Origin of the sequence: Saccharopolyspora antibiotica (assembly GCF_047200635.1) — a bacterium.
Classification (GTDB): domain Bacteria; phylum Actinomycetota; class Actinomycetes; order Mycobacteriales; family Pseudonocardiaceae; genus Saccharopolyspora_C.
The window spans coordinates 56,269-112,702 of the sequence record NZ_JBJZOI010000004.1; the positions used below are offsets into that span (position 1 = coordinate 56,269).

Annotated in this window: 50 protein-coding genes (2 of these 50 running past the window's edge); 26 read left to right on the forward strand and 24 right to left on the reverse strand. The window is 74.1% G+C overall.

Going from position 1 to position 56,434, the window contains the following annotated elements:
- From ACL03H_RS03725 to fahA, 5 genes are all read left to right on the forward strand, one after another.
- Positions 1–465 carry the 3' end of an FAD-dependent oxidoreductase gene (locus tag ACL03H_RS03725; RefSeq protein ID WP_412809636.1) on the forward strand. 951 nt of this gene lie to the left of the window's left edge, so only the last 465 of its 1,416 coding nucleotides appear in the window; the start codon falls outside the window, past its left edge; the stop codon is at positions 463–465.
- 31 nt (positions 466–496) lie between these two features.
- Positions 497–1,822, forward strand: coding sequence for an MFS transporter (locus tag ACL03H_RS03730; RefSeq protein WP_412809637.1), 1,326 nt, complete (start codon positions 497–499; stop codon positions 1,820–1,822).
- Positions 1,823–1,933: 111 nt separating this feature from the next.
- Positions 1,934–3,133, forward strand: coding sequence for a homogentisate 1,2-dioxygenase (locus ACL03H_RS03735; protein ID WP_412809638.1), 1,200 nt, complete (start codon positions 1,934–1,936; stop codon positions 3,131–3,133).
- Positions 3,130–3,972: a hypothetical protein gene (locus ACL03H_RS03740; RefSeq protein WP_412809639.1), complete on the forward strand. Its 843-nt coding sequence runs from the start codon at positions 3,130–3,132 to the stop codon at positions 3,970–3,972. The genes ACL03H_RS03735 and ACL03H_RS03740 overlap by 4 nt, the downstream gene beginning before the upstream one ends.
- Positions 3,969–5,138 carry a fumarylacetoacetase gene (gene fahA / locus ACL03H_RS03745; RefSeq protein ID WP_412809640.1) on the forward strand — a complete coding sequence of 390 codons (1,170 nt, stop codon included), beginning with the start codon at positions 3,969–3,971 and terminating at the stop codon, positions 5,136–5,138. Before ACL03H_RS03740 ends, fahA begins: the two co-directional genes overlap by 4 nt.
- Before the next feature lie 33 nt (positions 5,139–5,171).
- Here the strand turns inward: fahA and ACL03H_RS03750 are convergent, their stop codons facing one another.
- The 3 genes from ACL03H_RS03750 to ACL03H_RS03760 form a co-directional block, all read right to left on the reverse strand.
- Positions 5,172–6,155 (reverse strand): 3'-5' exonuclease, encoded by a 984-nt coding sequence (locus ACL03H_RS03750; protein ID WP_412809641.1) that lies wholly within the window; start codon positions 6,153–6,155, stop codon positions 5,172–5,174.
- Positions 6,156–6,274: 119 nt separating this feature from the next.
- On the reverse strand, positions 6,275–6,397 hold the full coding sequence (gene ykgO / locus ACL03H_RS03755) for a type B 50S ribosomal protein L36 (RefSeq protein WP_184479917.1): 123 nt from the start codon (positions 6,395–6,397) through the stop codon (positions 6,275–6,277).
- Between the two features lie 176 nt (positions 6,398–6,573).
- A complete protein-coding gene (locus ACL03H_RS03760; RefSeq protein ID WP_412809642.1) occupies positions 6,574–7,398 on the reverse strand; it encodes a hypothetical protein in 825 nt (274 codons plus the stop codon).
- 137 nt (positions 7,399–7,535) lie between these two features.
- On the opposite strand from ACL03H_RS03760, the gene smpB reads away from it, so the two are divergent.
- The 4 genes from smpB (at position 7,536) to ACL03H_RS03780 (ending at position 11,548) form a co-directional block, all read left to right on the forward strand.
- Positions 7,536–8,066, forward strand: coding sequence for an SsrA-binding protein SmpB (smpB, locus tag ACL03H_RS03765; RefSeq protein ID WP_412809643.1), 531 nt, complete (start codon positions 7,536–7,538; stop codon positions 8,064–8,066).
- A gap of 148 nt (positions 8,067–8,214) precedes the next feature.
- Positions 8,215–8,652 carry a MarR family winged helix-turn-helix transcriptional regulator gene (locus tag ACL03H_RS03770; RefSeq protein ID WP_412809644.1) on the forward strand — a complete coding sequence of 146 codons (438 nt, stop codon included), beginning with the start codon at positions 8,215–8,217 and terminating at the stop codon, positions 8,650–8,652.
- A 223-nt stretch (positions 8,653–8,875) separates the two neighbouring features.
- Positions 8,876–10,480, forward strand: coding sequence for an MDR family MFS transporter (locus tag ACL03H_RS03775; protein ID WP_459561766.1), 1,605 nt, complete (start codon positions 8,876–8,878; stop codon positions 10,478–10,480).
- A 231-nt stretch (positions 10,481–10,711) separates the two neighbouring features.
- Positions 10,712–11,548 carry an SAM-dependent methyltransferase gene (locus ACL03H_RS03780; RefSeq protein ID WP_412809645.1) on the forward strand — a complete coding sequence of 279 codons (837 nt, stop codon included), beginning with the start codon at positions 10,712–10,714 and terminating at the stop codon, positions 11,546–11,548.
- Positions 11,549–11,594: 46 nt separating this feature from the next.
- Here the strand turns inward: ACL03H_RS03780 and ACL03H_RS03785 are convergent, their stop codons facing one another.
- From ACL03H_RS03785 to ACL03H_RS03810, 6 genes are all read right to left on the reverse strand, one after another.
- Positions 11,595–11,984, reverse strand: coding sequence for a hypothetical protein (locus ACL03H_RS03785; RefSeq protein ID WP_412809646.1), 390 nt, complete (start codon positions 11,982–11,984; stop codon positions 11,595–11,597).
- A 175-nt stretch (positions 11,985–12,159) separates the two neighbouring features.
- Complete coding sequence (locus ACL03H_RS03790) at positions 12,160–13,578, reverse strand: sensor histidine kinase (RefSeq protein ID WP_412809647.1); 1,419 nt, start codon at positions 13,576–13,578, stop codon at positions 12,160–12,162.
- The gene (locus ACL03H_RS03795; RefSeq protein ID WP_412809648.1) at positions 13,578–14,264 is read right to left on the reverse strand and encodes a response regulator transcription factor; all 687 of its coding nucleotides are present in this window, start codon (positions 14,262–14,264) and stop codon (positions 13,578–13,580) included. Before ACL03H_RS03795 ends, ACL03H_RS03790 begins: the two co-directional genes overlap by 1 nt.
- Before the next feature lie 40 nt (positions 14,265–14,304).
- Entirely contained in the window at positions 14,305–16,410 is a 2,106-nt protein-coding gene (locus ACL03H_RS03800; protein WP_412809649.1) for an nSTAND1 domain-containing NTPase, read from the reverse strand.
- A gap of 274 nt (positions 16,411–16,684) precedes the next feature.
- Positions 16,685–18,484, reverse strand: coding sequence for a sialidase (locus tag ACL03H_RS03805; protein ID WP_412809650.1), 1,800 nt, complete (start codon positions 18,482–18,484; stop codon positions 16,685–16,687).
- A 674-nt stretch (positions 18,485–19,158) separates the two neighbouring features.
- Positions 19,159–21,765 (reverse strand): bifunctional FO biosynthesis protein CofGH, encoded by a 2,607-nt coding sequence (locus ACL03H_RS03810; protein ID WP_412809651.1) that lies wholly within the window; start codon positions 21,763–21,765, stop codon positions 19,159–19,161.
- A 144-nt stretch (positions 21,766–21,909) separates the two neighbouring features.
- Here ACL03H_RS03810 and ACL03H_RS03815 point away from each other — a divergent pair, with 144 nt between their 5' ends.
- Complete coding sequence (locus tag ACL03H_RS03815; protein WP_412809652.1) at positions 21,910–23,508, forward strand: IS1634 family transposase; 1,599 nt, start codon at positions 21,910–21,912, stop codon at positions 23,506–23,508.
- A gap of 196 nt (positions 23,509–23,704) precedes the next feature.
- Complete coding sequence (locus ACL03H_RS03820) at positions 23,705–25,015, forward strand: enolase C-terminal domain-like protein (protein ID WP_412809653.1); 1,311 nt, start codon at positions 23,705–23,707, stop codon at positions 25,013–25,015.
- Positions 25,016–25,037: 22 nt separating this feature from the next.
- Here ACL03H_RS03820 and ACL03H_RS03825 read toward each other — a convergent pair whose 3' ends face one another.
- Together ACL03H_RS03825 and ACL03H_RS03830 are read right to left on the reverse strand one after the other, a co-directional pair.
- The gene (locus tag ACL03H_RS03825) at positions 25,038–25,283 is read right to left on the reverse strand and encodes a hypothetical protein (protein ID WP_412809654.1); all 246 of its coding nucleotides are present in this window, start codon (positions 25,281–25,283) and stop codon (positions 25,038–25,040) included.
- Between the two features lie 35 nt (positions 25,284–25,318).
- A complete protein-coding gene (locus ACL03H_RS03830) occupies positions 25,319–25,462 on the reverse strand; it encodes a GPGG-motif small membrane protein (RefSeq protein ID WP_412809655.1) in 144 nt (47 codons plus the stop codon).
- Between the two features lie 256 nt (positions 25,463–25,718).
- Here ACL03H_RS03830 and ACL03H_RS03835 point away from each other — a divergent pair, with 256 nt between their 5' ends.
- Positions 25,719–26,897 carry a sialidase family protein gene (locus tag ACL03H_RS03835; RefSeq protein WP_412809656.1) on the forward strand — a complete coding sequence of 393 codons (1,179 nt, stop codon included), beginning with the start codon at positions 25,719–25,721 and terminating at the stop codon, positions 26,895–26,897.
- Between the two features lie 160 nt (positions 26,898–27,057).
- On the opposite strand, the gene ACL03H_RS03840 is transcribed toward ACL03H_RS03835, so the two are convergent.
- The 5 genes from ACL03H_RS03840 to ACL03H_RS03860 all read right to left on the reverse strand — a co-directional run bounded on the left by ACL03H_RS03840 (position 27,058) and on the right by ACL03H_RS03860 (position 29,165).
- On the reverse strand, positions 27,058–27,504 hold the full coding sequence (locus tag ACL03H_RS03840; protein WP_412809657.1) for a MarR family winged helix-turn-helix transcriptional regulator: 447 nt from the start codon (positions 27,502–27,504) through the stop codon (positions 27,058–27,060).
- A 128-nt stretch (positions 27,505–27,632) separates the two neighbouring features.
- Positions 27,633–28,046: an STAS domain-containing protein gene (locus ACL03H_RS03845; RefSeq protein ID WP_412809658.1), complete on the reverse strand. Its 414-nt coding sequence runs from the start codon at positions 28,044–28,046 to the stop codon at positions 27,633–27,635.
- On the reverse strand, positions 28,043–28,213 hold the full coding sequence (locus ACL03H_RS03850) for a hypothetical protein (protein WP_412809659.1): 171 nt from the start codon (positions 28,211–28,213) through the stop codon (positions 28,043–28,045). The genes ACL03H_RS03845 and ACL03H_RS03850 overlap by 4 nt, the downstream gene beginning before the upstream one ends.
- A 59-nt stretch (positions 28,214–28,272) precedes the next feature.
- Entirely contained in the window at positions 28,273–28,677 is a 405-nt protein-coding gene (locus ACL03H_RS03855) for an STAS domain-containing protein (RefSeq protein WP_412809660.1), read from the reverse strand.
- Positions 28,678–28,838: 161 nt separating this feature from the next.
- Entirely contained in the window at positions 28,839–29,165 is a 327-nt protein-coding gene (locus ACL03H_RS03860; protein WP_412809661.1) for an STAS domain-containing protein, read from the reverse strand.
- A gap of 252 nt (positions 29,166–29,417) precedes the next feature.
- On the opposite strand from ACL03H_RS03860, the gene ACL03H_RS03865 reads away from it, so the two are divergent.
- The 6 genes from ACL03H_RS03865 (at position 29,418) to ACL03H_RS03890 (ending at position 35,321) form a co-directional block, all read left to right on the forward strand.
- Positions 29,418–30,977, forward strand: a complete 1,560-nt coding sequence (locus ACL03H_RS03865; protein WP_412809662.1) for a PP2C family protein-serine/threonine phosphatase — start codon at positions 29,418–29,420, stop codon at positions 30,975–30,977.
- On the forward strand, positions 30,977–31,990 hold the full coding sequence (locus ACL03H_RS03870) for a cobalamin B12-binding domain-containing protein (protein WP_412809663.1): 1,014 nt from the start codon (positions 30,977–30,979) through the stop codon (positions 31,988–31,990). Before ACL03H_RS03865 ends, ACL03H_RS03870 begins: the two co-directional genes overlap by 1 nt.
- A gap of 170 nt (positions 31,991–32,160) precedes the next feature.
- Positions 32,161–32,520, forward strand: coding sequence for an STAS domain-containing protein (locus ACL03H_RS03875; RefSeq protein WP_412809664.1), 360 nt, complete (start codon positions 32,161–32,163; stop codon positions 32,518–32,520).
- Between the two features lie 104 nt (positions 32,521–32,624).
- Positions 32,625–33,044 (forward strand): ATP-binding protein, encoded by a 420-nt coding sequence (locus ACL03H_RS03880; protein WP_412809665.1) that lies wholly within the window; start codon positions 32,625–32,627, stop codon positions 33,042–33,044.
- 146 nt (positions 33,045–33,190) lie between these two features.
- Complete coding sequence (locus ACL03H_RS03885; protein ID WP_412809666.1) at positions 33,191–34,348, forward strand: PP2C family protein-serine/threonine phosphatase; 1,158 nt, start codon at positions 33,191–33,193, stop codon at positions 34,346–34,348.
- 277 nt (positions 34,349–34,625) lie between these two features.
- Positions 34,626–35,321, forward strand: a complete 696-nt coding sequence (locus tag ACL03H_RS03890) for a lysophospholipid acyltransferase family protein (RefSeq protein ID WP_412809792.1) — start codon at positions 34,626–34,628, stop codon at positions 35,319–35,321.
- Here the strand turns inward: ACL03H_RS03890 and ACL03H_RS03895 are convergent.
- Positions 35,293–36,822, reverse strand: coding sequence for a hypothetical protein (locus ACL03H_RS03895; protein ID WP_412809667.1), 1,530 nt, complete (start codon positions 36,820–36,822; stop codon positions 35,293–35,295). The genes ACL03H_RS03890 and ACL03H_RS03895 overlap by 29 nt on opposite strands.
- Positions 36,823–37,041: 219 nt before the next feature.
- On the opposite strand from ACL03H_RS03895, the gene ACL03H_RS03900 reads away from it, so the two are divergent.
- Positions 37,042–37,779 (forward strand): class I SAM-dependent methyltransferase, encoded by a 738-nt coding sequence (locus ACL03H_RS03900; protein WP_412809668.1) that lies wholly within the window; start codon positions 37,042–37,044, stop codon positions 37,777–37,779.
- A gap of 307 nt (positions 37,780–38,086) precedes the next feature.
- On the forward strand, positions 38,087–41,002 hold the full coding sequence (locus tag ACL03H_RS03905) for a DEAD/DEAH box helicase (protein WP_412809669.1): 2,916 nt from the start codon (positions 38,087–38,089) through the stop codon (positions 41,000–41,002).
- A 412-nt stretch (positions 41,003–41,414) separates the two neighbouring features.
- On the opposite strand, the gene ACL03H_RS03910 is transcribed toward ACL03H_RS03905, so the two are convergent.
- From ACL03H_RS03910 to ACL03H_RS03930, 5 genes are all read right to left on the reverse strand, one after another.
- Positions 41,415–43,739 carry a transketolase-like TK C-terminal-containing protein gene (locus ACL03H_RS03910; RefSeq protein ID WP_412809670.1) on the reverse strand — a complete coding sequence of 775 codons (2,325 nt, stop codon included), beginning with the start codon at positions 43,737–43,739 and terminating at the stop codon, positions 41,415–41,417.
- 223 nt (positions 43,740–43,962) lie between these two features.
- Positions 43,963–44,796: an HpcH/HpaI aldolase/citrate lyase family protein gene (locus ACL03H_RS03915; protein ID WP_412809671.1), complete on the reverse strand. Its 834-nt coding sequence runs from the start codon at positions 44,794–44,796 to the stop codon at positions 43,963–43,965.
- A complete protein-coding gene (locus tag ACL03H_RS03920) occupies positions 44,790–45,956 on the reverse strand; it encodes an acyl-CoA dehydrogenase family protein (RefSeq protein WP_412809672.1) in 1,167 nt (388 codons plus the stop codon). Before ACL03H_RS03920 ends, ACL03H_RS03915 begins: the two co-directional genes overlap by 7 nt.
- Positions 45,941–47,170 carry a CaiB/BaiF CoA transferase family protein gene (locus tag ACL03H_RS03925; RefSeq protein ID WP_412809673.1) on the reverse strand — a complete coding sequence of 410 codons (1,230 nt, stop codon included), beginning with the start codon at positions 47,168–47,170 and terminating at the stop codon, positions 45,941–45,943. Before ACL03H_RS03925 ends, ACL03H_RS03920 begins: the two co-directional genes overlap by 16 nt.
- Positions 47,167–47,706, reverse strand: a complete 540-nt coding sequence (locus ACL03H_RS03930; RefSeq protein WP_412809674.1) for a MaoC family dehydratase — start codon at positions 47,704–47,706, stop codon at positions 47,167–47,169. The genes ACL03H_RS03925 and ACL03H_RS03930 overlap by 4 nt, the downstream gene beginning before the upstream one ends.
- Positions 47,707–47,942: 236 nt before the next feature.
- Between ACL03H_RS03930 and ACL03H_RS03935 the strand changes: the two genes are divergently transcribed.
- The 4 genes from ACL03H_RS03935 (at position 47,943) to fgd (ending at position 53,045) form a co-directional block, all read left to right on the forward strand.
- Entirely contained in the window at positions 47,943–48,677 is a 735-nt protein-coding gene (locus ACL03H_RS03935; protein ID WP_412809675.1) for a FadR/GntR family transcriptional regulator, read from the forward strand.
- Between the two features lie 294 nt (positions 48,678–48,971).
- Positions 48,972–50,330, forward strand: coding sequence for an MmgE/PrpD family protein (locus ACL03H_RS03940; protein WP_412809676.1), 1,359 nt, complete (start codon positions 48,972–48,974; stop codon positions 50,328–50,330).
- A gap of 55 nt (positions 50,331–50,385) precedes the next feature.
- Positions 50,386–51,720 carry an MFS transporter gene (locus tag ACL03H_RS03945; protein ID WP_412809677.1) on the forward strand — a complete coding sequence of 445 codons (1,335 nt, stop codon included), beginning with the start codon at positions 50,386–50,388 and terminating at the stop codon, positions 51,718–51,720.
- Between the two features lie 317 nt (positions 51,721–52,037).
- Complete coding sequence (fgd, locus tag ACL03H_RS03950; RefSeq protein WP_412809678.1) at positions 52,038–53,045, forward strand: glucose-6-phosphate dehydrogenase (coenzyme-F420); 1,008 nt, start codon at positions 52,038–52,040, stop codon at positions 53,043–53,045.
- A 108-nt stretch (positions 53,046–53,153) separates the two neighbouring features.
- Here fgd and bla read toward each other — a convergent pair whose 3' ends face one another.
- Positions 53,154–54,065, reverse strand: a complete 912-nt coding sequence (gene bla, locus ACL03H_RS03955) for a class A beta-lactamase (RefSeq protein ID WP_412809679.1) — start codon at positions 54,063–54,065, stop codon at positions 53,154–53,156.
- Between the two features lie 105 nt (positions 54,066–54,170).
- On the opposite strand from bla, the gene ACL03H_RS03960 reads away from it, so the two are divergent.
- Together ACL03H_RS03960 and ACL03H_RS03965 are read left to right on the forward strand one after the other, a co-directional pair.
- Positions 54,171–55,046: a LysR family transcriptional regulator gene (locus tag ACL03H_RS03960; RefSeq protein ID WP_459561767.1), complete on the forward strand. Its 876-nt coding sequence runs from the start codon at positions 54,171–54,173 to the stop codon at positions 55,044–55,046.
- 137 nt (positions 55,047–55,183) lie between these two features.
- A complete protein-coding gene (locus tag ACL03H_RS03965) occupies positions 55,184–56,083 on the forward strand; it encodes a serine hydrolase (RefSeq protein ID WP_412809681.1) in 900 nt (299 codons plus the stop codon).
- Between the two features lie 94 nt (positions 56,084–56,177).
- On the opposite strand, the gene ACL03H_RS03970 is transcribed toward ACL03H_RS03965, so the two are convergent.
- Positions 56,178–56,434: the final stretch of an oxygenase MpaB family protein gene (locus tag ACL03H_RS03970; protein WP_412809682.1), read on the reverse strand. The gene runs 982 nt beyond the window's last position; the window shows 257 of its 1,239 coding nt (coding positions 983–1,239); the start codon falls outside the window, past its right edge; the stop codon is at positions 56,178–56,180.

Genomic DNA, 56,434 nt, shown 5'->3' on the forward strand with positions numbered 1-56,434 from the left:
TGGGAGCCCGGGAAGGTGCTGCGGGAGGCCGAGGCGGGCCGCACCGCCCGCGCCGGATCGCTTCCCGAGCTGGCCGCCGCGATCGGGGTGCCCGCCGAGGCGCTCACCGCCGAGGTCGACCGGTGGAACGCGCGGTTGCCCCGCGGCTCCGACGACGACTTCGGTCGGGACCGAACGCTGCGCAACAAGGGTTCCGAGCAGCCGCCCGACCCGATCGACCAGCCGCCGTACTACGCCGTGCGCACCCTGCCCGCCGAGCTCGTCTGCACCCACGCCGGGCTGGAGATCGACGCCTCGGCGGCGGTGCTGGACCGGCGGGGGACGCCGGTGCCCGGCCTGTTCGCGGCGGGCGAGGCCGGGGCCGGGGTGCTCGGCGCCCGCTACGTCGGCGGCGGCAACGCGGTCGCGAACGCCATCACGATGGGCCGCGCCGCCGGCCGTTCCGCCGCGCGCCGCGCCGCCTGAACCGACATCCTGCTCACCGTCGAGGAGAATCATGTCCGCACCAGCCGTCGAGGACGAGCTCGGCAGGAGGACGATCCGGAAGGTCTCGTTCCGGATCCTGCCGATCGTCGGCCTGCTGTACGTGTTCAACTACATGGACCGGGCCAACATCAGCTACGCCCAGCTCGGGATGCAGCACGAGCTGGCCATCACCACCGCGACGTTCGGCATCGCCGCGTCGATCTTCTTCCTGGTCTACGTGCTGTTCGAGATCCCCAGCAACATGATCATGAAGAAGATCGGGGCCCGGCTCTGGCTGGCCCGCATCGCGATCACCTGGGGCCTGGTCACCGTGCTCACCGGGTTCGTGCAGAACATCCCGCAGCTCTACGGCGCGCGGATCCTGCTCGGCATCGCCGAGGCGGGGCTGTTCCCCGGACTGCTGCTCTACATGACCCTGTGGTTCCGCACCCAGGAGCGCGGCCGAGCGATCGCCGCGCTCGCGCTGGCGCAACCGATCGCGATGGTGCTGGGCAGCCTGACCGGCGGGTTCATCCTGGACCACGTGCGCTGGTTCGACCTGAGCGGCTGGCGCTGGGTGTTCATCCTGCAGGGCGCCCCGGCGGTGCTGCTGGGCGTGCTCACCCTGCTGTACCTGCCGAACCGGCCGAGCGGGGCGCGTTTCCTCACCGCCCAGGAGGGGGAGTGGCTGGAGCGGGCGATCCGCGCCGAGTACACCGCCGAGGAGCCGGAGACCTTCCTCGGCCAGCTGCGGATCCTCAAGAACCGCAAGGTGCTCTACCTGGCCGTGGCGAACCTGTTCGCGGCCTGCGGGCTCTACGGGTTCACCTTCTTCGTGCCGCAGATCATCAGCCAGCTCGACCCGTCCTACTCGGCGACCAACATCGGGGTGCTGGGCGCGATCCCGTTCCTGGTCGGCGCGGTCGGGATGCTGCTGGTGGCGCGCAACTCCGACCGCACCGGGGAGCGGCGCGGGCACGTGGTGGCGCTGATGCTGCTGGCGGCGATCGGGCTGGCGGGCACGATCTGGTTCCGCCAGGATCCGGTGCCCGCGCTGGTGTGCCTGTCGATGGTGGCGATCGGGGTGCTCGGCTACATGGCGCCGTACTGGGCGATGGCGGCGCGGCTGCTGTCCAGGGAGCACACCGCGGTGGGGCTCGCCGCGATCAACTCGATCGCCGCGCTCGGCGGGTTCCTCGGCCCGTACGTCATCGGGATCAACGCGGGCGAGGGCGATGTCTCGCTGGGCCTGTACTTCCCGATCGGCTGCTTGCTGGTGTGCGCGCTCATGCTGCTGGCGGTCCGGTTGCCCCGCGACCGCACCGGCGCCGTCGAACCGGCGGCGGTCCCCGACTGAGGCCCGCTCGGCGGGTGCTCGCGCTTTCAGCGGTGGTGCGCCGCGGCGGCGTTCTGTGCAATGGCTGCGCGGCGCATCCCGCTACCGAACAACGGCAGAGGAGACGAGGTCATGGCGCACTACCGCCAGCTCGGTGAGGTTCCGCCCAAGCGGCACACCCAGCACCGCGACGACCGGGGACGGCTGTACTTCGAGGAGCTGATGGGGGAGGAGGGGTTCTCCTCGGACTCCTCGCTGCTCTACCACCGGAACCTGCCCTCGGCGATCGTCGACTCGCAGGTCTGGGAGCTCCCGGACCAGGCGACGACCCCGAACCACCCGCTGCGCCCGCGGCACCTGCGGTTGCACGAGCTGTTCGGCGCCGATCAGGCGGCCGCCGCCGACGTGGTCACCGGGCGCCGGCTGGTGCTGGGCAACGCCGACGTGCGGCTCTCCTACGCGGTCGCGGCCCGCCCCTCCCCGCTGTACCGGAACGGGATCGGCGACGAGGTCGTCTACCTGGAGTCCGGTTCGGCCACCGTGGAGACGGTGTTCGGCGCGCTGGAGGCGACCGCGGGCGACTACGTGCTCATCCCGCGCTCCACCACCCACCGCTGGTTGCCGCACGAGGGCGAGCCGGTTCGGGTGTACGCGATCGAGGGCAACGGGCACATCGTCCCGCCGAAGCGCTACCTGTCCCGGTTCGGGCAGCTGCTGGAGAACGCGCCCTACTGCGAGCGCGACCTGCACGGACCGACCGAGCCGCTGCTGCGGGAGGGCACCGACGTGGAGGTGCTGCTCAAGCACCGCGGCTCCACCGGCATCGTCGGAACCAGGCTGGTCTACCCGGAGCACCCCTTCGACGTGGTCGGCTGGGACGGCTGCCTCTACCCGTTCACGTTCAGCGTGCACGACTTCGAACCGATCACCGGCCGGGTGCACCAGCCGCCGCCGGTGCACCAGGTGTTCGAGGGCGAGAACTTCGTGATCTGCAATTTCGTCCCCCGCAAGGTGGACTACCACCCGCTGTCGATCCCGGTGCCCTACTACCACTCCAACGTGGACAGCGACGAGATCATGTTCTACTGCGGCGGGAACTACGAGGCGCGCAAGGGATCCGGCATCGGGCAGGGCTCGGTCTCGGTGCACCCCGGCGGGCACTCGCACGGACCGCAGCCCGGGGCCTACGAGCGCAGCATCGGCGTGGAGTTCTTCGACGAGCTCGCCGTCATGGTCGACACCTTCCGCCCGCTGGAGCTCGGCGAGGGCGGCTCGGCCTGCGACGACGGGAAGTACGCCTGGACCTGGTCCGGGCGGGGGCCGCAGTCGTGACCGCGCTGGTCGCGGGGCTGCTGGACGACGCGGCGATGTTCCCGCCCGGTGAGCTGCCGCTGCCGGAGGCGGTGCGGGCGCACGCCCGGCACCGCGCCGCCCCGCACGCCGGAGCGGTCGGGCCGCTGGTGGTGGCGGCCCCCGCACTGGCCCGGCTGCGCGCCGCGGATCCGGACGGCACCACCGCGCTGTCGGTGACCGTCCCGGACGGGCCGGTCGGGGTGGCCGCGGTGCTCGCGGAACTCGCGGAGACGCGGTTCTCCCTGCGAGCGCTGGAGATCCCGGTCCCGGCCGAGCTCGGCGGCGAACAGCTGCGGGCCGCGCTGGCCGGCGTCCGGGAGGCCACCGCCACCGAGATCTACGTGGAGGTGCCCCGGGACGGACGCCGCCCGGAGGTGCTGGCGGTGCTGGGCCCGCTGGGCTGCCGGGCGAAGTTCCGCACCGGCGGGGTCCGGGCCGAGCTGCACCCGGACGAGGCCGAACTCGCCGCCGCGATCGCCGAGGTGGTGCGCCGGGAGCTCCCGTTCAAGGCCACCGCCGGGCTGCACCGCGCGATCCGCAACACCGCCCCGGGCACCGGGTTCGAGCAGCACGGGTTCCTGAACATCCTGCTCGCCGTGGACGCCGCGCTCGGCGGCGCCCCGGTGCCGGACCTGGTGGCGGTGCTGGCCGACCGGGACGGCGCGGGCCTGGCCGCTCAGGTGGCCGGGCTCGGCGCGGAACGGATCGCGGCGGCGCGGGCCCGGTTCACCTCCTTCGGCACCTGCAGCATCGACGAGCCGCTGGCCGACCTGGCCGCGCTCGGTCTCACCGACGACGGACGAGGAGCGACCCAGTGATCATCGACGTGCCCGCGGAGTCCGGCTACGGCCGGGACAACCTGCCCTACGGCGTGTTCAGCCCGCCCGGCGGTGATCCCCGGGTGGGCGTGCGGCTGGCCGACGTGGTCGTTGACCTCGCGGCGGCGCTGGACGATCCGCTGTTCGCCGTGCCCTCGTTGAACCCGCTGATGGCGCGGGGCAAGCGGTGCTGGGAGCAGGTGCGGGAGCGCATCGTCGAGCTCGTCTCCGGCGAGGTGCCGGACGCGGCGGTGCACCCGCTGGAGCAGGTGCGGCTGCACCTGCCGTTCGAGGTCGCCGACTACGTCGACTTCTACGCCTCCGAGCACCACGCCTCGAACCTCGGCCGGTTGTTCCGGCCGGACGCGGCGCCGCTGATGCCGAACTGGAAGCACCTGCCCGTCGGCTACCACGGTCGCGCCGGCACCGTGATCCCCTCCGGCACCCCGATCCCGCGCCCGAACGGGCAGCGCAAGGCCCCGGACGAGGCCGCGCCGAGCTTCGGCCCCAGCAGGCGGCTGGACATCGAGGCGGAGCTGGGCTTCGTCGTCGGTGCCGGGTCCGAACCGGGCGTTCCGGTGCCGGTCGAGGACTTCGCCGAGCACGTCTTCGGCGCGGTGCTGGTCAACGACTGGTCCGCGCGCGACCTGCAGGCCTGGGAGTACGTCCCGCTGGGACCGTTCCTCGGCAAGAGCTTCGCGACCTCGATCTCGCCGTGGGTGGTGCCGCTGCTCGCGCTGGGCGGGGCCCGGGTCCCCACGCCGGTGCAGGACCCGACGCCGCTGCCCTACCTGCGGGAGTCCGAACCGTGGGGGCTGGACGTCGAGTTCAGCGTCCGCTGGAACGGCGAGGAGGTCAGCCGCCCGCCGTACCGGGAGATGTACTGGTCCCCGGCGCAGATGCTGGCGCACCTGACCGTGAACGGCGCGACCTGCCGCACCGGTGACCTGTTCGCCTCCGGCACGGTCTCCGGCCCGGAGCCGGACCAGCGCGGCGCGTTCATCGAGCTGACCTGGGGCGGGGCCGAACCGGTCGTGGTCGGGGGTCGGCCGCGGACCTTCCTGGAGGACGGGGACGAGATCACCCTCACGGCCTCCGCGCCGGCGGCCTCCGGCGGCCGGATCGCCTTCGGCGAGCTCACCAACCGCGTCCTCCCCGCGCGCTGATGGCCGGGCCCGTTCGCCGTCGAACGGGCCCGGTCACCTGAACGGCAGGGCTCGCGGGGCGAGGGCCGGGCGGTCGGCGGCCAGCGCCGCGTTGAGGTCCCAGCGACGCAGCCCGAGCAGCCGGGCCGCCAGGGCGAGTTCGGTGCGCTCGGCGGAGGTCGGGGTGCCTCCCGCGGTCGCGGCGGCGGCCAGCGCGCCCAGGTAGTCCCGGTGCAGCGCGCGGATCTGCCCGCGGTCCAGCCCGCAGTCCTCGGCGGAGCGCGCCAGCACCACCCGGCCGGTCGCGGTCGGCACGCGGTCGACCAGCGCGGCGTCCAGCGCCGCCAGGTACTCGTCGGCCTGCGGTGGTTCCGGCACGGTGGGCAGCACCTCCACCAGCCGCGCCAGGTAGTGCTCGGGCACCGCCTCCGCGCGCCGCCGCGGCGCGGGCCGCGCCGCGGTACCGGGCAGCTCGGGCCACTGCCAGGTCCGCGCGGTGCGTTCCGCCCAGGCCCAGCGCGGATCGTCGGGGGAGAGCCGGCGGTAGTAGCGCAACAGCCCGGCCGCCGCCCGCGCCTCGTGCAGGGCGGAGCGGGCCTGCGCCTGGGGCACGCCCGCCGCGTCGCAGCAGGCGGCCAGCCCCCGGCCCGCCGTGTAGAGGAAGCTGCGGGACAGCTTCATCGTGCACAGCCCGGCGCGCGGCACCTCCAGGGCGCCGAATCCCAGCCGGGCGTACTCCGCGGCGAGGAACCGGGCGTGGAAGCCGAGGTGGTGGGCCACCAGCACCCGGCCGCGCAGCAGGTGGGTGAGCTCCGGGGCGATCTCGGCGAAGGTCGGGGCGGAGCGGGCCTCGGCCGCGCAGATGCCGTGCCGCTGCCGAGGCCCGAGGTCGCACGGCGGGTCCACGAGCGTGCACCACTCGCCCTGCACCGCTCCGTCCTGGTCCAGCAGCACGACGCCGATCTCGGCGACGCGGTGCCCGACCTCCGGCAGCGGACCTGTGGTGTGCACGTCGACGACGGCATGGCCCCACGACATCGCAGCTCCCCTCACCGCCCGCGCGCGTCCCCCGGTGACGCGGTTCCGGCCGCTCACCTGATCGTCGGAACGGACGATCCGCTCGTTACAGGCGCGACGGCGACGGCCGGGCGGCCGGGTCAGCCCTGGCGCCCCTTCCAGCGCGGGTTGCGCTTGTTGACCACGTACAACTTGCCGCGCCTGCGCACGACCTGGGATCCGTCCTTCTCCTTGAGCGACTTCAGCGACGCGCGGACCTTCATCCGTCCTCCTCGGGTGCGGGATCGACGGGAGCCAGCCTAGATGATGATGACAATCATGTTCAACTAAGGTCGTTCGCACGCGAGGTGCGCGGCGGTGGTGGTGAGGCCGGTGAACCGCGCGCCGGCGTCCCGCCCCGCGTGCGCGGCCGGCGTCGATCCGGCCGAGGCCCGCCGGCCTAGCGAGCGACCGGCGGTCCCTCCAGCAGCTCGGGTGCGTAGGCCAGCAGCAGCCGCAGCGCGCTCACCGGGGCCGCCACCGGGTCGGGCAGGGCCACGTCGCGGGCCACGTGCGCTCCCCGGTAGGTCGGCTCCGGGATCGTGACATCGGTGAACCAGCGCAGGAAGTCGGCCGGGACCAACGGGATCCCCGCGGTGCCGGCCACCACCTCGTTCAGCGCGTGGAGCGCGGTGGGCGGGTTGCGCAGCATCCACCGGTACAGCTCGGAGAAGGCGTAGATCCGCTCGTCGAGCCGGCTCGCGACCGCGCCGTGCCGCTGGGCGAGCCGCACCCCGTGCTCGGTGGAGGCCTGCTCGGCCTCGCCCCAGGCCGGATCGTGCTCGCGGCGCTCGGCGAGCTCGCCGCGGTGCAGCCGCCGCAGGTAGTCCGCCCACAGCCGCGAGCCGGGATTGCCGAAGTCGTCCCCGGAGCGGCCGAGGGCCATCGCGGTGCCGCGCTCCAGGCCCTCCAGGATCCCCGCGTCCACGTGCGAGACCCAGCTGCCGCGCTCGCCGAAGCCGTTCTCGGCGAAGAAGGTGATGATGCCCTCGATGTTGCGCCAGTGCCGGAAGCCCGGCACGTAACCGGCGGCCACCTCCTCCTGCACCGCGCGCAGGAACACCAGCCGCTCGGTCAGCGGCAGCGCCTCCAGCTCCGAAGCCGTGCAGTCGAGCGCCGCGGCGCAACCCGCGCCGTCGCGGGCGGGGGCGGCCCGGGCCGCCGGAGTGCCGAGCAGGAGCAGGGGCACCAGCAGCAGTGCCGCGAGGGGCCGGGGAGCGCGCATCGGGAGTCCTTCCGGGGGCGGACGATCACCGAGGAGTTCAGCAGCTCCCGGCTCCCGGCGGAACGATCTCGGTTCCGCGGCGGCCCTCGCTCACCGGATCGGATGAGCTGGCGCGGGGAGGTCGTAGAGTCGGGGGCATGGTCCAGCACGGCGACCGCTCGGTGATCGCGACGAATCGCCGGGCCCGGCACCACTACACGATCGTCGACACCTACGAGGCGGGCCTGGTCCTGGTCGGCACCGAGGTCAAGAGCCTGCGCCTGGGCCGCGCCTCGCTGGCGGAGGCGTTCGCCACCGTCGACGCGGGCGAGGTGTGGCTGCGCAACCTGCACGTCGCCGAGTACTGGCACGGCAGCTGGACCAACCACACCCCGCGCCGCTCCCGCAAGATGTTGTTGCACGCCAAGGAGATCCGCACGCTCACCGGCAAGTCCCGGGAGACCGGGTTCGCGCTGGTGCCGCTGTCGATGTACTTCAAGGACGGCTGGGTGAAGGTGGAGCTGGCGCTGGCGCGGGGCAAGAAGAACTGGGACAAGCGGCGCGACATCGCCGCCCGGGACGCGGAGCGGGAGATGGCCCGCGGCATCGGCTGGCGGCTCAAGGGCCACCCCGGCCGGGGGCGGCGCGGCGGCCGCCCGGAGGACCCGGTGTTGCCCTACACGCCGTGACGCGCGGCCGGGGGAGCCGAACGGCGTGGTCGCGGCGTGCGCCGTCCGGTGCACCGGGCCAGGATGCCGGGCGCTGGGCTGTGCGGGAGCGGCGGTGCCGCACCGGCGCCGCATAAGATCAAGTCGTCGGATCGTCGCGGGAGGACGCGTGTCGCCGGAAGAGCTCCTGCCCGCGCTGCAGGCGGAGATGCGCGCGCTGACGCACCGCACGCGGTTGCGCACCCGCGAGCTCGCGCGCGCCGTGCACCCGAAGCTCGACCCCACCACCTACCCGCTGGTCGTGCTGCTGGCCCAGGACGGGGCGCTGCGGATCTCCTCGATCGCGGCGGCCCTCTCGCTGGACAAGTCGACGGTGAGCAGGCAGGTCGACGCCGTGGTGCGGATCGGTCTCGCCGAGCGCGTCCCCGACCCCAGCGATGCCCGCGCCCGGCTGGTCGTGCTCACCGAGGAGGGCGGCGGGAAGGTCAGCGACCAGCTCGCCGAGCAGCGCAGGCGGTGGACCGAGGTCTTCGCGGCCTGGCCGCCGCAGGACGTCGCCGAGCTCACCCGCCTCCTGCACCGCCTGGGCGAGACGGACCCGCTCTGATCGGTCGCCCGGGTCGCTCGCCGCTGAGCGGTTCCGCTGACGGGAGTGGTGCGCGGGGTTTCGCCGGGTCCGGTGCGGCGGTGCGGGAACCTGGTTGCAGCGCGCAACCGCACGTCCGTATGGTTGAAGGTATCAACCATTCCTTCCCGGTGGTCGGCGCGCGGTGGCGGGGGCATTCCGCGCGGCCCCGGAGGATCCACCCGTTCCCGGCAGGAGAGCCTTCGTGCCCACCAGCAACGCGGACGCGCCCGGCAGCGCGCCCGGCCCGGAGTCGACGGCCGAGGAGAGCGGCCGCATGACGCACTCCCAGATCCTCAAGGCGCTCACCGGCATGTTGCTGGCGATGATGACGGCCTTCCTGTCCTCGACCATCGTCTCCACCGCGCTGCCGACGATCATCACCGAGCTGCACGGCAGCCAGGACCAGTACACCTGGGTGGTCACCGCGACGCTGCTGGCCTCGACCGCGAGCACCCCGATCTGGGGCAAGCTCGCCGACCTGTTCAGCAAGAAGCTGCTGGTGCAGCTGTCCATCGCCGTGTTCACCCTCGGTTCGATCGGTGCCGGGTTCGCCGGTTCGGTGAGCCTGCTGATCGCCTGGCGAGCGGTGCAGGGCCTCGGGCTCGGCGGTGTGCAGGCGCTGATCGTGATCGTGATCGCCGCGATGATCAGCCCTCGGGAGCGCGGGAAGTACACCGGTCCGATCGCGGCCGTGATGTCGGTGGCCACCGTGGCCGGACCGCTGCTGGGCGGGTTCATCGTGGACACCAGCTGGCTCGGCTGGCGCTGGTGCTTCTTCGCCGGGGTCCCGCTGGCCGTGGTCGCGCTGGTCGTGGTGCAGCGGACGCTGAACATCCCGGTGGTCACGCGGAAGGTGCGGGTGGACTACCTCGGCGCCGCGCTCATCGCCGGCGGCGTGTGCGCGATGCTGATCTGGGTGACGCTGGCGGGCAAGCAGTTCGCCTGGGGCTCCGCGGAGTCCTGGTCGCTGGCCGGGTTCGGCGTGGTGCTGCTGGCGCTGGCGATCGTGGTCGAGGCGCGGGTCCCGGAGCCCATCATCCCGCTGCGGCTGTTCCGCGACCGCACCACCGCGCTGGCCACGCTGGCCAGCATCGCGGTCGGCACCGCCATGTTCGGCGGCGCGGTCTTCCTGGGCCAGTACTTCCAGGTGGCGCGCGGTTACTCGCCCACGGCGGCCGGACTGCTCACGCTGCCGATGGTGGCCGGTTCGATGATCGCTTCCACGGGATCCGGGGTGCTGATCACCCGCTACGGCCGCTGGAAGGGCTACCTGGTGGCGGGCAGCGCGTTCATGGTCGCCGGGTTCGGTCTGCTGGGGACCGTCGACCACACCACGAACCTGGTGCTGATGGGCGGCTACCTGTTCCTGCTCGGCTGCGGGACGGGCATGACGATGCAGAACCTGGTGCTGGCGGTGCAGAACACCGTCGCCCCCTCCGACCTGGGCGCGGCGAGCTCCGCGGTGTCGTTCTTCCGCTCGCTGGGCGGCACGGTCGGGGTGTCGGTGCTCGGCGCCGTGCTGGCCACCGAGGTCACCGACCTGATCGCGAAGGGGCTGGCCGCGCTCGGCGTCCAGGTCCCCCCGGGCGCCACCGGTGACGTCGGGCTGGGCAGCCTCAACGAACTCCCGCCGCAACTGGGCGAGGTGGTGCGCGGCGCCTACGGCGACGGCACCGCGAGCATCTTCGTGATCGCGGCAGCGCTGTCGGTGATCTCGCTGCTCGCCGTGCTCGGCATCCGGGAGATCCCGCTGAGCACCCGCAGCGGTCTGGAACGCCAAGCCGAGAGCTCGGCCGCCGGTTCCTGACGGTGAGTGGCCCGGCGGGGCGGGACCGCGCGGGCCGGTCGGGTGCGGGCGGCCGGGGCGCGACCCGCTCCGGTGGTCCCGGGAGCGGGAACCGGTGGGTGAGCTTGATTACGCGGACCCCGAGCGAGATCGGGATTGGCCAGGTCACCGCGGTGGACCGGTCGCTCCCGGCGCCCCGGGTCACGCGATCGGAAGGTTGTCGCCACTCCCGGTGATCACTACTTTGGGTGAATGGCTGGTGATCAAGACAGGTGGCGGGAGCTCGGCGTGGACGTGGAGCTGCCCAGCGCGGCCCGCGTCTACGACGCTTACCTGGGTGGAGCGCACAACTTCGCCGCGGACCGGGCCTTCGTCGCGCGCGCCAAGAGAACGCTGCCGCACATCGCGGACGTGGCGCGCTGGAACCGCACCTTCCTGCGGCGCGCGGTGCAGACGATGGCAGCGGACGGCATCGACCAGTTCCTCGACATCGGAGCGGGACTGCCCACTGCGGGCAACACCCACGAGATCGCGCACCAGGTGAACCCGGACGCCCGCGTGGTCTACGCGGACAACGAGCCGGTCGCCTACGTGCAGACCAGGGAGCTGCTGGCCGGCGTTCCCGGAACCGGCGCGGTGCAAGGGGATTTCCTGTGTCCCGAGTCCGTGCTGGACGCCCCGGTGACCCGCGAGCTGCTGGACCTCTCCCGGCCCGTCGGGCTGCTCGCGGTGGCGCTGCTGCACTTCATCCCCGGTGATCAGCACCCCGAGGCCGCGCTGGAGCAGTACAAGGACGCGCTGCCCTCGGGCAGCCGCCTGGCCCTCAGCCACGCCACCGTGGACGGGGTCGCCGAACCGGTGCGCACGCAGACGCTGGAGTTCATCGACTCCTACAAGGACACCCAGAACCCCGGGTTCACCGCCCGCGACGAGCTGGAGTTCCGCCGGTTCTTCACCGGCTGGGAGCTGATCGACCCGGGCGTGGCGTTCACCTCGGAGTGGCGCTCCGACCTGACCGACGTGGACGAGTTCGCCGCGGAGAACCCGCAGCACGCGGTGTGCTTCGCCGGCGTCGCACGCAAGCCCTAGCCGGAGGCCGCGGAGGGACCCGGCGTCCCTCCGCGGCCCGGCCCGGTCAGCCGATCTCGACGCTGGCCGCGTCGACGAACTCGCCGTCCAGCTCGCCCTCGGCGGTGACCTGGTCACCCTCCCGCAGCTCCTGCGGCGACACGACCTCGCCGTCCTTGAGCACCTCGGTGTCCGCGCCGATGACCCACCAGGGGCCCTCGGGCGCGAACTTGAAGGTGACGATCGGGCCGTCCGGCGTCTCGACGTTGCCGATCTGGGAGACCGTGCCGATCTCGGCGATCGGCTCGCGCACGGTCGGCGCCTGCTCGGCGGCGGCGGCGGTGGTCGGCTGCGGGGCGGCAGCGGGGGAGGCCTGCGCGGCGGCGCCGAAGGCCAGCGCCGGAACCAGGGCCAGCCCCGCGATCGCCGTGGCGCGCCGGATGGTGTTGAGCCGCATGGGATTTCCTTTCCTCGTGGAAGCGAACACGTTCAGGTTGACCGGTCGATCTCGGTGAATTCGGGGAGGATCTGGGAGATTCCTGGGAGCCGCACCGGGTTCGTCCAGATCGGACCGGCGGGCGACGCCGAAGGCGAGGAGATCTCCCGGGGAACTCCCAGGAACTCCTGCGGGATCACTCCGCCGGGGCGGGCAGCAGCACCCGGAACCGCGCGCCGGCACCGGGGCGGGTGTCCAGCTCGATCCGCCCGCCGTGCGCCTCGACCAGCGACCGCACGATCGCCAGGCCCAGGCCGGAACCGCCGCTGGAACGGCTGCGCGAGTCGTCGGCGCGGTAGAACCGCTGGAACACCCGCTCCGCCTGCGCGGCGTCGAGCCCGGGGCCCTCGTCGGCGACCTCCAGCACCGCGAACCCGCCTGCCGAGCCGACGCCGATCCGCACCGGGGTGCCCGGCGGGGTGTGCCGGACGGCGTTGCCCACGAGGTTGGTCACGACCTGCCGCAACCGCTCCTCGTCGGCCAGCGCGGGCGCGGCCGCGGGCGGGCCGCCGCCGGGGCCGGTGAGCTCGGCGGGCCGGGAGGGGTCGAGCGCGTGCACGTCGTGCAGGGCGTCGGCGGCCAGCGTCCGCAGGTCCATCGGGGCCAGTTGCAGCGTGAGCCGCTCGTCGAGCCGCGCCAGCAGCAGCAGGTCCTCCACGAGTCGTTCCAGCCGGTCGGACTCCTGCTCGATCCGGGACATCGCGTCCACGCCCGGGGGCAGCGCGCCCATCCGGTGCAGCTTGCTGAATCCCTTGATCCCGGCCAGCGGGGTGCGCAGCTCGTGGCTGGCGTCCGCCACGAAGCGGCGCATCCGCGCCTCCGACTCGGCGCGGGCGTTGAACGCGGCCTCGTTGCGGCCGAGCATCGCGTTGAGCGCGCGCGAGACCCGTCCGATCTCGGTGCGCGGTCCGCCCGAATCCGGGACCCGGCTGCCGAGATCGCCCGCGGCGATCGCGGCCGAGGTCTCCTCGATCCGGCGCAGCGGCCGCAGTCCGGCGCGCACCGCGAACCACCCGACCGCGGTGAGCGCGGCCAGCAGCGCGGCGCCGGTGCCCGCGGCCACGGCGCGCAGCCGGCCGACGGTGTCGTCCACCTCCGCCCGCGAGATCGCGGTGATCGTCAGCCCGTCCGAGGAGGGCAGCGCGAGCAGCCGCCAGCGCTGCGGCCCCGACCGGCTCGGCACGTCCACCGGTCGCTCGGTGGCGGTGGCCCCGGCGAGCCGCGGGCGCGGCGGCGCCCCACCGGTCCGCCGCTCCCCGGTGATCGCGCCGTCCCGCCCGAGGTGCGCGGAATAGGTGGTGGATCCGGGCAGCGCGAAGTTGTCCCGCACCGCCACCACTCCCATCCCGGCGAGCGGCTCACCGGGGCGCTCCGGATCGGGCATCCGGTAGACCTCCATGCCAGCGCGCGAGGTCGCCACCAGCTGCGCGTCGAGCCTGCCGACGAGATCGCGCTCCAGCGCCCCGATCATCACGGCGCTCCCGGCGGCCAGCCCGGTCGTCAGCAACCCGATCGCGATCAGCAGCACCCGGGTGCGCAGCGAGAGCCGGGCCATCACGAGCGCGGCCCGCGCAGCACGTAACCCACGCCGTGCACGGTGTGGATCAGCTTCGGCTCGACCCGGTCCACCTTGCGTCGCAGGTAGCTGATGTAGGTGTCCACGATGCTCGGATCACCGCCGAAGTCGTACTGCCACACCTCGTCGAGGATCTGCCGCTTGGAGACCACCTGCCCGGAGTTGCGCACCAGGTAGGTCAGCAGCCGGAACTCCGTGGGGGACAAGCGGATCTGCTCCTCCCCGCGCAGCACCTGGTGGCTGTCCGGATCGATCTCCAGATCCGCCACGGTCATCGTCCGGGAGGCCGCCGCGTGTCCCGAGCGGCGCAGCACCGCGTGGATGCGGGCGATCAGCTCCTCGGGGTCGAAGGGCTTGGTCACGTAGTCGTCCCCGCCCAGCGTCAGGCCCCGCACCTTGTCCCTGGGCGCGTCCCGGGCGGTGAGGAACAGGACCGGGACCTGCCCGCCCCGCTCCTGCAACCGGCGCAGCACCTCGAACCCGTCCAGGTCGGGCAGCATCACGTCCAGCAGCACCAGGTCCGGCCGCTCGTGCACCGCCGCGCGCAGCGCCTCCTCGCCGGTCGCGGCGGCCGTCACCCGGAACCCGGCGAAGCGCAGCGTCGCCGCCAGCAGCTCCCGCACGGTGGGTTCGTCGTCGACCACCAGCAGGCTCCTCGATCCCATCCCGCTCCTCGCCCCTCGATCCGATCTTCCGCGGCCCAGGTTAGGCGCGGCGCGGGTCCGGAGGCCGGGCCGAGGGGGCGCCGCCCGGCGCGGTCGCCACCGGCGGCGCCGGGGCGGCGGCCGCACCGCCCCGGTCGTCTCCGGCGCGCACGAGGCTCGCCGCCGCCAGCAGGAGCGCGAGCACCAGCACCAGCAGCAGCGCGGACACCAGGATCCGTCGCCGCCGGGTCAGGGCGCTCCGGTGCGCGCGGGCCCGCCGCAGGAATTCCCGCTCGGCGTCGCCGAGCTCCCGCTCCCGCGCCGGGAGCCAGCACCGCGCGGCGGCCAGCGCGCCGCCGGTCGGCAGCAGGTCCGGAGGGCGCCCCGCCCGCTCCCAGCGATCGAGAGCGCGGCGGAGGGAATCCCGCCAGTCCCGGAAGGACCGGTCCTGGTGGATCCGGTCGGCCAGCCGGCCCCACCCGCTGATCAGCACCTCGTGCGCGAGCTCCACGCCGTCCGGGGGTTCGCCGCCGCGCAGCACCAGCAGCCGCGTCGCGGCGAGCCGCCGCGCGATCGCCCACTCCCGCTCGCCGAGCTCCTCGCGGCGGGCGATCCGCCGGGTCGCGGCCGCACCGCGAGGAGCCCGCACCAGGCGCGCCAGCAGCCGCTCCGCCGCGGCCTCGTCCGCCTCGGGGACGTGGTCGTGCCAGGCGCTGCCCGCGTAGCGGCCCAGCGCGCCCGCCACCCCGCCCAGCTCCTCGTACCGGCGGTGGGTGAGCACCCCGCGTTCCTGGTGCTCCCACAGCAGGTCGAGGGCGACGCCGAGCAGGGGGAGCGCGCCGGGATCGGCCCCGGCGTCGGTGCGGATGCGCTCGGCCAGGTCCGGCTCGTAGTCCACGCCGGGGCTGTCGGCGACCGGTCTGCTGATGACTTCCCGGAGCCGTTCGGGGCGCACCGGTTCGAGCTCCCGGACCCGGGCGCTCGCGACCGGCCGGAGCCGGGGATGCGCCAGCACCAGCGTCACGAGGTCGGACCGCAGCGTGCACAGCACCCGCACCTCGTCCGGAGCGCGCGCGTCGAACAGCACCCGCACCAGCTCGTCGATCTCGTCGGGCGAGCGGGTCAGCAGTTCCTCGAACTGGTCCACCACGATCAGCAACCGCTCGCGGCGCTGGACCTCCAGGACCCGCGCGGCGACGCCGCTCAGGCCCTGCCCGGCCAGCACTCCGGCCAGCGCGGTGGTCTCGGCCGGGCGCCCGGTCTCGCCGAGCCCGGGTTCCAGCACCGGGAGCAGCGCCGAGGCCAGCGCGCGCAGCGGAGTCGCGGCTCCCCCCGGCCGCATCGCCACCGGGCAGCCGCCGTCCTCCCGGACCAGCGGCGCCACCCCGGCCAGCGCCAGCGAGGACTTCCCGCAACCCGGCGGTCCGACCAGGGCCGTCCAGCGGTGCGCGGCGACGGCCCGCGCCACCTCGGCGCTCTCGTCCCGCCTGCCGTGGAACAGCGCCGCGTCCGACTCGCGGAACGGCCGCAGGCCCCGGAACGGCGAGGGCGGCAGCGCGAACTCCGCCAGCTCCGGCCACACCGCCAGCAGCCCGGAGGTGGGGAGCAGGTAGCTGACCGGGGAGTCGCCCGCCTCCGCCATCGCCATCATCCCGACGACCCCGGAGAGCTCGTCGTCCCACACCGGCCCGCCGCTGAACCCCGGCGCGACCGCGAAGCTCCGGCCGGTCAGGTCCGCCCGCACCCAGCCGTCGCCCCGCCGGTGCCGCAGCACCACGTGGTGCCAGGCCCCGCCGGGACTCCGCTCCGGCAGCCCGAAGATCCGCGCGGGGTGCTCCCGCAGCTCGTCGGCGTCGATCAGCCGCACCGGCCGGGCACCCGGCAGCTCGCCCTCGATCCGCAGCACCGCGACGTCCCCAGCGGCGACCTGCGCCGGGACCCACAGCTCGACCCGGGCCGCGACCCGCGCGTCCGGCCGCAGCAGCGGCAGATCGACCTCCACGGCGCGGCCGAGCGGCACGACCCCGCCGCCGGGCACGACGTGCGCGCAGGTCAGCGCCAGCCCGTCGGCCACCAGGAACCCCAGCCCCACCGCCCTGCCCGCCGCGTCGAACACCCGCAGCACCGCCGCGTCCAGCACTCCCGTCCCACGACCAGAACCCGTCACGTCCGACTCCCGCGTCGAGCGATCACGCATCCGGTGACCGGCGGACGTCCCGCCGGCACCGATCACCGTCCCACGGGCGCGGCGGGGAATTCGCCCCCGTCGCCCGAACGCAGCAGCCCGGCGCCTGGCACTTCCCGCCCGGCCGAGGAGCCGCGGCACCACGCCGGAGTTTGCGCCTCCTGCCGCCCGGCGTCCGGGAATCCGGCCGCTGCCAGAGACAACGGTGCCCCGGGCGCGGAGCGCACCCGGGGCACCGGTGACGGAGGCCGGCGGATCAGCCGCCGTACTCGGGAACGTAGCTGATCTGGTTGTCGGCGTTCGCCGTGTCGCCCTGATCGTTGATGACCTTGTCGATGGTGCCCGTGCCACCCAGCGAGACGGACACGAGGTCGTGCATCTTGACGCCCGGGTTCACCGGCACCTCGAACGAACGCGGTGCGGTCACCGCGGGGTTCGTGTCGAAGAAGCAGTAGCTGCCCAGGCCCCACGCCTCGTGGTCGGTGACGTCGTCGGCGACCTTGTAGGCCGCCCAGCCGCCGTCGCCGCCCCACGCCGCCTGGTCCGGCGGGTCGTAGGGGAACTCGTTCTGGAAGAAGTAGGTGCGGCCGCCGTTGCCGTTCCACACCACGTTGTGCTGCTGGTAGTGCTCGACGAACAGGCCGTGCGCGGTGACGTCGTCGCCGTCCACGACGAGCCCGGTCTCGGCGGTGTTGACGTCCCAGCCGACGCCGTCGCCGTGGTCGGCGCGCCAGAGCCAGGAGTGGTCCAGCAGGACGTCGTCGCTGTTGACGTCCAGGGTCGTCGTCGCCTTGCCCGCGCCGGGGCCGCCGATGCGGAAGAAGACGTCCGAGAGCTGCGTCGGGTTCTCGGCGTGGCTCGCGTCCGCGTCCTCGTCGCCGAGGGTCATGAGCGCGGGCGAGTTCTGCTCACCGGCGTCGATGAACAGACCGGCCACCTTCACGCCGTCCACGTCGGCCACCGACACGGCGGGCTTGCCGGTGTCGGGGACCAGGGAGGCCATGCCGATGCCGAGCACCACGGTGTTCGGGTCGTCCACCCGGATCGTGTCGTCCAGGTGGTAGACGCCGGGGGTGAACAGCAGGTGCTTGCCCTCGGCCAGCGCCGCGTTGATCGTCGCCGCGTCGTCGCCCTCCTTGGCGACGTAGAAGTCGGCCAGGGAGATCTGCTCGCCCTCGGGGGTGCCGTCCGCCCAGCTCACCCCTCGGGTGTTCTCCCGCAGCGCGGGGACGAACACGTTGTAGGCGCCGTCCTCGCCGATGTTCAGGAACGGCTTCTCGCGCAGCTTCGGGGTCTCCGGGACGTTGGTGTGCGAGGGGTCCGGGAAGTGCTGCTCGGGAGCGCCGACCGTGCCGGTGAACATCATGTTCCACACCGAACCCGACCAGCCGCCGCCCAGTTCGCTGTTGCGGGTGAGGAACTGCTGCTGCGAACCGGACTCGACCAGACCGTCGATCTTGGAGTCCGCGATGTAACCGCCGCTGGCCCAACCGTCGGCGCCGTTCCACAGCTGCATCTGCCCGCGCATGTGCATCCGGCGGTACGGAGCGGCCTGGGCGACCGCCCACCGCTCGATCTCGCCCGAAGGGGGCGTGACCGCGAGGTTCTCGGCGGAGCGCCAGAAGTTCTGCGTCGCGTTGCCCTCGCCCAGCCAGTCCGCCTCGACCCGCACGTGGCCGTTGATGTTCACGTCGTCGGGCGACATGCCCAGACCGGCGACCTGCGTGTTGAAGCCGAGGTTGACGTCCGCGGAGTACTCGCCGGGCTGGAACAGCACGGCGTCGCGCTCCGGTCCGAACTGGTTGGTGTGCTGGCGTTCGGCGATCTCGTCGAGCTTACCCTGCAACTCGTCCGCGGGAGTGGACGGGGTGGCGATGTAGGTGTTGGGGCCGAAGTCCGGGTTCTTCGGGTCGGTGTCGCGCACCGCCTGCGCGGGAGCCTGCGGCTCCGCCCCCGCGGCGGTGACGGTGACGAGCCCTGCGGCCACGGCCGACGCCGTCGCCAGCGCCATCACCGCCTGCCGGGTGCGGGCCTCGGTGCTGCCGAAGATGTTCATGCTGCTGCCTGTCTGACGGGGCGGGGGCGGTGGGGCCCCTCGCCGGTGGATCCTGGGACCGGGGGAGAGATCGGGCGCGCTGGTTCCTCTCGACGTGGTGGGCGCGGGTCCGCGCGGCGGCTGGCCCGGGACGCGCGGAGGCGCGCCGGGAACGCCGTTCGGCGTCGCGGGAGGGGATGCGGCACGGCGGGCCCTTCCGACGGGGTTCGGCGGTCGTCGCCGCTGCGACGATCCGCGCGGGGACCTGTCCGGCTCGCCGTTGCTCGCGGAGGCCGGGGAGTCGTGGGGCCCGGCTGCTTCGTGAGAACGCTCCCATGATTCGAGGGCCCGAGCCGGGAAGTCAAGACCGCCACGACGGCGGGGAATTCCCGGACGGTGAATGGGAACGGAGCTTCGCGCCGAGCGCCGCGTGCGATCTTGACCCGTTCGGCGTCGGTGTTGTTCACTCGGCGGAGCTCGTCGTCGGAATCGGTTCCGAAGCGGTTCTCCCGGTCGGGAGCGGTGCCGGCGAGGAGCCGCGATGCGCTCGGTCGCGACCCGCCCACCGGCTCGGGCGGACCGCGACCGGATCGCTCGCGGTGGGAGGTCCCGAACGGCCGGGGCGCGCGTGGGGCGCGCCGCGACCGGATCGGGGCGAGAACTCGCCACGCGGAATCCCGCGCGGCGAAGCGGGATCAGCTCACCACGGGCAGCGCTCGGCGCACGGCCGGCGTGACGCCGTCGCTGGCGTGCGCGGCCGCGATCCGCTCCGCGTCCGGCGTGCCGTAGAGGCTGGTGCGCTGGCGCAGCGGGCGGCCGGTCGGGTCCACCAGCTCCCGCAGCTCGCTGATCGTCTTGAACGAACCGTTGTCGGCCCCCGCCATCCGGCTGATCGTCTCCTCCATCAGCGTGCCGCCGAGGTCGTTGACCCCGCCGGCCAGCACTTCGCGGCAGCCCTCGACGCCGAGCTTCACCCAGGAGCACTGGATGTTGTCGATCAGCCCGTGCAGCAGGATCCGCGCGACCGCGTGCACCGCCCGGTTCTCCCGGGGCGTCGTTCCCGCGCGGGCGAGGCCCGCCAGGTAGATCGGCGAGTTCTGGTGGATGAACGGCAGCAGCACGAACTCGGTGAACCCGCGCCGCCCGGTCCGCTCCAGGGCCCGCCGCTGCAGGTCGGCGATGAGCTTGATGTGCCCGACCCAGTGCGCCGGGGTGTCCACGTGCCCGTACATCATCGTGGAGGTGGTCGGGATTCCCAGCTCGTGCGCGGTGCCGATCACCTCGGTCCAGGACGAGGTCGGCAGCTTCCCCTTGGTGAGCACCCAGCGCACGTCGTCGTCGAGGATCTCCGCGGCGGTGCCGGGCAACGAGTCCACACCGGACTCGCGCGCGCGGGTCAACCAGTCCCGGATGGACAGATCGGTCCGCGAGGCGCCGTTGACGACCTCCATCGGGCTGTAGGAGTGCAGGTGGATGTCCGGGCGCCGGCGCTTGACCTCGGCGGCGAGGTCGAAGTAGGCGGTGCCCGGCATGTCCGGGTGGATGCCGCCCTGCATGCAGATCTCGGTGGCCCCCGCCTCCCACGCCTGGTCCACCCGGTCGCCGACCTGCTCCAGCGACAGCGTGTAGGCGTCGGCATCGGTCCGGCGCTGCGCGAACGCGCAGAACCGGCAGCCGGTGTAGCAGACGTTGGTGAAGTTGATGTTCCGCGTGACGATGAAGGTGACCTCGTCGCCGACCGCGTCCCGGCGCAGCCCGTCGGCCAGCTCGGTGACCGCGTCCAGGTCGGCGCCCTCGGCGTGCAGCAGCGCGAGCGCGTCCTCGTCGGACAACCCCGCCGGGTCCCGCTCGGCGCGGCGCAGCGCCGCCCGCACGTCGGCGTCGGCGCGCTCGGGGGCGGTCGGCACCCGCTCGGCCAGCTCGTCCCAGTCGCCGTAGACCGAGTCGAAGTCGCCGCGCCGGTCCCCGGTGCGGCCGGTGGTGTCCACCTCCACGTGCAGGTCGGTGCGCCCGCCCGCGGCCTGCTGCCAGCCGCCGTCGGGCTCCTGCCAGCCGATGCCGCTCGGCGTCACGCCCTCGCGCGCCAGGCCGGTCTCGGGCTCGGCGAGCGCCGCGACGTGCGCGTGCAGCCTCGGATCGAGCCACGGCTCCCCGGCCCGCACGTACTCCGGGTAGATCGTGAGCCGCTCGCGCAGCCGGAACCCGGCGTCGGCGGTGAGCCGCTCCAGCTCCTCGATCTGCGGCCAGGCCCGCTCCGGGTTCACGTGATCCGGGGTCAGCGGCGACACCCCGCCCCAGTCGTCGATGCCTGCGCGGATCATCAGGGCGTACTCGTCACCGATGAGGTTCGGCGGCGCCTGCACCCGCATCTTCGGCCCCAGCACCAGCCGGGTGACCGCGATGGTGGCGGCGAGCTCCTGCAGGTCCGCGTCCGGGGTGGCGCGCATCTTGGTGTCCGGTTTGGCGCGGAAGTTCTGCACGATCACCTCCTGGATCCCGCCGTAGGCGCGGGCCGCCCGGCGGATCGCGAAGATCGCGTCGGCGCGCTCGCCGTGGTCCTCGCCGATGCCGATGAGGATGCCGGTGGTGAACGGGACCGCGCTGCGGCCCGCGTCGTCGAGCACCCGGAGCCGCACCTGCGGGTCCTTGTCGGGGGAGCCGTAGTGCGGGCCGCCCTTCTCGGTGAACAGCCTGCTCGCCGTGGTCTCCAGCATCATGCCCATCGAGGGCGCCACCGGCTTCAGCCGCTGCAGCTCCTGCCAGCTCATCACCCCGGGGTTCAGGTGCGGCAGCAGCCCGGTCTCCTCCAGCACCCGGATCGCCATCGCCCGGACGTAGGACAGGGTGTCGTCGTAGCCGTGCGCGTCGAGCCACTCGCGGGCCGCCGTCCAGCGGTCTTCCGGGCGGTCCCCGAGGGTGAACAGCGCCTCCTTGCACCCCATCGCGGCACCTTCGCGGGCGATGTCGAGCACTTCGTCCGGGGAGAGGTAGGGCGAGTCGACGCGACCGGGCACGGTCACGAAGGTGCAGTAACCGCAGCGGTCCCGGCAGAGCCTGGTCAGCGGGATGAACACCTTGCGGCTGTAGGTGATGACCCCGTCCCGGCCCACCCCGCTCAGGCCCGCGTCGCGGGTGCGGGCCGCGTACCCGGCGAGCCGCTCCAGGTCGGCGTCCCTGGCCTGCAGCAGCACGGTGACCTCGTCGCGGTCCAGCGCCTTGCCGTCGCGCGCGCGGGCGAGGGCGCGGCGCATCGCGGAGGCCGTCGGAGCGGTCGCGGTGGTGGGAACCTCATCGGAAGCCATGCCGGAACGCTAAGCGGACGGCGCCACGAGTCGCCACCGCGCGAACGCTGCGGCCCCGCCGCGCGCATTCGGTGGTCGGGTTCGCGCTGATCAGAGCGTCACATCCGGTTGCCGGGCCGGCCAGCGGGGTGTAGTACCCAAAGCATGGCCTCGATCATCGGCAAGCGGGTGAACGGGCGGACCTACTACTACGCGGCGGAGTCCCGCCGGGTGCGGGGCGAGCCGCGCATCGTCGCGCAGCGCTACCTCGGCACCGCCGAGGACCTCGTGGCCGCCGCCGACGGGCTGGCCGCCGAACCCGAGCGCACCCGGCACCTGCCCTTCGGCGAGGTCGCCGCGGTGTGGGCCACGATCCGGCGGCTCGACCTGGCGGGCGTGGTGGACGCGGCGGTGGGCAGGCAGCGGGCCGCGGTCTCCGCCGGCACCTGCGTGGCGCTGGCCGTGCTGCACCGCGCCACCTCGGGAGGGGCGCCGGGCCGGGGCGAGCCCGCCGAGTGGTGGCCGGACGTCGCCCGCCTGATCTCGCCCCGGCCCGACGCGCGGGTGTGGGAGCGGGGCCGGTTCCGGCGCGCGCTGCGCCGCCTCGGTCCGGGGCAGCGCGCGGCGGTGGAGCGCGGGGTCGCGGCGGCGGTGCGGTCCGAGCTGAGCTCCGGGGGAGAGCTGCCCGCCCTGGTCGTGGACCTGCCCGGCACCGCGCTCCCGGCGGCCGGGGAGCCGTCCGGGCTCGGCGCCCTGGTGAGCCGGGACGGCGCGATCCCGCTGCTGACCCGGGCCCAGCTGGGCGCGGAGGAGGGGAGCGCGCCCCGCGGGGTGCTGGCGGAGCGCTTGACCGGGCAGCACCGGGCTCCCGGGAGGACCGACGAGGTCACCGTCGTGCACGACGCGGGGACCCACGCGCGGCCGCGCCCCGGCTCCGGGCTCGGCTTCGTCGGCGGCCTGCTGCCCGGCGACCACCCGGAGCTGCTGGCGCAGCCGGCGACCGCGCGGCGCCCCGTGGATCCGACGCGGCTGCCGGGGCTGACGGCGCTGGACACCCGCGCGCTGGTGGACGGGGTGCGGCGGCGGGTGATCCTCACCCACTCCGAGACGCTGCGCGCTGCGCAAGCGCGCGCGTTCGCCGAGGCGCTGGGACAGGCGGCGCGGCGGCTAGACGGGCTGGCCGAGGTGCTGGCGGCGGGCGGCAACCGGCGTTCCCGCGACCACGTGCTCGCCGAGATCTCCGGGATCACCCGGGTGCGCTGGCTGGAGCGGGTGCTGGTGACCTCGCTGCACGGCTCGACGCCCGGTGAGCTGCGGCTGCGCTGGCACCTCGACGAGACCGCCCGAGCCCGGGTGGCGGAGGAGTTCTTCGGCAAGCAGCTGCTGGTCACCGACCGGGACTCCTGGCCGGCCGCCGACGTGATCACCGCGTACCGCGCCCGCTACCACCTGGACTCCACCTTCGCCAGGCTCGGCGCCCCACCTCCGGTCGACGATCCGGAGCGCGCGGCGGTGCAGCGGACGATCTCGGTGCTGGCGGTGGTGGTGCTGCACCTGATGCGGCACGAGGCCAACCGGGCCGGACTGGACCTGTCGGTGCGCGAGCTGTTCGAGCAGCTCGGCGGCATCCAGGAGACCGAGCTGCGCTACCCCTCCACCGGCGGTCGTCCGCGCACCCGCCGCGTGATCACCGAGCGCGGCGCGGTGCAGCAGCGGTTGTACGACCTGTTCGGCCTGGCGGAGTTCGCTCCCGGCAGGCGCTGACCGCTCGGCGGGGAGCTGTCCCGCCGCGGGGGCGCCGCCGACGCCGCTCCGGGACCGCGTGCCGGCGGCGAGGAGGCCGGTTCCCGCTCTCGGGCTCGCGTCCACACGGGCGAATCTTGAGCGAGGGCCTCTTGCGGCGGGCCTCGCTCTCTGGTGGGTTCGGGATCGGATCGCCGCCGAGCCGGGGGAGCCGCCGATGAGCCGCATCGTGGACGTCGAGACCGTCGATCTTCGCTTCCCCACCTCGCGGGAGCTCGACGGGTCCGACGCGATGAACCCCGCCCCGGACTACTCGGCCGCCTACGTGGTGCTGCGCACCGATCACCCGCGCGTCGACGAGGGGCACGGGTTCACCTTCACCATCGGCCGGGGCAACGAGCTCGTGGTCGCCGCGATCGAGGTGCTGGCCCGGCGGGCGCTGACCTGGTCGGTCGAGGAACTCGCCGAGGACCTCGGCGGTTTCGCCCGCCACCTCGCCGCCGACAGCCAGCTGCGCTGGCTCGGCCCGGACAAGGGCGTGCTGCACCTGGCGACGGCGGCCGTGCTCAACGCGGCCTGGGACCTCGCGGCGAAGATCGCCGGCAAACCGGTGTGGAAGCTGCTCGCCGACATGCCCCCGGAACGGCTGGTGGACCTGGTGGACTGGCGCTACCTGCGCGACGAGCTGACCCCGCAGGCGGCGCTGGAGCTGCTCCGCCGCGCCGAACCCGGCCGGGCGGACCGGGAGCGGCACGTGCGCGCGGCCGGTTACCCGGCCTACACCACGAGCGCGGGCTGGCTCGGCTACGACGACGACAAGCTGCGGCGGCTGTGCCGGGAGGCGGTCGCGGCCGGGTGGGACGCGGTGAAGGTGAAGGTCGGCGCCGACCTGCACGAGGACCAGCGGCGCTGCCGCATCGTGCGCGAGGAGCTGGGCCCGCACCGGCGGCTGATGATCGACGCGAACCAGGCGCTCGGGGTGTCCGAGGCGATCCGCTGGCACCGCGCGCTCGCCGGGCTCGACGTGCACTGGTTCGAGGAGCCCACCAGCCCCGACGACGTGCTGGGCCACGCCGCGATCCAGCGCGCGATCGCCCCCACCCTGGTCGCCACCGGGGAGCACGCGCACAACGCGGTGATGTTCAAGCAGTTCCTGCAGGCCGGGGCGCTCGGCGTCTGCCAGCTCGACGCCTGCCGCCTCGCCGGGGTGAACGAGGCGGTGGCGGTGCTGCTGCTGGCGGCCGCGCGCGGGGTGCCGGTCTGCCCGCACGCCGGGGGAGTGGGGCTGTGCGAGCTCGTGCAACACCTGTCGATCTTCGACTACGTCGCGGTGAGCGGTGCGCTGGACGGGCGGGTCGTGGAGTACGTGGACCACCTGCACGAGCACTTCGCCGATCCCGTCCGGCTCCGCGACGGCCGCTACCTGCCGCCGGAGAGCCCGGGGTACAGCGCCCGCGTTCACCCGGAATCGCTGGCCCGCTACCGCTTCCCCGACGGGGCCGGGTGGGCCGGATCCGCGTCGTCCTGATGGCGCGTCCCCGGCCCAGCCGTCAGGAGTCCTTCCGCCGGAGGAACCTCCGACGCCCGCGCGCCCGCGGCTGCTCCCCGGCCAGGGCGTCCCGCAGCTCCAGGATCGCGCCGGTCTGCGCGCGCAGCGCCCAGTACACCGCCGCGTCCTTCGGTTTGAGGTCGGCGGCCGCGATCCGGGCCCGCTCCAGGGCTCCGGTCACGTCGCGCACGTCGAGGTCGGGCTCGCTCTCGCGGGACGCGCGACCCTCATCGCCGTTCTTCGCCATGCCGGTCTCCTCTCCTCGCCGGTTCCGGACGTCGGTCAGGCGAACAGGCTGACGCCGCCGGGGCCGACGAGGCAGCCGACGACGATCAGCACCGCGCCCCACACGAACTGGCCTCGCACCAGCGACAGGACGCCGCCGATCACCAGCAGCGCCGCGATGATCCACAGGATCGTGCCCATGCTCGTCCTCCTTCGGTAATGCCTCCCGGATCCCGGCGGTGCGCCCGCTCGATCACCGGCTCTCGTACTCTCCGCTACCCCGGTACCGGGGAAACAAACCACGATCGTGGGTGAACTCTCGCGAGTCCGGCGGGACGGTCACGTTCGGTTCAACGGTTGCCACTCCGGCGGCGGTTACCGGGAGGCGCCGCCACCGGGCAGACTTCCCCCGATCACCCAGCGGCGGGCGGCCCGCGCCCGTGCGGAAGGGAAACCGATGCGGCGAGCGAAGCCGGGAGCGCTCGTGCTGTGCGGTGCGCTGGTGGCCTTGGCGCTGCCCGGCTCAGCGGCGGGGACCGGATCAGCTACCGGTGCGGGAGCGGAACGGGACGCGGGGCTCGCCGCGACCGGCACGCCGCTGTCCGAGGACGTCGGGTACTACCCGACCGCGCTGCGGCTGCGGCACCAGGGCGCGGCGAACGGCGCGGTGCTGGCGGCGACCGTGAGCTTCGGCCCCGACGGCGGTTCCGCACCCGTCTACGAGAGCACCGACGAGGGCGCCACCTTCACCGAGGTGGGCCGCGTCACCGACCCCGGCTTCGCGGGCGGGCTCTGCTGCGGCAGCCTGCTGGAGCTGCCGAGCCGGGTCGGGGACCTGCCCGCCGGCACGCTGCTGTGGTCGGCGAGCGTCGGAGCCGAGGAGGCCGACCGGCGGATGCGGCTACCCGTCTTCCAGAGCCAGGACCGCGGCCGCACCTGGTCCTCCCAGTCGACCTGCGCGACCGGGGCGGGGACCGGCGGAATGTGGGAACCCGAGCTCGCCGTCGACGCCACCGGCACGCTGAGCTGCTACTACGCCGACGAGAACGAGCCCGGCCACAGCCAGGCGCTGCACCGCACCACCTCCCGCGACGGCGTGAACTGGAGCGAGCCGGAACCCGTGGTCCAGGTGCCGGAGGCGGGTCGGCGGCCGGGGATGGCCGTGGTGCGCCCGCTGCCGGACGGGCGCTACTACCTGTCCTACGAGATCTGCGGCACCGGGGACGCGCACGACTGCGCGGCGCACTTCCGGATCTCCGCCGACGGCGCGGACTGGGGCGACCCGGCCGCGGACGGCGCGCTGCTGGAGCTCGGGGACGGGCGGTTCTTCGCGCACGCACCGAAGATCACCGTCCTGCCGGGCGGCGAGGTCGTCACCGTCGGCCAGGAGCTCAAGCACCCGGACGGCGTCGTGGCGGACGGCAACGGCGCCACCCTGTTCGTGACCGCGGAGCCGGGTTCGGGTACACCGGTCGCGGTCCCCGCGCCCGTCGAGGTGCCGGGCGCGCGCGACGAGCCCTGCCCGAACTACAGCTCCGCGCTGCTGCCGGTGGGGGAGTCGGAACTGCTGGAGATCGCCACCGACTACGACGAGGACGGTTCCTGTCGCGCGCACTACGCCACCGGCGGGCTCTGATCGCCCGCCCGCGAACCGGCCGCGCGGCGAGCCGGGCAGCGGGCGCTCGGCAGCGCCCGGGGAATGGAGCGCCCGCGCCCGTCGGGCGGTGCGGCCGGGAGCGCCGGGCGCCGGGCGCACCGCCGTCGCACGTCCCGCCGCGATCAGCGCGGCGGGCCGTTCACGCGGTCTCGAACCGCTGCACCGGGTGTTCGGCGGCCGCGCGGAACGCGCTGAGCCCGGAGAGCAGCTGGGCGCGGTGCCGGGCGCTCATGCCGGTCAGCACCGCGTTCAGGTCGGTGCGCCGCTCCTGCCGGAGCCCGTCCAGCAACCGCGCGCCGTCCGGCGTCAACCGCAGCGAGATCGCGCGGCGGTCGGACTCCCCGGTGCCGCGCACCAACCACCCAGCGGCTTGCAGCCGGTCGCAGAGCCTGCTGGCCGCGGAGGGAATGGCGCCGATCTCGTCGGCCAGCTCCGTGAGGCTGACGGTGCCGCGCTGCTCGACGACGAGCAGCGCGCGCAGCTGGGACGCCGAGACCTTCGGCCGCGCGCGCTCCGCGCTGAGCCCCCAGACGACGAACAGCGCCTGGGCCGCCGCGTCGAGCTCGGTGATCATCTCTGCGGGCACTGGTTCACGGTGGGCCACGTTCCTCGGACTCCTCGCATCGGGGACATGGGTCGAGTGTGCCTGGTCCGCTCCCGCGCCGGGTGGTGTTCCCCGCCGACCGGGCTCCGGCGGTCGACGAGATCGGGTGATCAGGCTTCCCGCCCTCCGGCGGCGGCGGCGCGGTCGAACGCGGCGAGCGCGTCCTCGACCGAGCGGTGCACCGGCATCCGCCGGTCGAGCGCGGTGATCCGCAGCGGCTGCGCGGTCGACTCCGAGGCGACCACCCGAAGCACGACCCCGGCGCCCCGGCCCGCCCGCTCGTGCGCGGCGACCAGCGCGGACAACCCGGCCGAGGCGAAGAACCGCACCCGCGTCAGGTCCACGACCAGCCCGGCGGGGTGGTCGTCGACCAGTCCGGTCAGGGTCTCCTGGAAGCCCGGCGCGGTGATCATGTCGATCTCCCCGGCGACGGACAGCACGGCCGCCGCGCCCGCCTGCTCGACCCGCATCGACAGCTCCGGCAGCGCGTCGAGCTCGTCCGGACCGGCTCCCGGCGCGCTCATGCCGCCGCCTCGCCCACCGCGGGGGTGCGGGGCTCCGGCTGCTCGGGAGGCGGCGGGCGCCGCTCCACGGGCGAGCGGGTCGGTCGCAGGCGCGCGCGCAGCACGAACGCCGCGCAGGCGAGCCCGGCGAGCAGCGCCGCCGCGATTTCCCAAGGGGTCGAGATCATGGCTGGCTCCGGGGTTCGCGGGCGGTCCCGGCAGTTGCGGGGACCGTGGTGGGGGTGGCTCAGGCGGGGGCGGGGACGCCGGCGCCGGTGTTCAGCGCGTCGCGCACGGTCGGCCGGATGTCCAGCAGCACCTCCAGGCCCGCTGCCCGGAGGCCGTCGCGGACCTCGGGGGTCGCCACGACCACGCGCAGCCCGACCCCGCGGGCCTGGGTTCGCATGTACGCCTGGGTCAGCAGCTGCAAGCCGGGCACCTCGAGCGGCTCCGACTCGGTGAGGTCGACCACCGTCGTGCCGTCGAAGGCCGCCAACCGGGGCCACAGCACGTCCTCCAGCGAGCCGACCGTGCTGGAGTCCACCAGACCGCGTACGGTGACCACGATCACGTCGGGTGCCGGCTGATCGACGTCGAGCAGCAGCGGGGTGGCCTGCCCGGTTCGGTGACCGAGCGCTTGCTCAGCGATCATGACTGCGCCTCTCGTGCCTGCTCGCCGCGCCTGGGGTCGCGCGAGCGCCGCCGGACGTTCCGGGCGGGGCGAGCCGGCCGCGTTCGACGTCGCGAAGGTCGCCGTGGATCTGCATACCCACTCGGGGCGGGAACAAACCCGTTCGTGCGGAATTTCGCGACTCAGCGGCTGGGGCGATCGGCCAGGTGGAGCACTCCGGTGAGCCCGGTGATGTCGAACGTCCGCCGGATCGAGGGACCGACCCCGGTCAGCAGCACCCGGCGGTGCTGGGCGGAGGCCCGCTGGTGCGCGCGCACCAGCACGGCGAGCCCGGAGGAGTCGATGAAGGGGACCTCGGTGAGATCGACGACCACGTCGCCGTCCGCGAGGTCGAGCCGCGCCCGCATCCGCTCCTCGAAGCGCGGGGCCGACTCGAAGTCGATCTCGCCGGTGGGTCGGAGCGCGGTCTCCGCGCCGATGCTCCGCTCGTCGTTGGCGTCGGTGGTCATGTGCTTCTTCTCGCTTCGTCCCGAACGTTCTTTCGGCCCGGATCGACGCAGGGTCTATTGTTGCCCTATGGCAAACTTCTGCGGACCTGCGAACACCCCGGTCCGGACGGCCGCGGTGAGTGTAATCGCAGGGGCCGCGGCGACGTGCCCGGCCGGCGCCGGCACCGGGGCGCTGAACAGCGGTTCCGCCGCACGCAGGCGAGGAGCGGTGCCCGAGTTCGGACGGGGGACCAGCACGATACGGCGGTGCGCATGACCCTTGCCCCGGGAGGACAGCTCGTGCCGGACGCTCGCTCCCCGGCCGCGGCGCCCGAGCCCGACCTCGGATCGGCCCTGCTCGCGGCCCTGCTCGACGGCACCTCCGACGCCGTCGTGCTCACCGGCCCGGACGGCCACGTCCGCTGGTGGAACGCGCCCGCCGGGGAAGTGCTGCCCGAGCTCGCGGTGGGGGAACCGCTCACCGGGGTCCGCGCGGGGCCGGCCGGACCGGCCGACCCGGACGGCGGCGGTCCCGGCAGGAAGCACCTGGAGGTGCACACCCGCGCCTTGGCGGACGGTTTCCACGCCTGGTACCTGCGGGACGTCGCCGTCCAGCGGAAGCGGGAGGCGGAGCTGCTGGCGGAGCGCTCGCGCCTCGCGCTGCTGGCGAACGCCGGGCGGCTGCTCGGCAGCGCGCTCAACGTGGAGCGGTTGCTGCGCACCGCGCTCGACCTCCTGGCGGAGTTCGGCATCCCGCGCTGCGCCGTCGCGGTCGACCACGGGGACCAGAACTTCCTGCTCGCCCAGGTCGGCAGCGCGCGGGCGCAGCGGTTCTCGCCGAGCCCGGTGCGCGCCGAGCGCGGCGACCGCCGGCAGATCCGGCTCACCGGGCGGGACCGGGACGAGAACCCGCTCCCGGGCTGGGCGGAGCCGGTCGACACCTTCGAGCTGCGCACCTTCGACGCCCCCTTCGGCACGCTCATCGCGGAGGTGCCCGAGTCCGCCGACCACGACGTGCTCGCCTCCTTCGCCGAGCAGCTGGGGAGCAGCTTGCAGGCGGCCGTGCTGCACCAGCGCCGCGGCCGCCACGCCGACACGCTCCGGAACTCGCTGACCCAGCGGGCGCTGCCGATGATCGACGGCGTCCAGCTCGCCGCCGCCTTCCGGCCCGCCGTCGAACGCGACCGCATCGGCGGCGACTTCTACGAGGTCACCGCGACGGCGAGCGGGTGGTCCTTCGCGCTGGGCGACGTCTGCGGCAAGGGAGTGGAGGCCGCGGTGCTCAGCGGGCAGACGCGGCACGTGCTGCACACCGCCTCCCTGCTCGGGATCGGTCCCGCGGCGCGGCTGGACCTGCTCAACAGGGTGATCCGGGCCGAACGCACGACGCGGTTCGTCACCCTCGTGACGGGGGACATCGCGGTGCGTCCCGACGGCGGGTTGCTGATCCGGCTCGCCAACGGCGGGCATCCGCGACCCGTGGTGCTCGACGCGGGAGACCGGGAGCCGTGGGAGGTCGTCGAGCACGGGGTGCTGGTCGGAGCCCTGGGGCAGGCCAGGTTCACCGAGGTCGAGGTGGTCCTCGAACCGGGCGGGACGATGGTGCTCTACACCGACGGCGTGACCGAGGCCCGGAACCCGGCGGGGGAGTTCTACGGCACCGATCGGCTGCTGCGCCTGCTCCGGGAGTGCCGCGGGTTGCCCGCCGCGGCCACCACCGCCTACGTCGAGCACGACGTGTTCGAGTTCCTGCGCGGGGCCGGGCACGATGACGTCGCGGTGCTGGCGATCCAGGCCGTCCTGGATTCCGCGGACGAGGAGGACCACCGCTGATGACCACGCTCGATCCGGGCGTGTCGGCGCGCTACGGGCAGTACCTGGCGGCGCTGAGCACCCTCCGCGAGCCGCGCGTGCTCGCCCTCGTCCACGACGCGCTGGACGCGGGGACCCCGGTCGAGGCGGTGCTGCTCGACCTGATCGCGCCCGCGCAGGCCGAGGTGGGCCGCAGGTGGGCCCGCAACGAGTGGACCGTGGCGCAGGAGCACGCCGCCACCGCGATCAGCGAGCGGGCGATGGCGGCGGCCGGGACGCGGATCGACGTCCCCGCGTCGGCGGGTTCGCTGGTGGTCTGCTGCGCGGAGGGCGAGTGGCACGGGTTGCCTGCCCGGTTGTTCGCCGAGATCGCGCGCACCCGGGGCTGGGACGTGACGTTCCTCGGGGCGTCGTTGCCCGCCGACCACCTGGCCTCCTTCCTCACCGAGACCGGGCCGGACGCCGTCGCGGTGTCCTGCTCGCTGGCCACCTCGCTGCCGCAGGCGCGGGTCGCGATCGAGGCCGTCCGGTCGCAGGGGATCCCGGTGCTGGCCGGGGGCGCCGGGTTCGGCCCGGACGACCGCTACGCGCGGTACCTGGGAGCGACCGGGTGGGCGCCGGACGCGCGGTCCGGGATGACCTCGCTCGCGGAGCTGCCCGGTGTGGTCCGCCCCGCCCCGCCGCTGGACGCCGGGGCGGAGTGGCGGGAGCTCCTGGAGCGGCGGGACGCCCTGGTGGAGCTGGCGTGGGAGCGGCTCGCGGGGGAGTGGCCCGCGATCGCGGCGTACCCGCCGACCCACCGGCGGCACGCCGTGGACGATCTGGGCCGGATCCTCGACCACGCGGCGATGGCGCAGTTCGTCCGGGACGACGAGCTGTTCGCGCGGTTCCTCCGGTGGACCAGGGACGTGCTCGGCGCCCGTTCGGTCCCGCCACCGGTGCTGAACGCCGGTCTCTCGGCCCTGGCGGAGGTGGCGGAGGACCTGCCCGAATCAAGGCGGGTGCTCGGCGCGGGACTGCTCGCGCTGGCGTGAACGTGCGGCCCACCGGGCCGCGGAAGCTCTGTCAACTCCAACGCGCGGTGGGGCCACCGGCCGCGACGTGATCCCGTCGACGAACCGCCGTGCGGTCGTTCGCCCGGTGGGGGCGTCGCGGCTCCGGCCCGGCGATGGGCTCGACTGAGACGGGATGAGAAGGGAAATGCATGGCTGACAGTGAGAAGACAGGTGGCTTCCGGGCCGAGGTGAGTCTCGGTGATTCCGGGTCCACGGCCCTGGTGCGCGCTTACGGGGAGATCGACATGGCCACGGCCGAGCAGTTCCGGGGCGCGGTCGCCGAGGCGTTCGAGCTGGACGCGGACACCGTCCTGGTCGAGCTCGGCGGCGTCCCGCTGCTCACCTCGTCCGGGCTGAGCGTGCTGGCCGAATCCCACGAGCAGGCCTTGGCCGCCCGGCGGAACCTCGTCGTGCGGACGGCGGGCGCTCCCCGGATCGTGCATCAGGCGATCACCGCCGTGGGCCTCGATCAGGTGCTCACGATCCGCGCGGAGGATGACGCGGAGTGACGGAGATCTCGGAGCTGGGGCTGCGATCATCGCCCGCAGAGGGTTCGTCGCCGTTCCGGCGGGTAACCCGCGGTCAATACAGACCACCGCTGGGAGGCGATCGCGTGGGCGGCCGGCACGAGCGCAGGACCGTTGACGAGCGGCTCCGGTTGCTCACGTTCCCCCTCGACGGTGGCAGGACGGCGGTGCCGGCCGCGCGCCACGCCATCGAGGAGGTGCTGCGGTGCCGACCCGTGTCGGCTGAGCTCGTCGACGCGGTGCTGCTGGTCGCCTCCGAGCTGGTGGCCAACGCCGTGGAGCACGGCGGCGGAGCCGATCGCCTGGAGCTCGACTGGCAGCAGGACTCGGTGGTGCTACGCGTCTGGGACCGCGGGGTGGGCCGGCCGCAGCAGCGCGATCTCGATCCGGGATCGGTGCGGGGCCGCGGCTTGGTCCTCGTGCAGGGGCTCAGCGAGGAGTGGGGATGCGAGCCGCGCTCCGGCGGGAAGAGCGTCTGGAGCAGGTTCTCGCTGGTGTCGGCGTGAGCTGAGGCCGGGCTCCGGAGCTCGCACCGGCTCCCCGGCCTGACATAATGTCGTTCGCGCCGGAGTCGGCGCCGCGCCGCGATCGCGGCGCCCGAACGCGCCGCCCCCGGGCCGCGGGGCGCGCATCAGGTCCGGGAGGAATGCGGGTGAGCCGTTCGGCACGCCTGGCGATGATCGACCGCGTGCTTCGGGAGGCACCCGCGCACGAGCTCGCGGAGGTCGCCGCCGCGCTGTTGCGAGAGCACTTCGCCGCGCTGCGCGTGGAGTTCTACCTCGCCGATCTCCGGTTCGTGCTGCTCGGACCCGTCCTCGACCCCGAAGCGGACCCGGTGCCCGTCGTGGGCACCGAGGTCGGCCGGGCGTTCCGCGAGCAGCGCCCCACGGGCGGCACGTCGCCGGCAGAGATCCACCGGTTCCTGCCGATGACGGTCCGGGGCGAGCCGGTGGGCGTCCTCGAGGTGGTGCTGCCCGCCGAGTCGGCCCCCCACGACCTCGCGGACGTGGAACTGGTGGCGCAGAGCACCGCGCACGCGCTGCTGCTGGCGGACGTGGCCACCGACCGGTACCGCCGCGTCCGGCGGCCGAGGGCGTTGACGCTGGCGGCCGAGATGCAGTGGCAGCTGCTCCCGGTGCGCGCGGTGAGCGGAGCGGGGTTCAGCCTCGCCGGCCAGCTCGAACCGGCCTACGCGGTCCGCGGCGACAACTTCGACTGGGCCCAGGACGGCGCGCAGCTCACCATCGCCGTGACCAACGGGATGGGGGAGAGCGTGGAGGCGGCGACGCTCACCACGCTGGCGATCACCGCGTTGCGCAACGCGCGGCGCGGTGGCGCCGGCATCGCCGATCAGGCGATGCTCACCGACCAGGCCATCTGGGCGCAGCACGGCGGCACCCACCACGTCTCGACGCTGCTGCTCGAACTGGACGTGGGGACGGGGCGATGCCTGGCGGTCGACGCCGGATCGCCCCAGCTGTGGCGCATCCGGGCCGACGAGGTCCAGCGCGTGCACCTCGACGAGCAGCTGCCGCTCGGCATGGCGGAGGAGACGGTCTACGAGGTCCAGTCGTTCTGGCTCGAACCGGGAGATCGGCTGGTCGTCCTCAGCGACGGCGTCTACGACGCCGTCATCGGCGGCACCACCTACAGCGAGCGCTCGCTCCGCCGGACGTTGCTGGCCGGTCGCGTCCTGCCGCCCGCGCAGGCCCTGCGGGTGCTGCTGAGCGATCTGCGGGTGTTCCTGCAGGACCACGAGCTCGACGACGACGCCGTGGCCGTGTTCCTGGACTGGACCGGGAACGAGTGATCCGGCCACCGCGCACGCGGGGGTCGATCGGCCCCGGGGCCGGACCGGGACGTCGCTGAACTCCGGGGGAGCGGTTCCCGCCGCCGAGACCAGCGGCGTGCCGGATCCCCCGCCGCGCGCGACGTCGCCCCGGCCGGGCGCCCAGCACCCGCGAGCCCGGAGCGCGTGGGAGGGGGCCTCGACCAGCCGCGGCGGGCATCGGCTACGAAGGGACGTCGTGCGGAGCGAGCGGAGGGCGGATCGGGTGCGGCGGAGCACGTGGGCCTACCTGGGTGAGATGGCGCGGCTGCGGCGCCGCTTTCCCCGGCGCGGCCGGGGATTCTGGTTCGGGCTGGCCATCGACCTGCTGTGGCCGGTGCTGGTGCTGAGCTCCCGGTTGCGGCTGCGCGGCGCGCTGCCCGAGCGCGGCGGGGTGCTGGTCGCCTCGAACCACCTCTCCTTCGCGGACCCGGTCTCGGTGACCGCGTTCTGCCTCGCCGCCGGGCGCGTCCCCCGTTACCTGGCGCGCGCCGACCTGTGGGAGATGCCGCTGGTGGGCAGGGTGATGCGCTCCGGCGGGCACATCCCGGTGCACCGGGGCACCGCGCGGGTGCAGGACTCGTTCCGGGACGCGGTGCGCGCCGCCGAGGACGGCGAGTGCGTGCTGTTCTTCCCGGAGGGGACCTTCTCCGACGATCCCGAGCACTGGCCCCGGCGGGGGAAGACCGGCATCGCCCGCGTCGCGCTCACCACCGGCGTCCCGGTCGTCCCGCTGGCGAACTGGGGCACCCACCGGTTGCTGCCGCGCCGCGGGCTGCCCAGGCCGTTCCGGCGCACTCCGGTGGACCTGGTCGCGGGACCACCGGTGCCGCTGGACGACCTGGTGGGCGCCCCGCTCACCGCCGCCGTGCTCCAAGAGGCCACCGATCGGATCATGGCCGCGATCACCGAGCTCCTCGGCGAGATCAGGTCCCAGGAGCCGGACGCGGCGTGAAACCGCCCTCGCGCTTGCCGACGAGCTGCCGGTACAGGGCCTGGCGCGCGGCGAGATCGTCCCCGGCTTCGGTCAGGCGGTCCTCCCAGTCCGACTTCACCGCCCGCAGGAACGCCAGCCAGCCCTCGCCGGAGCCGAGCTCGGCCATCGGCACGTAGCGCTGGTTGTCCTTCAGCTCGCCGCCGCCCACCTTGTCCTTCTTGTGGCCGTAGAAGCTGGACTCGGGGTTCGCGGTCGCCTCCGTGGACAGCCAGTTGTGCTCGTGCCCGACGGGGCTGGCGCCGCCGGGGCCGATGGTCTCCAGACCGACCTCCAGGGCTCCGTCCCGGTCCCGCCTGGGCGGGGTGAACACGAGCAGCATGTGGCCGTGCGAGTTGTCGGGCAGGATGACGTCGCCGTTGAAGTCGTGGCGTCCCATGCCGTCGGCGGCGAGGGGCAGCCCCCACAGCCTGACCCGCCGGTCCAGCACGTTGCGCGCGGACGCGATCATGCCGCCGCGCTCCTCGAACTTCTCGGTGCCGCGGATGGACATGTGGTGGGTGGCGAAACCGCGCTTCTCGAGCTTCTCCCCGTTCTCGTCCTCGTCCCGCTCGTTCACGCCGTTCTCGGTGACGCCGAGCCAATCGGTGAGGGCGGTGGCGCTCTCGCCCTCGCCCAGGGCCGGAATCCGGATGTTGACCCGGCCGCCGTGCGCCAGGGCCCGGTTCACGTCCCCGGTGGTGTGGTCGACGTGCTTGTTCGCCTGCTCGTCGTAGACCTGCAACCCGTTCTGGAGGATCAGGAAGACGTTGGTCAGGATGAGGTTGGCCCGGTTGTTCTTGATGACGGCGTCCTCGTCGTGCACGTCGCCGGCCGAGTCCGATGCGAGCGTGTTGACGAACGCCTCCCTGATCCGGGTGTCCCGCTGTTCCAGGGCCGCCGCGCGCTCCTCGCCGGTGAGCGCGCCGCCGCGCAGGTCCAGGTGCCTCCCCAGCGTGAAGGCGGGGCTGTTGTCCTGGTCCCCGAGGCGTTCCCGCCATTCGAGGGTGGCGATGAGGAGCCGCTTGCCCGGCTCCAGGCGCAGCCAGTCGTAGTACTTCCCCCGCGCCACGTAGGCGGCGGCGTCCTCGTAGCGGCCGGTCCCGATCGCCCGCAGCCACTTCGGGTCCTGCCGCTTGAGTTCGGCGATCTCGTCGGCGCTGAACACCGGCCCCTTCACGAGCCGGTCCGTCAGCTTCCGCTTGACCGGGAGGGCCTCGGCCCAACCGGGGACGAGCGAGCGCAGGCCGCCCCGGGGCTGACGCAGGTGGCCGGCCGCGGCCGACGACTCCCGCTCCTCCTGCGCGCGTTGCAACGACCCGGACACCGCGCGGTTGCCCGCGCTCCGCTGCAGGCGCAGGACCTCGGTCGGGGACATCCCGGAGCGCGGCGGCGCGGAGCCGGGTTCCTGCCGCCGCTCGCCCGGCAGGGCGCGGACGGGGCGCGCCTCGCGGGGCGCGTCGCGTTCTCGTGGCACTCGCACGGTCGTCTCCGATCGATGTCCGTTCGCACCTTCCGCGATCGAGCCGGGGCGGGGAAGGGCCGAACGGGCAACGGCCGGGGCAGCTCGCCGCGACGTGGTCCATCACCGGAGCTGTGACCTCCGCCGGTGCCAGCTCGATGCTGTTGCACAGGAGTGGCGAGAACGCCCAGGCTGGGGGAACCCGACGATCAGGCCGGGCTGCCGTCGAGAGGAACGCACGTGAACGACCGCGCCATCGAGTCCGTCCGCGACAACTGGACGCGACGAGCGGCCGCCTACAACGACTTCTACGAGCGCTACGCGCAGGACAAGCGCGAGGACTGGCGGAGCGTCTGCGCCGAGGCGCTGCGCGCGGCGTTCCCGGAGCGGACCGAGCCGCTGCGGGTCCTCGACGTCGGCACCGGTACCGGGTTCCTCAGCACGCTGCTGGCCGAGCTCGGCCACGAGGTCACCGCGATCGACCCCTCCCCGGCGATGCTCGGTTACGCCCGCGAGGAGGCCCGGCGCCGCGAGGTGCGGGTCCGGTTCGCGGAGTGTGGTGGGCACGACGTCCGCGAACTCGGCCGGTTCGACCTGGTCAGCGCGCGCTACGTGCTCTGGACGCTGCCCGAGCCGGTGCGCGCGCTGCGCGCCTGGCGGGACGTGCTGGAGCCGGGAGGGGCGCTGCTGCTGGCGGACGGGGTGTGGCACGGCTGGCGGCACGACGCGCGGCGGGTGCTGGCCTCGCTGCGGCCCGGGGCCGATCGCGGCTACGCGCTCAAGGTGCTGCGGGATTACCGCAGGATCGGCCGGGCGACCCCGAACTGGAGCGGCCTCACCGCGAAGCGCACCGAGGATCTGCTGCGGGCGGCCGGATTCGAGGCGGGGGAGCGCGTCGATCACCTGCTGCCGGAACGCGCGCATCCCGCCAGTGCGGCGTTCCACCTGCGCACGAGCCGCCCCCGCACGGCGCCCTGAACCCGCGAGGACGCGGATTTCCCCGAACGCGGCGGCGGCATCGTCGCGGTTCCGCGCTTTCGGGGAGCGATCTCCGGAAATCGGCCCCGGATCCGTCGCGAGGTCTTCTAGGATCTGCGGCGATCTGCGCGCGTGCGGCTGGAGAGGGCGGTATGGCGGTCGGTTCGACGATCCGGTGGTTCCGGGTGGGGGATGTGGGCGCACCGCCGTGCGCGGAGAGCAGGAGGCGACCCCCCGGGGCGCGGGCCGCCGTCGAGCCGCGCCGGTGCGGAGCCGATCCGCTGCCGCGCGACCCGCGGGAGCGCCCGTGATCCGGCCCGGGCGCGGCAGGGCGCCGCTGCCCGGCACCGGCCTCGACCAGGAGGAGCGGATCGCGGCGCGGCCCTCCGCCCGGGCCGAGGCGTCCCCGCGCTCGGAACCGGACGCGGCGGCCGTGCTCACCTATCACCTGCGCTGCCTGCGGGAGGAGCCGAACCCCGAGCTGCTCCCGGTGGGCGCGGAGGGCGAGCGGTACGTCCCGCTGCGCGGTCCCGAGCGGTTGCTGTCCGGGGATCTCGACGAGGACGGCCGCACCGGGACGTCCCCGGACGTCGCCGCCGTCATCGCCGGGGCGCGGGCCCGAGGGGAGCAGCTGTGGGCGGGTTACCCGGCCGTGGTGCTGCGCGGTGGCGAGGAGTTCGCCCCGCTGCTGCTGCGCCGCGTGGAGGCCGTCGAGTCCGCCTCCGGGATCCGGCTGCGCCCGGTCGGCCCGGTGTTGCCGCACCCGGGACTGGCGCGCCGGAAGCTCGGGACCGAAGGAGCCGCCGAGCTGCGTGAGGTCTTCGCCCCGGACTGGGACGGTGGGCGGCGGCAGCGGATGGCCGCCGAGGTGCGAACCCTGCTGCGCGAGACCTACCGGTGGCCGGGGGACGCCGCGCTCGCCCCGGACTGCCCGGACGACGCGCTCGACGGCCACCTCCGGGACGGCGCGCGCAACACGGCGGTGCTGCTGGCGCTGCGGCGCGGGGATCCCGCCGACGCCGGGGTGCTCGACGACCTCGGGGCGCTGGAGGCGGAACGGCACGCCCGGGACCGGGGCACCGCGCTCGGCGCGCTGCTCGACGGCGACACCGCCCGGACCGACGAGCCGCCACCGGTCGCGTCCCCCTGGCCGCTCGGCGCCCGGCAACGCGCGGCGCTGGCCTCGGCGATGACACGGCGGTTGAGCACCGTCACCGGTCCTCCCGGCACCGGCAAGAGCCGGCTGGCCGCGAGCATCGTCACCACCGCCATCGCCGCCGGGCAACGGGTGCTGGTGGTCACCGGCGAGGACAGGACCGCGGACGAGGTGTGGCGGCGCTGCGAACGACTCGCCCCGGGCGCGCTGGTGCGCATCGGTTCGCGGCCGGGCCGGTCGGCCGATGCGGCGCGCGCTCTCCGCGCGGCGGAGACCGGGGAGCCGGACTTGGCGAACGCGCTCGCCGAGCTCGTCGCCGCCAGCCGGGTCGCCGCCCGGGTCCGCCGCGACCTGGACGCCGTCGCACGGATCGACGCGGCCCTGCGCGAGGCCGGCGAGATCCGGCGCGCGGTGGCCCGGGAACTGGAGGTGAGCGGCGCGGAGCTCGCCCGGCGCCTCGGCCCCCGCCCGCAGGGCTGGGTGCGGCGCGCGCGGGGCGCGGCGGGTGCTCGGCTGCTGGCGGGCTGGCGGCGGTCCCTGGTGCTGCGCGCGCTGGGGCTCCGCCCGGTCGCCCCCGGTGCTCCGGACCCTGGCGCGACCTGCCGGCGGGTCGCGGACTTCGCCGCCGCCGAGCGGACCTGGCGGGAGCGGCGGGCCCAGCTGCGGTACCTCCCGGAGGACGCCGCGCTCGCCGAGACCCTCCGCGCGGCGGAGGATTCGGCGTGCGGTGCCGCCACCGCGCTCCTGCGCGCGGCGGTGCGCGGCACCGCCGACGAGGGCCGCGAGGAGATCCGCGCCCTGGTGTCGGGCGACCCGGCCGGGCTGGAGGCCGCGCTGCGGCACGTGCGCGGGTGGGCCGCTACCTGCCGGTCGGCGCCCCGGTTCCCGCTGAAGCCGGGCCTGTTCGACCTGGTGGTGATCGACGACGCGCACGACTGCCGCATCGCCGCCGCCCTGCCGCTGCTGCACCGGGCCCGGCGCGCGGTGGTGCTCGGCGACCTGGCGCGTTCCCCGAGGCGGACGGGACCCGATGCCGCGACCGAGTCCTCCGTTCGGCGCGAGCTGGGAATGTCCGCCGACCGGCTGGAGAATCGCGCGCTGAGCTCCGGGCGGCACTCGATCCTGCACGCCGCCGAGCGCGCCACCGGCGGCGCGGTGGCGCTCGACGAGCACCACCGCTGCCACCCGCGCATCGCCGAGACCGCGCACCGGCTGACCGGCGGTCCCGAACCGGTGGTGCTCACCGATGTCCGGGGCAGACCCGCGCTGGAGCGCCCGGCCGTCGAGTGGCAGCACGTCCCGGGCCGGGCCGCGGTCCCGGAATCCGGTGGCAGCTGGCAGAACCCGGCCGAGGCCGACGTGGTGGTGCGGGTCGTCTCCGCGCTGCGCCGCGCGCTGCCGGCGGGGGCCGCGATCGGCGTGCTGACGCCGTTCCGACCGCAGGCGCGGCTGCTGGAGCGTCGGCTCGCCGGGTTCCCCCGGGTGCGCACCGGCACCCCGCGCTCCTTCGGGGGCGGCGAGTGCGACGCGGTCGTGTTCTCCCCGGTGGCCGCCCCCGGCATGGCGCCCGCCTCGGTGGCCTGGCTGGAGCGGCGGCGCGACCTGTGGCACGCGGCGGTCACCCGCGCCCGGTCGCAGTTCGTGGTGGTGGGGGACGCGGCGTTCTGGGGCAGCCGCCCCGGCATCGGCGCCGAGGTGCTCGCGGCCGTGCGCGGGGGACCGTCGGCGCCCGTGCCCGGCGAGCACCGGGAGCGGCTGCGCGAGGTGCTGCCGCCGGGGGTGTCGGTGCAGTTCGGCCAGGTGCTGCACGGGCACCGCGTGGACGCCTCGATCTCCGATGGCGGGGTCCCGTTGTCGGTGCTGCTGGACCGGGGTCCCGAGGACGGAGCGGATCCGGGCGAGCACCTGCACCGGATGCTGCGCCGCCGCGAGCTGCTGGACCCCGAGCCCGGGGTGCGCTCCGCCGTGCGGCTTCCGGTGTGGCGCCTGCACGACTTCGAGGACGTGGCCGGGGTGCTCGGCCTGCGAGCGGATCCGCGCCAGGCGCTCGCGACGGACCGGAACTGAGCGGTGCCCGCGGCGCGGACCAGTGCCTCGACGCGGCAGGTCGTCGCCCGCCTAGCCGACGGTCTTGAGCACCACCTCCAGCGGCGACCAGTCGTTCTCCGCGGTGCGGGGCGCGGCCGTGGCTGTTCCCCGGACCGGAGCAGTCGCCCACCCCGTCTCCGTCGAGGTCCTCGTCGAACCCGCACCTCCGGCGCGCGAAGCGGTCCTCGTCGATCGCGGAGTCGTACGAGACCGTCGAGTCCTCGGTGGGCTCGGCGAGGCTCCGGCCGATCCCCGTCGCCCACCCGCCGTCCCGGCCCCGGTCGCCCTCCGCGATTCGCGCAGCCCGTCGGTGCAGCCGGAACCGCCGTCCCGGGCGGCCGCGCGGACCGTCCGCCGCGCGAGGAACGGGACGAACGGTCCGTCCGCCCCGTCAGGTCAGCAGGTCGAGGGAGGCCCGGATGATCGCATCGGTGTCGAGGCCGTGGTGGCGGTGGACGTCGTCCAGGGAACCGGACTGCCCGAAGTCCGTCACGCCGAGCGTGGTGCTCGGGACCCGGTTCACCGTCGCGAGGAACGCCAGCGTGTGCGGGTGGCCGTCGCTGATCGTCACCAGCGGGGCGGCGCGGTGCGCGGGGAAGGCCTGGTCGAGGATCCAGGTCGACCCGTCCTGCCTGCCCTGCCGCGCCCGCAGCGCCCGGAACAGCAGGTCGGGGCTGGTCACGCACACCACGTCGGCGTCCACCCCGGCCTGGGCCAGGCGGTCCGCGGCGGCCAGCGACTCCGGCACCGTCACGCCCATCGCGGCGATGGTCAGCTTCGGTTCCGCCGCGCTGCGCAGCGGGTAGGCCCCGGCGACCACCTGCCGCCTGCGGCGCTCCCGCGCGGCCGGGTCCGCCGGCACCGCCGCGAGGGACTGGTCCACCGGCCGGGTCGACAGCCGCAGGTAGGCGGAGGATCCGTCCGGCTTGCCGAGCCGCGCCAGCGAGGCCAGCAGCGCCCACTCCACGTCGATCGCGAAGGCGGGCTCGTAGCTGACGCAGCCGGGCTGCTCCAGGCCGATCGACGGGGTCTTGATGGACTGGTGCGCCCCGCCCTCGGGCGCGAGGCTCACCCCGGACGGCGTCCCGACCAGGATCGACTGCCCGCCCGCGTAGAGGCCGAACGCCCACGGCTCCAGCGCCCGCTCCACGAACGGGTCGTAGAGCACGCCGATCGGCAGCAGCGGCTCGCCCCAGCGGCTCCAGGTCGCGCCGAGCTCGCCCAGCAGCCCGACCAGGTTCGTCTCCGCGATCCCCAGCTCCAGGTGCTGACCGGTGGGCTGCTCGCGCCAGTGCAGGATGGTCTCGGCGTCGTCGGCGAACCAGTCCCGGCGCTGCCGCGAGGACCAGACGCCGACCTTGTTCACCCAGCCGCCGAGGTTGGTGGTGGAGCTGACGTCCGGGCACACCGTGACCACGCGCCGCGCGGCCTCGGGGGACTGCCGGGTGAGGTCGAGCAGCACCCGGCCCAGCGCGGCCTGGGTGGTCGCGGTGCCCGCCGGGGTGCGCCCGATGTCCTGCGGCAGCGCGGGCGGCGGAGTGCTCGCCGGGGTCTCGCGGCGCAGGCGGCGGCCCGTCTCGGCGCAGCGCCGCTCGGCCGCACCGCCGGCGGGGAAGCGCTGCCACGGGTCGTCGGCCGAGGCGCCGAGCCGCGGTGCGAGCTCGGCGAACTGCTCGTGGGTGAGCAGCGAGGAGTGGTTCTGGGGGTGCCCCTCGGTCGGCAGGCCGTGGCCCTTCACGGTGTAGGCGAAGATCACCGTCGGCCGGGCGTCGTCGATCTCGGCGAACACGTCGCGCAGCGCACCGAGGTCGTGGCCACCGAGGTTGCGCACCGCCGCCAGCAGCGTCTCGTCGTCGAGCCCGGCCAGCAGTCCCGCGATGGTCTCGCGGTCCGCGCCGTCCCCGGGCAGCCGGTCGCGCAGCTGGGAGGTGTCGCAGCGCAGCAGCCGCTGGTACTCGGGGTTGGTCATCGCGTCGATGCGCTCGCGCAGCGCCGCGCCGCCGGGGCGGGCGAACAGCTCCTCCAGCAGCCTGCCGTACTTGAGCTCCAGGGTCTGCCAGCCCGCGGCGGCGAACATCCCGCGCAGTCGCCCGGCGGCGATGTTCGGCACCACCCGGTCCAGGGACTGCCGGTTGAGGTCCACGATCCACACCAGCTCGCCGAGCTCGGAGACCGCGGGGTCCAGGATCGCTTCCCACACCGCGCCCTCGTCCAGCTCCGCGTCCCCGACCAGCGAGAACTGCCGTCCGGTGCCGCCGCGCTCGGTCGTGGAGCGCACGTAGCGGCGGGCCAGCGCGCCCCAGATCGGCGCGGTGGCGCCGATGCCGACCGAACCCGTCGAGTAGTCCACCGGGTCCGGGTCCTTGGACCGGCTCGGGTAGCTCTGCAGGCCGCCGTACTCGCGCAGCGTCGGCAGGTAGCGCTCGTCGAGCTCGCCGATCAGGTAGTTGATCGCGTGCAGCACGGGGGAGGCGTGCGGCTTCACCGACACCCGGTCGTCGGGGCCGAGCTCGTGGAACCACAGCGCCGTCATGATCGAGACCATCGACGCGCAGGAGGCCTGGTGCCCGCCGACCTTGAGACCCGTCGGGTTCGGCCGGTTCCGGTTCGCCTCGTGGATGATCGCCGTGGACAGCCACAGCACGCGCCGCTCGATCTCGGCCAGCACCGCGTCCTGGTGCGTCGTGCGCTGGGTGGCGACTGCGTCGTCCGCCATCGGTCGAACTCCTCCCGGGCCGGGCGGCCGCCGGGCCGCCGCAGGGCGTGAACCTGAGAACCCCACCAACTCGGTGATCCCCGCACAAGAGGCCGAGCCGCGGGCGAGCAAGGTGCGCGGGACTTCCCGCACCCGCTCCACCGGAACTGGGCAGGTTGCCCGGTCCCGCGGGTGAACGGACCGTCCGGCCGAGCGGTTCGGACGAACGGGCCGTTCACCCCGATCAGCTCGCCGGGGCGTCGGCCTCGGCGAGGGCGAGCACCCGGTGGGCGCGGTGCACCACCGGCGGATCGATCATGCGCCCGTCCACGACGAGCACGGCGAGGCCCGCTCGCTCCGCCTCCTCGGCGGCGCGCACCACGTCGCGGGCGGCGGCGACCTCGTCCGCGGCGGGGCGCATCGCCTCGTGCACCAGCGCCACCTGGCGGGGGTGCACGCACATCCGCCCGAAGAACCCGAACCGCAGCATCGCGGCGGTGTCCGCCCGGTAGGCCTCGGGGTCGTCGAGGGTCACCAGCACCGGCGCCGGTGGCGGGGCCAGCCCGGCGGCCGCGGCGGCGGCCACGATCCGGGAGCGCGCCCAGCGCAGCGGTTCGGGATCGACCTCCGGCGCGCAGACGCCGAGCTCGACGGCCAGGTCGTACTCGCCGAGGCTCAGCGCCGCGACCCGCTCCACCCCGGCGATCTCCCGGGCCTGCCACAGGCCGGCCGCGGTCTCGACCAACCCCAGCAGCGGGACCGAGCTGCGCGCCGAGACCTCACGGACGATCTCGGGCTCCGCCTTCGGCACGACGATCCCCGCGCAGGTCCGCGCGCGCAGCGCGTCGAGGTCGGCTCCGGTGCTGCGGCCGTCGTTGTTGATCCGCACCCAGATCCGCCGCGCCCGCTCGGGGTCCTCGTCGAGCACCTCGACCAGCGCGTCGCGGGCGGCGTCCTTGCCGTCCACGTGCACGGCGTCCTCCAGGTCGGCCACCACCACGTCGGCGGTGGCCGCGGCCTTGCGCACCCGGTCCGGGCGGTCGGCGGGGCAGAACAGCCAGCTGCGCGGATTCACCATCCGATCTTCCCCTTGCCGCTGGCCAGGGACTTCGCGATGACGGTGCGCATGATGTCGCTGGTGCCCTCGCCGATGGTCATCAGGATCGAGTCGCGGTAGAGCCGTTCGATCTCGAACTCCGCCGAGTAGCCGTAACCCCCGTGCACCCGCATCGATTCCTGCGCGGCCTGCAGCGCGACCTCGGAGGAGAACAGCTTCGCCATCCCGGTCTCCAGGTCCGCGCGCTCGCCGCTGTCGAGCTTGCTCGCCGACCAGTAGGACAGCAGACGCGCGGCCTGCAGCTGGGTGGCCATCTCCGCGATCCGGATCTGGATCGCCTGGAACTCCGCGATCGGCTTGCCGAACGCCTTGCGCTGCGAGGCGTAGGCCAACGCCTCGTCGTAGGAGCGCTGCGCGATGCCGAGGCTGCGCCCGGCGATGTTGAGCCGCCCGGTCTCCAGCGCCGACAGGACCTGCTGCATCCCGCGCCCCTCGACCCCGCCGAGCAGGTTCGCCGCGGGCACCCGCACGTCCTCGAAGACGACCTCGCAGGACTCGGTTCCCTTGTAGCCGAGCTTCGGGATGTCCTTGGTGACGGTGAACCCGGGCGTGCCCGCGTCCACCAGCAGCACGCTCATGCCCTTGTGCGCCGGCGAGGCGGAGCGATCGGTCTTCACCAGCACCGGCAGCGGATCCGCGTAGCGCGCGTTGGTGATCCACATCTTGCTGCCGTTGATGACGTAGTGATCGCCGTCGCGCTCGGCGGTGGTGCGGATGCCCTGCAGGTCGGTGCCCGCGTCCGGTTCGGTCAGCGCGATGCCGGTGCGGCGGGCGCCGGTGGCCAGGTCCGGCAGGTAGGTCCGCTTCTGCTCCTCGGTGCCGTGACGGTTGATCATCCAGGTGGACACCGAGTGGCTGCCCAGGATGCCGGCCACGCCCATCCAGCCCCGGGCGATCTCCTCGAACACGAGCGTGAACGAGACGAAGTCCGCGTCCACCCCGCCGTACTCCTCGGGGATCATCAGGCCGAACAGGCCGAGCTCGGCCATCTTCGCCACGATCTCGGTGGGGTAGCGGCCCTCGTGCTCCCAGTCCTTGGCCACCGGCACGATCTCGGTGTCCACGAAGTCCCGCAGGACTTGCTGGAACTGGGCCTGGTCCTCGTTCAGCCGGAAATCCACGGCGCGTCCTCCTCGGTTCCGAATGCGCCTTCGCCCGCCAGCCGGCGGAACTCGGCGTCCTGCACGCCCAGCAGGTCCCGCAGCGCGGCCGCGGTGTGCTCACCCAGGAACGGGGCCCGCTGGTGCTCGGCGCGGGGTTCTCCCGCGCGCACCGGCGAGGCGACCTGCTTGACCTGGCCGAAGCGCGGGTGCTCGGTGGTCACGACCATGCCGCGCGCGGCGGTGTGCTCCTCGCGCAGCGCCTGCGGGACGGTGTTGATCGGCGCGCACGGCACGCCGGCGGCCTCCAGGTCCGCGAGCCACTCCGCGGTGCTGCGGCGGGCGAGCTCGTCCTCGATGAGCTTCACGCAGGCCGCCGAGTTCGCGTAGCGGTCGGCGGTGGTGGCGAAGCGCTCCTCCGCCGCCCAGGACGGGGAACCCAGCACGGTCACGAACTTCTCCCAGAACTTCTGCTTCGCGCAGCCGATCACGATCCACGAGTCGGAGGTGGGGAAGTTCTGGAAGGGCACCAGGCTCGGGTGCGCGGAGTGGTGGGTCCGCCGCGGCTCGAAGTCGGCGTTGAGGTGCCAGGTCGCCAGGTAGGTGAGCATCCCGATGGCGGTGTCGTAGAGGCTCACGTCGCAATCCGAGCCGACGCCGTCGCGGCGGGCGCCGTGGATCGCCGACAGCAGCGAGATCGCCGCCACCAGGCCGCCGGAGTAGTCCACCATGGACAGACCGGACTTGGTGGGCGGCCCGTCGGGTTCGCCGGTCACCGACATCCAGCCGGCCAGCCCCTGCAGCATGTAGTCGTAGCCGGGCTGCTTCGCGCGCGGTCCGGTCATGCCGTAACCCGACAGCGAGCAGCACACGATCCGCGGGTTGATGTGTTCCAGGTCCTCGTAGCGGATGCCCATCTTCGCGGGGACGTCGCCGCGCAGGTTCGAGTAGACCGCGTCGCTGACGGAGACCAGCTTCTCGAAGACCTCCCGGCCCGCCGGGCTGGTCAGGTCGAGCACCACGGAGCGCTTGTTGCGGTTGAACGCCTCGAAGAACAGCGAGTCGCCGTCCTCGGCGTAGGGCGGGGTGAGGCGCCCGACGTCCCCGCCGAAGCGGGGGTCCTCGATCTTGATGACCTCGGCGCCCAGGTCCGCCAGGTGCACCGACCCGAACGGCCCCGCGCCGTACTGCTCCACGGCGAGGATCCGGACGTCCTCCAGCGGCAGCCTGCTCATGCCTGACCTCCGTGCTCGTCCAGCGACAGCGGGCCGTTCTTCGCGCTGGGGAAGGAGTCGATCGCCGCCGCGTGCTCGCGCTTGTAGATCAGCACCGTGCGGTCGAAGGACAGGCACTGGTCGCCCTCGGCGTTGAGGGCGCGGGTGTGCACGTTGATCAGCCCCGCGTAAGGCTTCGACTTCGATTCCCGCTTCCCGGTGCAGATCGACTCCCCGTAGAGGGTGTCGCCGACGTAGACGGGGTGGGTGAGCTGGATGTTGGTCATCGCGAGGTTCGCCACCGCGCGCTGGCTGATGTCGCTGACGCTCTGCCCGAGCAGCATCGCGATCGTCAGGCCCGAGTTGACCAGGACCTTCCCGAACGGCGTCTTCGAGGCGTAGTGCGCGTCGAAGTGCGCGGGATGGGTGTTCATCGTGAGCAAGGTGAACCAGGTGTTGTCCGCCTCGCTGATCGTGCGCCCGAGCGGGTGCTGGTAGACGTCCCCGACGACGAAGTCCTCGAAGTAGCGCCCTTGCTGACCTCCGTGCACGGCCACCGCCGCACCTCCTGTTCCTGCCGTCTCGCCGAAGCCCGCGACCGCGGATCGGCAGAGGCGAGCCGCGGCGGGAACCTCCCGGAGTATGCGGCGGACCACAGCTGCGGCGCAATATGTCAGACAATTAGATTCGCGCCATCGGTCCGCGCTGGGCGGTGTCCCGTACCCTGGATCGGTACCGGTCGGTGGCGCGCGCGTCGCCGGGCGGGCCGGTCGACGAAGGGGCGGAAACGACGATGGCGGCCCAGCGAGACAGCGGCTCGGCGCGACTGCGGGTGCGCCCCGTGCAGGCGGCCTACCGCCAGGTCGCCGAGCAGCTGCGCACCCAGATCGTGAGCGGCGCGCTGCCGTCCGGCTCCCGGCTGCCCAGCGAGACCGAGCTCGGCTCGATGTTCGGCGTCAGCCGCAGCACCGTCCGCGAGGCGCTGCGCCAGCTCGCCAGCCAGCACCTCATCGACACCACCCGCGGCGTGACCGGGGGGAGCTTCGTCGCCTCCCCGGACGCCGGGGCGATCGCCGACAACCTCGGCGGCAGTCTCGGGCTGCTGGTCAACTCGCGGACCATGTCGGTGGATCACCTGCTGGAGGCGCGGCTGCTGCTGGAGCCCTACGCCGCCCGGCAGGCCGCCGAGCGCGCCACCCCGGAGGACCTGGAGGCGCTGGCCCGGACCGTGGGCCGCACCGGGCACCTCGACCCCGACGACGGCTTCACCGTGCACTGGGACTTCCACACCACGCTCGTGTCGATCAGCGGCAACCCGCTGCTGCACGTGATGTGCAGCCCGATCAACGCGGTGCTGCGCGGCCGGATGCACCGCGACCGGGTGGGCAGGCAGGCCTGGGAGAGCATCGACGAGGACCACGCGAAGGTCTACGAGGCGGTCGCGGGGGGCGAGGCGGAGACCGCCGAGACCCTGGTCCGCGAGCACCTGCTCGGCCTGCGTCCCCTCTACGAGCGCATGGAGGACTGACCTCCCGCTGCGTGCGCGGCCCGGCTGTTCGGGCCGTCCGGTGCCTCGCCGCCGGTGGCGGATCCGGGGCCCGTCGCGACCGGTGAGCTCGCCGCGGCTCGCTCGTTCCCCCGCAGGTGGGAGGTCTTCCGCCGGGTGGCGCGTGGGCTCTCCGGAGGATGGGTGGGCACATCCCGAGGAGAAAACGTCAGACTTTTGTCTTGATGGAACGCCGGGTGGGATTGCACACTGTGCGCACCGGATGCGCCGCGCATCCGCGGGGTCATCAATGACGAGGCCAGCAAGGAGGCGCCCATGCCTGCCATCGCGGACGTTCTCGGGGAGTTCGCCGCACGCACGACGTTGCGGGACGTCCCCGACGAGGTCCTGGACCGCGCCCGGCACCTGGCGCTCGACTCGGTCGGGGTCGCCCACGCCGCGGTGGACCAGGAGTTCGCCCGCCGCGCGAGGCAGGCCGCCGCCGCGCTCGGGCCCGGGGACCAGCCGGTGATCGGACTGCCCGACCGGCTCGCCCCGCGCGAGGCCGCGCTGCTCAACGCGGTCCTGGTGCACGGACTGGACTTCGACGACACCCACCTGCCCGCCATCACCCACGTCTCGGCCACCGCGCTGCCGGTGAGCATCGCCGCCGCCATCCAGCACGGCCGCTCCGCCGAGGACCTGCTGCTGGCCTACGTGCTGGGCATCGAGATCACCGCGCGCATCGGCACCGTGGCGCACGGCGGCTTCCACTCCGCCGGGTTCCACCCGACCGCCCTGGCCGGGGCGTTCGGCTCCGCGGTGAGCGCGGCGAAGCTGACCGGGCTGGACGGCGCGGGCATCGCCGAGGCGCAGCGGATCGTGGGCTCGATGGCCTCCGGGCTGCTGGAGTTCCTCACCGACGGGGCGTGGACGAAGCGCCTGCACCCGGGCTGGGCGGCCACCGGCGCGCTCACCGCCGCCACCTTCGCCTCCGTCGGCTGGCCCGGTCCGAAGGAGGTCTACGAGGGCCGGTACGGGCTCTACGCCACGCACCTGCGCGACGCGGAGTGGAACGCCGAGGAAGCGCTGGAAGGCCTGGGCGAGCGGTGGGAACTGCTGTCCACGGCGGTGAAGCCCTACCCGAGCTGCCACTTCACCCACGGCTTCGCCGACGCGATCCTGGAGCTCAAGCGGGCCGAGGGCTTCCGCGCCGACGAGGTCGAGCGGATCCGCTGCCTGATCCACCCCACGCCCGCGCACGCCGTCTGCGAACCGCTGGAGCGCAAGCGCACGCCGCAGGACGACTACGACGCGAAGTTCAGCCTGCCGTTCATCGCCGGGGCCTGCGTCGCCCGAGACCGGCTCACGCTGAGCGAGTTCACCGACGAGGCCCTCGCCGACGCGGAGATCCTGCGCCTGGCGCAACTCGTGGAGATCGCCGACGACCCGGAGAGCCGCTTCCCGCAGGCCTACTCCGCGGAAGTCGAGATCGAGCTGACCGGCGGCCGCCACCTGCGCCGCCGCGAGGACGTCAACCGCGGCCACACCGAACGGCCGCTCACCGAGGCCGACATCCGGGCCAAGTTCACCGACAACCTGGGCGAGAACGCCCAGGGCACGATGCGCCACGTGCTCTCGCTGGGCACCGGCGGCAGCGCCGCCGACTTCGCCGAAGCGCTCCGCGCCGACTGATCACGCGCTCCGGCGCGCCCTTCGCTCATCACGCACATCCCAGGGCGGTACCTCCATGCCTGACACCGCAGCACACTCCGCGCGCGAGGACGGGCCGGTCTCGACCGGCCGCACGCTGTCCCCGGCCCGGATCGCGGGCTCGTCCCTGCTCGGGACGCTCATCGAGATCTTCGACTTCATCATCTACTCGTTCATGGCGGCCCTGGTGTTCGGGCCGCTGTTCTTCCCCGGCGCCTCGCCGTGGATGGGCACGCTGGCCGCGCTGGCCACGCACGCCGTCGCCTTCGGGATGCGGCCGCTGGGCGCGCTGCTGTTCGGCAAGCTCGGCGACAGCAGGGGTCGGCGAGCCGCGCTGCTGACCTCGATGCTCATGATGGGCGGGGCGACCGTGGCCATCGGCCTGCTGCCGCCGTTCGCGGTGGCCGGGTTCTGGGCGCCGGTGCTGCTCGTGGCCTGCCGCCTGCTGCAGGGCCTCGCGGTCGGCGGCGAGTGGGGCGGTGCCGTGCTGGTCGCCGTGGAGCACGCCGAACCCAAGCGCAAGTCGCTCTACGGCGCGTTCGTGCAGCTGGGCACCGTGCTCGGCATCGGGCTCGCCAGCGCCGTGATCCTCGTGGTGAGCCTCTGGGTCAGCGACGAGGCGTTCCTGTCCTGGGCCTGGCGGGTGCCGTTCCTGGCCAGCGCGTTGCTGATCGCCCTGGGCCTGGTGCTGCGCCGCAGGCTCGAGGAGACCCCGGCGTTCCTCGCGGAGCTGGCCAAGCGCGAGCAGAGCCCGCGCGAGCCCCGGCCGACGGTGCGCGCGGTGTTCCGCGACAACGGTCTCGCGCTGCTGGCGGGCTCGCTGATGTGGTCGGCGCCGTGCTCCTACCTGTACGTGCTCATGACCGGGCTGGTCGCCTACACCAAGCAGTACGTGCCCGGGCTGTCGGCCACCAGCGTCCAGCTGGGACTGCTGCTCACCTCGATGCTGCTGGTGGTGCTGACGATGGTCAGCGCGTTGAACGCGGACCGCTGGGGCCGGGAGCGGCTCACCATCGGGTCCGGGGTCGTGCTGATCCTGTGGGCGTTCCCCGCGCTGTGGCTGGTGGACAGCGGCGGTTTCGGCGCGATGCTGCTGGCGATGCTGGTCGGCACGGTCTGCTACGCGGCGTTCAACGGGGCGGTGCCCTCGCTGCTGTCGGAGCTGTTCCCGGTGAACGCCCGCTACACCGGAACCGGGCTGTGCATCTCGTTCGGCACGGCGGTCGCGGGCGGCCTGCTGCCGATCGGCGCGCTGGCCCTGGTCGGCACCTTCGGCGGATCCTCGGTCCCGCTGTCGCTGACCCTGGTGCTGTGCGGGGTGATGACGGTGCTGGGCGTGGTCCTCGCCAACAGGGTTCCTCGCCACCGCTGACGCCGGACGCACGCGCGCCGACCGCCGCCGGGACTTCCCGCGGCGGTCGGCGCGCGTGCGGAGCCCGGTCGTCGGAGCGCTCGGGAGTCGCGGGCAGCGGCGTTCCGACGCCCCGTGCTCGGTGCGCTGCTGCCGGTGAGGGCGGTGCGGGATTCGCTGTGACCGTCCTCATGATTCGAGCCGCTGCCCAGTGCCCCGGCGGATCCGCGTGCGATCCTGTGCGACTGTTCGCGGACTGCGCGCGATGCGGAGCCCGAGGCGTTCGACGACACGACCGCGGCGGTCGGTGCGGCCGCGGTGATGGGTGAGAGCGAGACATGAGCATCAAGATCGGGTACAAGGCCTCCGCCGAGCAGTTCAACCCGCGCGACCTGGTGGAGTTCGCGGTGCAGGCCGAGGAGCACGGCCTCGACAGCGTGATGGTCTCCGACCACTTCCAGCCGTGGCGGCACAACCAGGGCCACGCGCCGTTCGCGATGTCCTGGATGAGCGCCGTCGGCGAGCGGACCTCGCGCATCAGGCTGGGCACCAGCGTGCTCACCCCGACGTTCCGCTACGAACCGGCCGTCGTGGCGCAGGCCTTCGGCACCCTCGGCTCGCTGTACCCGGGGCGGGTCATGCTCGGCGTCGGCACCGGTGAGGCGCTCAACGAGACCGCCGTGACCGCGCGCGAGTGGCCGGAGTTCAAGGAGCGGTTCCGCCGCTTCCGCGAGGCCATCGACCTCATCCGCACGCTGTGGTCCGAGGATCGGGTCAGCTACGAGGGCGAGTACTACCGCACCTCGAACGCCACGATCTACGACCGCCCCGAGGGTGGGGTGCCGATCTACGTCGCGGCGGGCGGGCCGATGGTCGCCAAGTACGCGGGCCGCGTCGGCGACGGGTTCATCTGCACCAGCGGCAAGGGCATGGAGCTCTACACCGACAAGCTGCTGCCCGCCGTCGAGGCCGGGGCGGAGGCCGCCGGGCGGGACGCGGCGGGCATGGAGAAGATGATCGAGATCAAGCTCTCCTACGACCCGGACCGCGAGCGCGCCCTGCAGAACACCCGGTTCTGGGCACCGTTGTCGCTGCCCGCCGAGCTCAAGCACAGCCTCGCCGACCCGGAGGAGATGGAGCGGGCGGGCAACGAGCTGCCGATCGAGCAGGTCGCCACCCGCTGGATCGTGGCCTCCGACCCGGAGGAGGTGCTCGCCGAGGTGAAGGCCTACGTCGACGCGGGCTTCGACCACCTCGTCTTCCACGCGCCGGGCTCGGACCAGGGCCGCTTCCTGCGCGAGTTCGGCGCCGACGTCGCGCCCCGGATCCGGGCCCTCTGCGGCTGATCTGACCCCGCCCCCCTCGCCGCGAGCCCCCCTCGCTACGGGCGGGAGGGGGCACCCGCGCTCCGCGGCCCGCCGCCCGATCCGCTCGGGCTGCGGGCCGCGGTGCGTTCAGCTGAGTTCGGCGGTGACGACGCGGGCCGCCTCCGCGATGAGCGCGTTGTCGTAGTCCGCGTCCGGTTCCGCGCGGTCCGACAGCACCGAGAGCACGATCGGCGCCCGGTTCGGCGGGTGGACGACGGCGATGTCGTTGCGGGTGCCGTAATCGGCCGCCCCGGACTTGTCGCCGACCCGCCACCCGTCGGGCACGCCCGCCGGGATGAGCTCCCCGGTGATGGTGTTCGCGCCCATGATGTCGGCGAGCAGCGCTCGCTGCGGCTCGGGCAGCACGTCGCCGGTCAGGTAGGTGCGGAGGTCCCCGGCCAGCGCGCGGGGCGTGCTGGTGTCGCGCGGGTCGCCCGGCGAGGTGCGGTTGAGGTCGGTCTCGGTCCGGTCGGAGCGGGTGGTGGTGTCACCCAGCCCGCGCAGCGCGGCCGTGAGCCCGGCGGGCCCGCCGATCTCGCGGAACAGCAGGTTCGCGCCGGTGTTGTCGCTGTAGCGGATCGTCGCGTCGATCACCTCGCGCAGCGTGAGCCCGTCGGCCACGTGCTTCTCGGTGACCGGGGAGTTGTCGACCAGGTCCTGCTCGGTGTAGTGGATCCGCCGCTCCAGGCCGGCCATCGAGTTGCGGCGCAGCACCTCGCCGGCGGAGAACACCTTGTGCGTGGAGGCGAAGGCGAACCGCTCGTCGGCGCGGAACGCGACTTCCCGGCCGGTGCCGGTGTCCAGCGCGTACACCCCGAGCCGGGCGTCGAACCGCCGCTCCAGCTCGGAGAGCGCCCGGTGCGTCCCGTCCTGGTCCACCGCCACCGCCTGCTGCGCCGCGGACGGTGGCGGTGGTGCGGTGCCGGGGCCCGCGCAGCCGGTCAGGGCGAGCACGGCCAAGGCACCGGCGGTGACGAGGCGGAAGCGGTGCTGGAACACGGGGGAATCCCTTCGTTCGCGGAATCGGTTCGCCCAGTCTGCGGAGGCCACCCTCATGCTGTCCAAGACAGTTCTGCGCACTTCCATGCCGGATCGGCATATGATGTGGATGTGGACTTGGTGGGCGGGGCGCGGGCGTTCGTCGCGGTGAGCGAGGTCGGCAGCTTCACCGGCGGTTCGGCGGCCGCGGGCATCCCGCAGCCGGTCGCGAGCCGCCGCATCGCCGCGCTGGAGCGGCACTGGGGAGAGCGGCTGTTCGACCGCTCCGCGCGTCGGGCGCGGCTGACGCCGTTCGGTCGCGAGCTGCTGCCCCGGGCCCGGCAGCTGGTGCGGCTGGCCGACGCGCTGGAGCAGGACGCCAGGCGCGCCCGGCTGCGCCCGCTGCTGATCGCGGTGCCCGGGCTGTGCCCGACCCGCGCGCTCGCGGAGCTGGACGCGGAGGCGCGGGCGCACGAGCTGTTCTTCGAGTTCCGTCCGGCAGCACCCGCCGAGCGCCTGGACCTGCTGCACGCCCGCGACGTGCGCGTGGCGCTGCTGGCGGTGCCGCCGGACGAGGCGAGCTGGACGGTGCCGCTCGGGGTGGCGGGGGCGGTGGACCTGCACCGGGGGCCGGTGCACCTGGACTCGCTGCGGGTGGGCCGCTCCGGTCGCGCACCGCGCCGGACGATCCGGATCCAGCCGGAGGACGACGTCCCGCACGTGCGGGACCGGCTGCTGCGGCAGCGCGACGCGGTGGGACTGCCGCCCAAGCAGGTCGTGGTCGCGGACTCGCTCAGCGGCGCGGTCGCCGAGGTGCTCGGCTCCGCCGACCTGCTGCTGTGCTCGGCGGCGCAGGCGGTGGAGTTCGGCCTGCACTGGCGCCCCCTCGCCGAACCGGTCCTGGCGCGCGGCTACGAGCTGCGCGCCGAGGTGGCTCCCGACGCGGACCGCCTCCGCGTCCCACTGCACGAGGCCCTGGCCCGCTGCCTCGGCGCGAGCTGACCGGTGGTCGCGCCGCCGGGGCGCGGGCGCCCCTCCGGAACGGGCGCCCGGCGGCGAGGGCGCACCCGGGGCCCGGCCGAGGGCCCGTCCGGAGGCGGGCGGTGGGCCCGTACTGTGACCGGGGCGAAGGGGGAGCGGTGCACGCGCAGGGACTGATCAGCGAGCTGGTCGCGGAACTCGACGACGGCGGGCTGCGCGGCTCGTTCCTGGTGCGGGACCTGCGTTCGGGCGAGGAGCTCGGCATCGACCCGGAGGTGGTGCTCCCGGTCGCTTCCCTGATCAAGGTCCCGCTGGCGGTGGCCACCGCCGAGCGGATCCGGCGCGGCGAGCTCGACGGCGCCACCGAGGTCCTGGTGCGACCCGGGCGGATCACCACCCCCGGCCCGACCGGTCTGAGCCGCTTCCGGCACCCGGCGCGGGTGGCCGTGGACGACCTGCTCTACCTGGCCGTGTCGATCAGCGACAGCGCCGCCGCCGACGCGCTGTTCGATCTCACCCCGCCCGCCGAGGTCACCGCCATGCTGCGGGAGTGGGGGCTGCGCGGCATCACCGCCCGGCACCTGATCGGCGAGCTCACCGAGACCCCCGCCGAGCGGTTCGACACCGCCGACGTGCACCTGGCGCACGCGCTCGCGATCCGCGGGGGCACCGGCGGGCGCGGGCACCCGATCCCGCAGCTCGACGTGACGCGGGCGAATTCCGGTTCGGCGCGGGACTTCGCGGACCTGCTGCAGGAGCTGTGGGTGCCGCGGCGGATCGACGCCGGGGTCGCCGCGCGGGTGCGGGAGCTGCTGGGCGCGAACCTGATCAGGCAGCGCCTCGCCCCCGATTTCAGCTCGGACGCGACCACCTGGTCGTCGAAGACGGGGACCGTGCTGAACCTGCGCCACGAGGTCGGCGTGGTGGAGCACGCCGATGGCCGGGCCTTCGCGATCGCGGCGCTCACCGAGTCCCGGGTCCCCGCGGCGTCCCAACCCGAGGCCGAGGCGCTGATGGCGCGGGTGGCCCGGGTGATGCGGGACCACCTCCGGCGCTGACCGGGCCCGGCCCGGGGCGGACCGATGCCGATCCGGTCTCCGCCGGTCCACGATCACCGCTGTCCGGCGGTGAGCGGGAGCGCCGGTCGGTTGATCAGGTCGGCAGCGCGCCGATCTCGGGCTTGTCCCCGCCGAAGACGCGGTCCAGGTCCCGCTCGGTGTAGCGGTCGCCCGCCCGCTCCAGGTGGCGGCGGCCGATCCGGGTGCGCGCGACCAGCCCGGAGCGCACCAGGTTCCCCGCCCAGATCGGCGGGACCGCCCACATCGGCGTGACCGGCAGCCCCAGGTCCACGAGGCCCCGCCTGCCGAGGAAGTAGCGCAACATGCTCAGCAGCCGCAGCCGCGAGTACG

What these genes read in the sequence shown, in the direction of transcription:
- ACL03H_RS03730 (WP_412809637.1), top strand. Translation starts at nt 497, where the DNA reads ATGTCCGCACCAGCCGTCGAGGACGAGCTCGGCAGGAGGACGATCCGG.
- ACL03H_RS03735 (WP_412809638.1), top strand. Translation starts at nt 1,934, where the DNA reads ATGGCGCACTACCGCCAGCTCGGTGAGGTTCCGCCCAAGCGGCACACC.
- ACL03H_RS03750 (WP_412809641.1), bottom strand. Translation starts at nt 6,155, where the DNA reads ATGTCGTGGGGCCATGCCGTCGTCGACGTGCACACCACAGGTCCGCTG.
- ykgO (WP_184479917.1), bottom strand. Translation starts at nt 6,397, where the DNA reads ATGAAGGTCCGCGCGTCGCTGAAGTCGCTCAAGGAGAAGGACGGATCC.
- ACL03H_RS03760 (WP_412809642.1), bottom strand. Translation starts at nt 7,398, where the DNA reads ATGCGCGCTCCCCGGCCCCTCGCGGCACTGCTGCTGGTGCCCCTGCTC.
- smpB (WP_412809643.1), top strand. Translation starts at nt 7,536, where the DNA reads ATGGTCCAGCACGGCGACCGCTCGGTGATCGCGACGAATCGCCGGGCC.
- ACL03H_RS03780 (WP_412809645.1), top strand. Translation starts at nt 10,712, where the DNA reads ATGGCTGGTGATCAAGACAGGTGGCGGGAGCTCGGCGTGGACGTGGAG.
- ACL03H_RS03785 (WP_412809646.1), bottom strand. Translation starts at nt 11,984, where the DNA reads ATGCGGCTCAACACCATCCGGCGCGCCACGGCGATCGCGGGGCTGGCC.
- ACL03H_RS03790 (WP_412809647.1), bottom strand. Translation starts at nt 13,578, where the DNA reads ATGGCCCGGCTCTCGCTGCGCACCCGGGTGCTGCTGATCGCGATCGGG.
- ACL03H_RS03795 (WP_412809648.1), bottom strand. Translation starts at nt 14,264, where the DNA reads ATGGGATCGAGGAGCCTGCTGGTGGTCGACGACGAACCCACCGTGCGG.
- ACL03H_RS03805 (WP_412809650.1), bottom strand. Translation starts at nt 18,484, where the DNA reads ATGAACATCTTCGGCAGCACCGAGGCCCGCACCCGGCAGGCGGTGATG.
- ACL03H_RS03810 (WP_412809651.1), bottom strand. Translation starts at nt 21,765, where the DNA reads ATGGCTTCCGATGAGGTTCCCACCACCGCGACCGCTCCGACGGCCTCC.
- ACL03H_RS03815 (WP_412809652.1), top strand. Translation starts at nt 21,910, where the DNA reads ATGGCCTCGATCATCGGCAAGCGGGTGAACGGGCGGACCTACTACTAC.
- ACL03H_RS03820 (WP_412809653.1), top strand. Translation starts at nt 23,705, where the DNA reads ATGAGCCGCATCGTGGACGTCGAGACCGTCGATCTTCGCTTCCCCACC.
- ACL03H_RS03825 (WP_412809654.1), bottom strand. Translation starts at nt 25,283, where the DNA reads ATGGCGAAGAACGGCGATGAGGGTCGCGCGTCCCGCGAGAGCGAGCCC.
- ACL03H_RS03830 (WP_412809655.1), bottom strand. Translation starts at nt 25,462, where the DNA reads ATGGGCACGATCCTGTGGATCATCGCGGCGCTGCTGGTGATCGGCGGC.
- ACL03H_RS03835 (WP_412809656.1), top strand. Translation starts at nt 25,719, where the DNA reads ATGCGGCGAGCGAAGCCGGGAGCGCTCGTGCTGTGCGGTGCGCTGGTG.
- ACL03H_RS03845 (WP_412809658.1), bottom strand. Translation starts at nt 28,046, where the DNA reads ATGAGCGCGCCGGGAGCCGGTCCGGACGAGCTCGACGCGCTGCCGGAG.
- ACL03H_RS03850 (WP_412809659.1), bottom strand. Translation starts at nt 28,213, where the DNA reads ATGATCTCGACCCCTTGGGAAATCGCGGCGGCGCTGCTCGCCGGGCTC.
- ACL03H_RS03855 (WP_412809660.1), bottom strand. Translation starts at nt 28,677, where the DNA reads ATGATCGCTGAGCAAGCGCTCGGTCACCGAACCGGGCAGGCCACCCCG.
- ACL03H_RS03860 (WP_412809661.1), bottom strand. Translation starts at nt 29,165, where the DNA reads ATGACCACCGACGCCAACGACGAGCGGAGCATCGGCGCGGAGACCGCG.
- ACL03H_RS03865 (WP_412809662.1), top strand. Translation starts at nt 29,418, where the DNA reads ATGACCCTTGCCCCGGGAGGACAGCTCGTGCCGGACGCTCGCTCCCCG.
- ACL03H_RS03870 (WP_412809663.1), top strand. Translation starts at nt 30,977, where the DNA reads ATGACCACGCTCGATCCGGGCGTGTCGGCGCGCTACGGGCAGTACCTG.
- ACL03H_RS03875 (WP_412809664.1), top strand. Translation starts at nt 32,161, where the DNA reads ATGGCTGACAGTGAGAAGACAGGTGGCTTCCGGGCCGAGGTGAGTCTC.
- ACL03H_RS03890 (WP_412809792.1), top strand. Translation starts at nt 34,626, where the DNA reads ATGGCGCGGCTGCGGCGCCGCTTTCCCCGGCGCGGCCGGGGATTCTGG.
- ACL03H_RS03910 (WP_412809670.1), bottom strand. Translation starts at nt 43,739, where the DNA reads ATGGCGGACGACGCAGTCGCCACCCAGCGCACGACGCACCAGGACGCG.
- ACL03H_RS03915 (WP_412809671.1), bottom strand. Translation starts at nt 44,796, where the DNA reads ATGGTGAATCCGCGCAGCTGGCTGTTCTGCCCCGCCGACCGCCCGGAC.
- ACL03H_RS03925 (WP_412809673.1), bottom strand. Translation starts at nt 47,170, where the DNA reads ATGAGCAGGCTGCCGCTGGAGGACGTCCGGATCCTCGCCGTGGAGCAG.
- ACL03H_RS03935 (WP_412809675.1), top strand. Translation starts at nt 47,943, where the DNA reads ATGGCGGCCCAGCGAGACAGCGGCTCGGCGCGACTGCGGGTGCGCCCC.
- ACL03H_RS03940 (WP_412809676.1), top strand. Translation starts at nt 48,972, where the DNA reads ATGCCTGCCATCGCGGACGTTCTCGGGGAGTTCGCCGCACGCACGACG.
- ACL03H_RS03945 (WP_412809677.1), top strand. Translation starts at nt 50,386, where the DNA reads ATGCCTGACACCGCAGCACACTCCGCGCGCGAGGACGGGCCGGTCTCG.
- fgd (WP_412809678.1), top strand. Translation starts at nt 52,038, where the DNA reads ATGAGCATCAAGATCGGGTACAAGGCCTCCGCCGAGCAGTTCAACCCG.